The following is a 41,705-nucleotide window of genomic DNA, read 5'->3' as shown; positions in this document are numbered from 1 at the left end:
GCCATGACGGTGATCTCGCCGGCCGGCATCCGCTTGAGGGTCTTGGGGGCGACGGAGTGCCAGTCGAAGGTACCGAAGGCGACCATGACCATGACAGCGACCAGCGCGGCCATGGGGATGTCGGAGACGACCGGCCCGAAGACGATGCACAGCACCATCAGGAACACACCCGCAAGGAAGGTGGAGACGCGGGTGCGGGCGCCGGATACCTTCACGTTGATCATCGTCTGGCCGATCATGGCGCAGCCGCCCATGCCGCCGAAGAAGCCGGTGACGATGTTGGCGATGCCCTGTCCGATGGACTCACGGGTCTTGGAGGAGTGGGTGTCGGTGATGTCATCGACCAGCTTGGCCGACTTCCACCACCAGCTCGGGTTCCACCAGCATGACGTTCAGCTTTTCCTGGCTGCCCCATCCGGCGGAGAACGACCAGCCTGTCCACGGATGCCCGCGCCGTCCTCGAGCGAGCAGGTCGGCGACCGCAGCACCTGCTGCCCGGGTGAGGGTGGTGGTGCGGCCGACGTACTCAAGGTGGCCTTGGTCGTCGTACCTGCCGAGCAGCAGACTGCTGGGAGCTGTCAGGGAGCCGGTGACCGCGCCGACGATCGCCTCGGTCGTCTCGCGCACCTACTGGCGAAGAGACGGTATTCGATTCATGCACTATTCGCGCAGTGGTCCGCGGCAGATGGTGCGCAAAGCCCGCGTATCGCCGATGCGGGAGCTACTGGCGAGCCTTCCTAGGCCGTTGTCCAGGGGCGCCGGTCATCCGGCCTCTGGTGCGTCGTAGGAGAACCTGTATCCGGCGAAGTCGGCGAGATGGACGTAGCCGATGCGCTGGTAGAGGGCGTTGCTCGTGGGGTTGTCTGGGTCTGTGAACAGGACGACGTCCGTCGCCCCTGAGGCCTGTGCGGCCCTGCTCGCCTTGACTGTCACAGCTCCGGCGTAGCCGCGGCCACGGAGGTGGGCCGGGGTATAGACGGGATCCACCCGGACCATGCCGCCGACGACCGAGGTCGAGGCCGCCATCGAGAGGGGGACGCCCTCCGGGGTCTCCCAGAACATGAAGTGCCTGTCGCCGAAACGCGAGTCTTCCCAGGAGCCGGCGTCGATCAAGTCGATGGAGCGCTGCTCCCCGACGTCGACGCAGAACTCACGGCACCAGCGCACGATTTGGGCACGGTCCTTACGGCCCGTGAGGCGGCCCCGGCCCTCCGGGCGCGGCTGCGGCGGGGTGAGCGTGCCGAGACGGTAGAGATGCGTCTTCCAGAAAGGTGCCGACGCCGCGCCCGTGTGCTTCTGCCATGACTCGGAGAAGGCGCCAGCGGTGTCGTGCTCCGCGATGACATGGGCGGGTGAGTGACCCAGGCCGGCCAGGTGCGCAGCGAGGGTGTCGGTCTGCTCGGCAGAGAGCGGAGTGAGGCCCAGGCGTCCACGGGGGGTGAGATAGAAGATCGCGAGAACCTCACCTTGTGACTCTAGTCGGCCGAAAGTGGCGGTTTCGTCGTCGGACCCGGCCGCCCTGTGGGACCGCAGCTTCTCGATGTCCGTCAGCGGCATGTTGTGCAGGGCAGCGCGCGAGTGCAGGAAGTGTCCAGCTCGGGCGAGGAAGGCGTCGACGTCCTGGGTGAGGTGCCAGTCATCCGGATGCATGCTTCATGTTCCCGGACGAGGGCCGCTCCTTCACCTCCTTTCAGTCACGTCCCGGCCTATCGTTTGGTGCGGGCGAGTCGCGGCCAGGTAATCGGACCAGTTCTCGCCGGCCATGGCTACGAAGCGTTCCGCGGCTCTCGGCTGGATGCCGATCAAGTCGGAGAGCACGACGGGTGGCAGGTCGGCAAGCGCTTGCATTATGGCCGTGTTCCGGGCTGCGCGGGCGGGCAGGCCGTAGCGCTTAGCTCAACGACGGCCCGACGCCGACGTCACGGGGGTGCGCGCGTCGGTGCGTTCAGCCCGCCTCGGGCTGCGAGGGCTCCACCTGGCGCAGGCAGTACACGCACCTGGACCCGGAGTCGATGCGGCCCATGCACCGCCGGCAGTCACCGCGTTCACGCACCGGCCCCCGGCCGTCCGCGCAGCCCGGACAGGTCATCACCGGCTGCCGGAAGCCGAAGCTGACCACCCACCCCTTGCCTTGCGCGGCATCGCGCGCCAGCTGCGAGACCACGGAGGCGGAGCGCGCGTCTTCGTCGTCGCCCGTCTCCACCGCCAGGTAGACGGCGAAGCAGTCCTCGGTGTCGCACACGACAGCCACTCCTGTAGGCATTCGATCCCCTCTCAAGCCGCAACTGCGCCAACCCGACCATCTTGATGAAGGGAATGTCCTCGTGCTGGCGTCCCCACAAAAGCCGGGTCCGAGTGACTCGAATTCGAGTCGGATCGTTCAAATCGACGGCCCTGACAGGTGCGGGGGCGATAGGCGTGTGGATCAGATCACTGGAACGGCGACTTGCTGTGCCCAGGTGCTGATCTGGGTTCGTTCGGGTTCGGACCATCCGCTGGCGATGATCGAGCCGTCGCGGCTGATCTGGGCAGGCTCGGCGAGTCCGTAGTGCTGGAACAGGTCGCTGATGAGCAGCGACGCGGACTGTACGAGGCCGATCCCGCCGTCTGCCAGGTCGTTGAGGAGCGCGTGGGCGTACCCGACGGCACTTCGGTGGGTGGTGGTGCCGACCCGCACTCCCATCTCCTGGGGAACGAGGGCCTCGTGGGCGAGGGGGATCGCCCGCGTGCGCGGCATATTCGGCAGCCTCATCGGGCTGTTCCCAAAGTGCGTTTGGCTTTCCAGCCGCACGCGCAGGGCAGCTGTGCCGGCGGCGCCGGTGCGGGTGACTGCATGCTGGGCGAGGTGACGCAGGGCCGACAGCACGAGCGTGACGATGGAGTCGGTGTCGGCGCCGTAGGGCCAAGTCCGGCTGTTGTCCGGGGAGAACTCGAGCATGGGGGTCCGTGCCGCCCAGGCGCCCGATCCGTCGGAGTGCAGTTCGGCGATGTACCGGGGTGGGCGGTCGTCGAACAGGACAACGCGGCGTGCGCCGACCATAGTGCCGCTGAAGGTCGCTGCGGTGCGTCCCAGCAGGGGGATCGCCGCCAACTCCTGCGCGCTCACGCGCTGGACACTTGCGTGGTCGATCACCATGTCACCGGGGATGTCGGGCACGAGCGACACCGTCAGCAGGGGGTAGCCGTACTCCAGGAAACTGCTCCCTTCCAGGCGCTCGGCAGTTTCTTCTACGTCGTCATCGATCTGCGAGATTCGATCCGTGCGGTCGGCGAGTTGTTCGAAACGCCGACGGTAGGCCGTGGCAATCTCGGCTTCGGTCAGCCATGCGGTGGTGCTGCCGTTCCGCCGCGGGTAGGCCAGGCGGGTCTGGTCCACGATGGCGTGTGGTGCGTCCATGCTGCGGGGAACGGCGATGAGCAGGATTCCTTGATGCGCGCCGGGCTGGTCGGGCTTGGGAAACAGCTCGATCCGTGGTGTCGGCCGGAGGTTGGAGGCAATGGTCTGGCGGATCTGCCGGAGCTTCCCGTCGGTGAGCTCTACCGGAGTCACAGCCTTGGGGATGGAAGTCTGGCGGTCCTCGGCAAGCCCGAGGACCAGCACGCCGCCGATCCCGTTCGCCAGCGCCGCGACATCCTTTGCCAACTCGGTCCGGCCCGCTTGATCGGCACTGTAGTGCGCCGCCTTGTAGTCAAGATCTTCGTCTTCCTTCGCATCCGGGTTACCAACCAAGGCGGTGAGCTGGGCGTAGGTGATCTGTTCGAGTGGTCCGCCCAGAAGGGCTTCAACTCGAGGGAAACGAGGCGACATGAACCAGGAATCTAGCGCCGGGACATGAGGCGCGCACAACGTCATGGATCTCGGTGCTCTGGGTGGGTGCCGCATCATCCCCGAGTCCGACTGCGGTATGCCGCGCGTAGTCCGCAGTGCTCTGGCCGGATCTACGAAATCTACCCGTGGGTTCGGAGTCCCCGGCAGGATGCTCGTCGTGGACGGATCAGTGTGGATCGCAGCGTTTTTCAACGGAGGCTGCTGGGCTGGGTTTTGCGTGAGAGGGCGGGCCGTCATGGCCCGCCCTCGGTTGATCAGTTGTTGTGTCGGGTGGACGCTCGCTTGAGCCGGGCTCTGGCTTGCTGCTCCCAGTCGGGCACGGGTGCCGGAGGCGCGGATGGTTCGGGTGCTTTCGTGGCGGTGCTGCGCCAGTTCTGTCCGCACTGGTCGGTGTGCTGGTGGACGGTGTCCTTCTCGGGTGGGGCCGGCCAGATCTGCAGGAGGTAGTCCTCCGCCGGTTCGAATGCGACGGCGTCGTATCCGCGATCGCGCCCGCGGGCATGTACGCGTACTCGGTAGTGGCCGGGCCCGAATGGGGTCAGCAGGGGCAGGTCGGGTGGAGCGTCCATCATGGCGGCCACCTGCATCTGTCCGGAGAGGGACTCGATGCTGTGGTCCACCACCTCGTCCCACCCCGTGGTGCCCGGGCTCGTCACAGGCTGTTCGTAGACCTGCACCTCCACGTTGACGACACCGCTGCTGGCCCCTACGAGCACCACTGCCAGTCCTGGTCTTGAGAAGATCAAGCCGTTCTCAGTACGGAAAGGGGGTTGCTGGTGCTGTCCGATGTCGGCCAGGTGGAAGGCGTGGTACTCCACCCGTACCCGTGCGGATGCCTCCGCCACAGGTTGGTTCATGCCAGGCATGCTAAACGGTGCCTCCTCAGTCGACGATCCATACCCGGAAGGCATCTTTCTCGATGACACGGTTGTTGGTGTAGAAGACGTTCAACAGGCTGCCGGCGCTGCTGTTCTCCGCCGCCGGGATCATGCAGGCGCTCCATCCGTCCGGTCCAGTGGTCCCGATGGGTAGCGCGGTGATCTGGCACCAGTCGAAGGTGCGGCCGGGATATGGCTGGGGCTGCGGGAGGGAGCTGGTGAAGGCGCCTTGCCAGGTCGAGCGGAAGGGGTATTCGTCGCAGCTGTAGCCGGTGGGGCGTGGGTAGCCGCCGCTGGCGAACTGCGGGCAGGCCGTATCGCCGTTGCGGTCTCGCAGTGTCGCGTCGGTCAGGCGGTACAGAGGCTGGCCGTCCGGGTACGCGCCGGGTAGCCCGGATGCCTGGGCGTCCCGGACGTGGCGTGCGTAGTTCGGGTTAGGGCCGCTGAGACTGACGACGTCGGTCGGCGCGTAGTCCGGGAAGACGCACCCGATGCTGGACGCGCCCGGTACTGCGTTGTCGCAGCGGACGTCCATCGGTACTGTGACGCCGAACAGACCGGTGCCTGCCACCCACGAGGGATTGTTGAACTCGTAGTAGATGGTGGTCCTGGCGGTTCCGGTCGCTCCGGCTGCCGTGGCCGTCGTAGTCGGCAGTGCCTCGCCCCAGGGCATGTTGCTCAGGGTGACAGGCTGTTCGGGGAAGTCGATGGCGGAGGCGGCCAGGGTGCAGTCCCCTGCGCAGGTGGCGTCGCCCTTGACCGTGGTGCCGCTGATCTGTCCCCAGCCGTCGTACAGCAGGATCGACAGCTGATGTCCCCAGGTGGAGATGTCCTTCTGGGCGTAGACGTATTCGTCGGCCTGGTAATAGAGCTGCCCGAGCAGTTCCTGGGTACGGATGTCCCGCACGTCCACGATCCACGTCTCGATCGCACAGGCGTTGAACCGGTCGAAGTACCAGGCCCCGTCTCCGTCGGAAAGGTCGTAGCACCAGTCGGGCAGCGACAGCGGCGTACGGTCATCGGCGAGGGCCGGGGCTTTGACCGCTGACGGCTTGTGCGGAGCCGCCGAACTGACGCAGGCGGCCTTCGTCTTGCCCTGCCGCGCGAGCTGGTCGGCCTTCCCGGATTTAGCCAGCTCCTTGAGCCGGGGCAGGACGGTGGAACAGGAACCGGCGGAAGCGCTCAGAGCCTGGGCCTCAGGACGGACGGCCTTCTGCGGCTGCGGCGTGGGGAGTTGGGCCTGGACCTGAGCGACAGTGCCCGGCGAGGTCGAGGGTGCCCCGGACTGCGCTGTGGCGGCGAGAGCTTGCGCGGGAAGGAGCGCAAGCGTCAGGGCAGTCAGGGTCGTTCTGAAAACGGATCTCACTGCTATCCCTTCGCGAAGTCGTGTGACGCCCGGCCACGAGCCGGTGCCACGAACGACCGCGACATTAGGAGTCAAGATCCGCCATATGCATGGCATGGCCATGTTTTGTCCGAAAGCGCTTGCTGATACGGCTGAGAGGTGCCCTTCCTTCGGCCCGGACATCCAACTCCGCAGTTCTGACCAGCTGTAGGTGCAGCTGCGCCGGACCAGGGGCGACGGATTGCGTCGGCCAGGAGCTGCCTTTGCGGAGGAGGGAGCCAGGGGCGCCGGCCGTCGGAGGTGCGTCAGGAGGTCTGGAGCGTGCCTGGTGCGGTGGGGTGGGTGTTGATCCAGGAGAGGCCGCCGAGGTCGAGGTGGCGGGCGCGGGTGACGGGCGACGTAGGCGAGGCGTGCGTCGGTGTCGCTGACGGGTTCGGGAACGGGGCGTCCCTGTTCGTCGTGCTGGTCGGTGTCTTTGGGCGGGGGGAAGTCGTTGCCGATCTGGACGGTGGGTCATTCGCGGCCTTTGGCGGTGTGGGCGGTGGAGACGGTCACGTCGGCGCGCTTCTCGTCGGTGAGTTGGTCGACGGCGGTGAGGATGGTGTCGACCAAGTCGTCGGGGACCTCGATCCACGGCGAACATGCACCCAGAGGCGGCAACCGGCAGCTCAAGCGGGCGATGTTCCTGTCCGCGTTCGCCGCCCTGCACGACCCCGCCTCCCGCACCTACTACGACCGATGCCGAGCCCGCGGAAAGACCCACACCCAGGCACTCCTCCGCCTCGCCCGACAACGCATCAACGTGCTCTTCGCAATGCTCCGCGACGGCACCTTCTACGAACCCCGAACCCCACGCCTCGCTTGACGAAAGACATAGAGGCACCCCGCAGGTGCGGGGAGCAGGAGAACGTCCTCAGCCACCCCGACTCGATGGACGGAAGACCGGCCGGTCACGGAAGTACGCAACGAGCCCAAAAAGCGCTATGCAAGTCGCATCGTCGTCCTTGAGACCCGCGAGGAGACACCCTCACCCGTCCTGCCCGCGGTCGATGCCTCCGGTCAGACAATCCCGCCGTGCCACATCTGCGGCAAACCGGCCAGCCTCCGGAACGCGGAAGACAAGCCCGAGCACTACTCGTGCCGCCGGCCTCTCACCTGAAGACCCAGAGCACACACCTACGCCGGCTGTTAACTGGAAGTCCACCGGCCCCCGGCGGATTCATGGATTTGCAGTGTCCGGTCCATTCGTCCGCCGCAGATCGGACAGGTTGACCCGCTTCAGAACCGGCCGAAGCACCGCATGCTCCTGGTGGTGGTCCTGCCAGCGTTTTTCGAGCTCCTTGTCCTCCAGTTCTATGTAGGTGACTCCGGTGCCCGAGTCGGCGAGTATCCGGAAGGCGTCCACGCCACCGTTGTCGGAGATGAAATCTTCTGCGAGTTCGAGGAACGTCGGGGCTGCGTGGTCGATGTGCAGTTCGGTTGCGGAGGGGATCGGCGTTCCTGTGACGGAGCAGACCAGCGGCTGTCCGGAGTCGAGTACCGCGTTTCGTGCGAGGGTGACCTGGCCGGCGACCGCGTGCCGCAGGGCGGCGAGCACCTGGGTGCGCTGGCTGAAGGGCGTCAGGCAGGCGTTCCATGAGAAGTCGGCGACCTCGCCGTCGAACCGTACGAGGCCGATCCCGATACTTCTGTGGCCGTGGTCGGTGTGGGCGATGACGCGGAAGTGGGCTATGCCGGCGCCGCGTTTGAGGTCGTATTCGGGGTGGCGTTCGAGGAGGTCGCGGCAGAAGGCGTCGTCGTCGGGGTCGGTGACGTCACCTCCTGCGCCGTAGCGCTGGACGATGCCGCGGCAGACGTCCCGGACCGCTTCCTTGGTGGGGTAGTGGGTCGCACCGATGGTGATGCCTCTGGGCACGGGTCCTCCGTTCGACGCAGGTGACCTGAATGCGTATGACGAGATCGTAGACACAACGCTTTCCGGTCACCTCTTCGAAATTCCAAACCTCTGTTCCCGGCACGCTGACAGGGTGTCAGTGCGCGCTGCCATGCTGCTCACCAGCCGAAAGCCGGTCCGGTCGAGGCCCGGCTGGCAGGCGAAGTGATCAGGCTTGCGGAAAGGGACGACGAGGTGGCAGTGAAGGCGACCGAGGAACAAGCGGCGGCACGAGACAGCTTTGCTGCTGGTCATGATCTTGCCTTGGTGGCAGGCGCGGGTACGGGAAAGACATCGACTCTGGTGATGATGGGCGCCGCGACCCCCCGCCGCGGCATGTACATCGCCTTCAACAAGCCCATCGCGCAGGAGGCCAAAGCCCGCTTCGGCAGCAACGTCCACTGCAGCACCTCCCACGGGCTCGCCTATCGCGCGCTGGGGAGCCGCTTCAAGGCCCGCCTGGACGCCTCGCAGCACATGCCGCTGTGGCGCACCGCGCAGCTTCTGGGAATCGACCGGGATCTCGCGGTCGGCGGGCGCCGGCTGAAGGCGTCGACGCTGGCGCACCTGGTGATGGAGATGGTCAGGCACTTCTGCTACTCCACCGAGGAACAGGTCGCAGCGCGTCATCTCGGCACCGTCAACGGACTTGACGATCACGGCCAGCAGTACCTCGCGCGCGTCCTGCTGCCCAGGGCCCGGTGGGCCTGGGACGACATCTGCTCACCCAACGGCACGCTGCCGTTCAAGCACGACCACTACCTCAAGATGTGGGCGCTCACCCGGCCCCGGCTCCGCGCCGACTACATCCTGCTGGACGAGGCACAGGACACGAACCCGGTCCTTGAGGAAATCTTCCTCGCGCAGGACGTCCAGCGCGTCTGCGTCGGCGACCCCTCCCAGCAGATCTACGAATGGCGTCACGCCAAGGACATCATGAGCGGATTTCCCGGCATGCAGATGGAGCTCACACAGTCCTTCCGGTTCGGGCCCGCCATCGCGGAGGTGGCCAACCACTGGCTCCGCGCGGCCACATCCACGATGCAGCTCACCGGCCACGCCAGCGAACCGTCCGAGCTGACCGAGGTGGAGGTCCCCGACGCGGTGCTGTGCCGGGGCAACGCCGACGCCCTTGCCGAGGTCCTGCGCTTCCTCGAGCAGGGCGTGGCCGTCGCCCTGGTGGGTGGCGGGAAACCTCTGCTGAACATCGCGAAGGCAGCGATCGACCTGCAGGCCGGCCGCCGCACTTCACACCACGATCTCGCGCTGTTCTCCTCCTGGGGCGAGGTCCAGGAGTACGCCGAACAGGACTCCGCCGCCGCCGACCTCAAAGCCATCGTGGACCTTGTGGACACCTATGGCCCCCAGCAGATCATCCGCATCGTCCAGCGGATGAGCGACGAAGCAGAGGCCCGCGTCGTCGTGTCGACTGTGCACAAGGCCAAGGGCCGTGAGTGGAGCCGCGTCCGGATCGGAGCAGGCTTCACTCCACCCGACGACGACTCGCCCCGCAATGTGCACCCCGCCGCCGCGCGCCTCATCTACGTCGCCGTCACCCGAGCCCGTCACCAACTCGACATCACCGGCATCAAACGGCTCCAGAGCCACTCCAGCGCAGCGACAGCCGACACCACACCCGAAGGCATCGCGCTGGCCCGGCTGCCGCTGACCGGACAGCTGAAGTACCCCCGCTCCCCGATGTCCACCTTCCTGGCTCAGCACCTTCCGCGCCCCGAACGCGTCATCGCCTCCTACCTCCAGCGCATCCGCGGTCTCCCGCACCCCGTCCAGCCGCTGAACGAACGCCGCCCCGACTACGCCGCTCTCGGTCACACCATCGACTACCGGCTGCGCCTGATCCTCGGATCCGACCCAGGGCCCGCAGCGATCGCCGGCGTCGAACTGATCGGCAGCGACCTGCCCATCGCCGGAGCACCCGCCCCCGCAGTGCGCGCCAACCTCCACACGATCGGAACCAGCGTCCTGGACCGCCTCCACGCCCACCTGACCGACGCTTCCCGACGGCTCGACGACGACGAACTGACCAGGCTGTGCTTCGTCACCAGCTTCTTCGAAGCCGTCTACCGCAGCGGCAGATTCCCTCGTAAGCGCAATCTCCTCGCGCAGGTAGACGAGCACACCACCGTCAAGAGCGTGATCAATGCGGTGCCGGGCTACGTCCTCGACGACATCGACGAGCAGATGAAGCTCGCAGAAGACCCCTTCGCCCCCCTGCGAGTCCTGCCGGCCTCGCAGCGCGTGTGCGGGCCGGTCTTCGCAGGAAGCGCCGACGTGAATGCCGACGCCGACTTCATCACCGACGGCCTCCTCATCGACTGCAAGGCCGTTACCCGGCCCCACCGTGTCGGACGGGAAGAAGTACAGCAGCTGGCCGGCTACCTCCTCCTCGACTACGACGACCGCTACAACATCCGCGAAGTCGGCTTCTACCTCGCCCGCCAGGGCGCCCTGATCCGCTGGACGGTCCCGGAATTCCTCACCATGCTCGGGGCCCGTACCCCGCTTCCGGGGTTGCGTGCGTCACTACGTGCACACCTGAGGAGAGGCCGCCCCGCGTAGGAGCGTCCGGAGCCAGCCGAGCACCAGCGGCGTGGCCGCCGGCTCGCCGTCAGGAGCGCGGTGAACTCCTGCGGACGTGTGGGCGGATATGCGACGGTGGGTGTCGCCAGGGTCCGCCGCTTTCCCCGTAGCGGCGGACCCGGCCGTTTGTTCAGCGGGCGAGGGTGACGGTGATCGGCTGGTCGGGGCAGTCGGCGAGCTGCTGGGTGAGCGCGTCGCGTTCGACGGGGTCGATGCTCAGGCCCCACCTGGTTTTGTCGGCGATCCAGTCGGTGTCGTACTGGCAGCGGTAGCCCACATACGGGGGCAGCCACTCGCTGGGGTCCTTGTCGGCCTTGGACCGGTTAGAGGCGGCGGACACGGCGATCAGGTCGCGGGCGTCGTCCAGGTCGTTGGCGTACAGCTCCCGCTCTTTCGCGGTCCATTGGGAGGCGCCGGAGTCCCAGGCCTCAGCCAGCGGTACGAGGTGGTCGATGTCCAGCTGGCTCGCGCTGTCGAGGTAGCGGTCGTCGTACGGCGAGTACCAACGTCCGCCGGTCAAAGCGCAGTTGGGGCCTTGGAGTGGGGCAGCGACGGCCTCGGCTTTGAGGACCTCGGCGCGGGTGTTGCAGCCGTCGCGGTCGGCGTCAGTCCAGTGCTTGAACTTGGTGCGTTCGTAGCCGGCGCGGCTCTCGGTTCGGACGGGCAGCGCGGCGAGGGCATCGCGAACGGGCAGGGTCACACTGTCGCCAGGAGCAGCGTGATGCTCGGTCGCGGCGTGGGCTGCGGTGGGGGAGAGCAAGGCGGTGAGGACGGACAGGACGGCTGTCGCGGAGCGTGCCGTGCGGATGGGGTGCACGAGGATCCTTCCGGAGATCACAGACAGGGCTGTGATCTCCGTAGCGGGCCGGAGCCCCGGCTCGCCCGGTGATCCACCGTCACGTCACCCGGCCGGGCGGTAAGTCACACCGGGCCGTTCCCGGCACAGGTCGCGGCCGTCTCGTGCTGGACCCGCTGGCGGAGCGGCTGTCGGCGGAGGCTGGAAGGAAGACATGCGAGTACGCCTCGATAGCGTCAGGCAGAGGCCGAATGGGCCGCGCAGCCGTGGTGCGGTCGACCGGGACGGAACCCCCCGCGTCGGCGGGGAGCACGCACGCGAGCAGCGGGAGCGTGTGCTGCGGGACGGAACACCCCCGCGTCGGCGGGGACCACCCGTGGCCGTCGGCGGTGACGTTCATCAGCACCGGAACACCCCCGCGTCGGCGGGGACCACGGAACAACGTGGGGCGGGCTGGCATCTCGGACCGGAACACCCCCGCGTCGGCGGGGACCACGGCATCCTCTCCTGGCCCGGCGACATCCTCGGCGGAACACCCCCGCGTCGGCGGGGACCACCATGGGTTCATTGACCACATCCCATTCCGCGACGGAACACCCCCGCGTCGGCGGGGACCACGCCGATGCGGATGCGGCGCTGCGGTCGGGACGCGGAACACCCCCGCGTCGGCGGGGACCACGCTGCCGAGTTCGGCGGCCCCGTCTTTCAGGGCGGAACACCCCCGCGTCGGCGGGGACCACGTCGGCGGGGTTCTCGTCGGGGCGCCAGACGGCGGAACACCCCCGCGTCGGCGGGGACCACCGGATGAAACCCTGTCTGTGCATCTCATCGATCGGAACACCCCCGCGTCGGCGGGGACCACGCGGGCGAGGGCCTCTTCGGGGCTGGGCTGGTCGGAACACCCCCGCGTCGGCGGGGACCACTGTCACCGAAAGTTGAGCATGTGCCATCGAGCCGGAACACCCCCGCGTCGGCGGGGACCACACCGCCGCCACGGCCGGTTTCCTCACCTACACCGGAACACCCCCGCGTCGGCGGGGACCACTACTACCAGCTCAGCGAGATGCAGCGGAAAGGCGGAACACCCCCGCGTCGGCGGGGACCACTCGTGGCACATCGCGCCCGACGACCTCGACCTCGGAACACCCCCGCGTCGGCGGGGACCACACTTCCTGACCTGGTGTTCAGAGGGGGCTTTGCCATTTCATTGCGATAGCGGCTTGTGCCTGCATAGCGTGTTGTGCATTCACGCAACGACTGTACCCAGAGACATCCTGGGGTTGTCAGTGCCATGTGCTTGAGTCCTCGTTCATTCGTCGGAGTTGATGAAGGGGAGTCAGACAGTGCTCGGTCGGCGGTTTACGGTCGTGGATGAGTCGGCGTGGGGGAAGTCACGGGGGCTGGATCCGAGTCTTCCGCCGTATCCGTTGGTGCGGCATCTACTGGATGCTGCGGCGGTGGCCCAGTTCTTATGGGATCGGTATCTCTCGGAAAGCCAATGGCGTTGTATCGCGGCAGGTTTGGGGATGGCAGGTGATCCGGGCCGGGCGCGCGCGCTGACGGCTCTGTGTGCGGGGCTTCATGACGTGGGGAAGCTGTCAGGTTTCCAGCTGTGTGATGTCCGCGCCCGTGACCGGTTGAGCGATGCGCTGAGCGGGGACCTCGGTCGTATCGGGGTGGAACGGATGCCGCATGAGGTGGCGGGGATGCATGCCGCTGCTGCGGTCCTGGCCGCCCTGGGGTTCCGGGAGGCCGACGATTCCGTCAATACGGCGGTGCGCAGGGTCGCGGAGATCATCGGTGGGCATCACGGTCGGTTCCACGCGTTCACCGACCTGCACCCGGTCAATAGGGATCTCCTGGGAGGCCCGATCTGGGACATCCAGCGGGACGCACATGCTGGCGCTGTGTTCGAGGCGTTGGGTGCGCCGCTGCCGCCGGGGCAGATTGAGGCGCCGGTGGCGGTGCTGGTGACCGGTGTGGTGATTCTGGCGGACTGGCTGGTCAGCCAGGAGGAGTATCTGTTGGGTCGCCAGCGGCAGTTGGGTACGAGTCTGGCTGGGCATTTCGAGCGGTCGTGTGCGGATGCCGAGGGGCTGGTGCGTGCGGCGGGGCTGCTGCCGGTGGAGGTGGAGCGGAAGGACTTCGCGGAGGCGTACGGCATCACGGGGAAGCCGAATCCGCTGCAGCGGTCGGTGGCGGAGGAACTCGCCGCTGCCGTTGGCGCCGGTGACGTGCGGCGGGGCGGGATCCTTCTGGTGACTGCGGCTCCGGGGGACGGCAAGAGTGAGACGGCGTTGGAGGCGGAGCGGGTGTTGTCGGAGCGGTTCGGCACCCGCGGGTTCGCGTTCCTGCTGCCGACGATGGCGACCAGTGACCAGATGTATGGGCGGGTGGCCGGTGTAGTGGCCCGGCAGGCGGGGTGCCGGGCTGGGCTCACGCTTACCCACAGCATGAACTGGCTCAACAGTGCCTACGCGGAGGACGGCCTGGGCGGCGTGCGGGTGCTGACCTGCGAGGGGGAGGAGGGCGGTGAGGACCGGCGGGTGCGGCGTGAGCTGGATATGCGGCCGGTGCGCTGGCTGCGGGGGGCGAAACGGGCGTTGCTGGCCCAGTTCGCGGTCGGCACGGTGGACCAGGCGCTGATGGCGGTGTTGCCGGTGCGGCACAACGCGTTGCGGTTGCTGGCATTGTCGGGCAAGACGTTTATCCTGGACGAGGCGCATGCCTATGACCCGTACATGCAGGTGCTGTTGGGCCGGCTGTTGAACTGGCTGGGCTGGTACGGGGTGCCGGTGGTGTTGCTGTCGGCCACGCTGCCCGCTTCGGTGAGTGACCGGCTGATCAGGGAGTACCTGAAGGGTGCGGGGCTGAAGGCGTCGGAATTGAAGGGCCGTACGTTCGAGGCGCCGTATCCGGGCTGGCTGTATGTGGACGCGGCCGACGGGTCATGCGCACAGATTTCCCCGGTGCGGCAGAAGCAGCAGGCCGCGGCCCGCCGGATGCGCCTGTCGGTGCAGGTGGAGCCGGTCGTGCACGGTGAGGGCGGGGGCGGGCGGAATCGGCTGGCGGTGATCCGGCGGCTGCTGGAGCCGGTGATCGAGGGTGAGGGCGGCTGCGCGCTGGTGGTGTGCAACACCGTTGCGGAGGCCCAGCAGACTTACCTCAGTCTCCGTCAAGTCCTGACAGCGCGTGGGCGGGACGGCGAGGGGGGCGAGGTGCAGTTGCTGCACGCGCGGTTTCCGGGTGATGAGCGTGAGCGGCGCACGCTGGCGGTGACCGACGGTCTGGGGCGTTCCGGGCCCCGGCCCGTGCGGCGGATCGTGGTGGCGACCCAGGTGGTGGAGCAGTCGCTTGATCTGGACGCTGATGTCGTCATCAGCGATCTGGCTCCGCTGGCCCTGCTGTTGCAGCGGGCGGGCCGTTGCTGGCGCCACGAGACGTGGTGGGCGAAGCACGGGCGCCCGGAGGACCATCCACGGCCCGCCTGGGCGAACAGCCCCCGGCTGGTGGTGCTGGACCCGTTGGTCGGTGATCGCGGGGTGCCGGGTCAGTGGGGCGAGGTGTATGCCGAGTTCCTGCTCAAGGCCACCTCCGACGTCTTGGCGAGGCGCGGAGAGGCGCCGATCGCGATTCCGGAGGGTGTGCAGGAGCTGGTCGAGGAGGTGCACGGGCATCGCGCGGACCGGTTCGACTGGGGTGATCCGGCGAAGTCGGCGGCCTACACCGCCTACCGGGGCAAGGAGTTGGCGGAACGCAGTATTGGGGATGTCCTCGTCGTGCCCCGGGCGCGCAGTGTGTCGGGGCTGGACTCGCTGCACCATCTGCGGGGCGCGGAGGAGGAGTGGGAGGCTGCGACCCGGCTCGGCGCCGACACCGTCCGCCTGCTGTGCGTCTACACCCACACTGACGGCACCACGACCCTGGACGCGGAGGCCGCCCACCCGCTGCCGGGCGTGGGCGGCCCCCTAGCCCCCGCCGACGTGCGGACCGTGATGGCACGTACCATCCCGGTCAACGCCAACTGGTTTAAGGGGGAGTTGGACCAGTTCGCCGTGCCGGAGGGGTGGGCGGAGCATCCTCTGCTCGGCGATCTGGTGATGCTGCGGCAGCCGTGTGCGGACGGGCAGGTGCGGCCGGTGCCGGTGGGCGGCAGGAGCCTGTATCTGGATCCGGAACTGGGCCTGGTGCGGCAGTGATGCCCCGGGTCCGGTTCGGCGCCATCTCTGCATAACCCGAGTCGATCGACGGGCACATCGGCATCTTCGCCAACTACCGCTTTTCGCAAGGTAGTTCGACTTTACCGGTTATGGCCGGGCGTTGTCAGTGTCGGCTGTTTCACTGTGCCCACGGCCTTGCTCGTCACAACGAGGGTGAAGCGCGGGTGCTTTGCCGTGCCCGCGAGCGGCGAGGCGCATAGAAGGGGAGGGGAGCATGGCTGAAGGGTTTGACCTGCGGGAAGAGCCTTGGATCCCGGTCCGGTGGGCGAACGGGGCTTCTGGCCGGTGCGGGTTAAGGGAGTTGCTGCACCGGGCCCACGAAATCGCGGACCTGGAATTACCCGTGCCGCCGGCCGCGTCAGGGCTGCTGCGCATCCTGGCGGCGATGACCGCGCGCATCGCCCACGATGCCGACGGGGTGCGGCTGGACGACGAGGACGCAGCAGAGGAGATCACCACCTGGCTGGAGATCCGCGACCGTGTGCTCGCTGCCGGCCGGTTCGATCCGGAGGCGGTCGACGCCTACTTCGACGAGGAGGTGCCGGCGGGGCGCTTCGACCTGTTCGACCCGGTGCGGCCCTTCCTCCAGGACCCACGGCTGGTCGCGGAGTGCGTGGACGCCCAGGGCGGCCCGAATCCGTCGGGGGTGAACAAGCTGGTCTTCGGGCGGCCCACCGGGGTCAACGGGGCTGTGTTGTTCGGGCACTTCACGGACGGTGAGCCGGTGGCGGTGCCGGCGGCCGAGGCCGCCTGGCACCTGATCGCCCAGCTGTACTGCGGGCCGGCCGGTCAGTGCACCCCGCGCCGTATCACCGAGGTGCGTACCGGCAGCGGGGACGCGGGCCCGCTGCGCAAAGTTGTCTCCTACCATCCGTGGGCTGGGGATCTGTTCACCACGCTCGTGCTGGCCGTCCCGGTACCGGAGAGCGGCACGGACACGGACGTGCCGGACGAATGCCCCTGGGAGGCCGTGGAGTTGCCGGAGCCGCTCGGCCCGCTCACGGAACTGACCTGGCCGGGACGGCTGTTGACCGGGCGGTACCGCCACGCCGTGCTGCTGGTGCCGTCCGCGGACCGTACCGCGGCCGTCGACGCCTACATCACCTGGTCCACGCACGAGCCCAAGCCCGCCGCACGCGACCCGTACGTCATCCTCGACCGCGGCAAGGAAGACGAGCTCTACGTCCGCGCGGCCGACGGCGCGCGCGCCCTGTGGCGGGACGTGGACGCGCTGCTACTCAAGGACACCAGCCACAGCACGATGCGTCCGCACAGCCTCGACAGCCTGCCGCCGCGGCTGCTGCGGCGTCTGTCGGTGCGGGCCTACGGCTTCGACCAGGACGGCAAGCAGACCGACACGACGTGGTTCGAGGCCACCACCCCGCCCATCCTGCACTGGCAGGAAGAGACCGATCCGCGCATGGCACGCCATCTGGCCCGCTGCCACCAGGCCGCCGAACAGGTCGGCGAACGCCTCGACTACGCGGCCCGGCTGGCCTGGAAACTCGCTGCCGACGCCGGTGCCGCTACGGCGGACAAGGTCAAACTCGACCGGCGCAAGCCCGGTCCATGGGCTGAGGCTGCGGCGGGCCGCTACTGGCCGGTGGCCGAGGGGGAGTTCTGGCAGCTGGCCCACCCCGACCGGTGCGACACCGTGCCGTTGCCACCGTTCGTATCGGTCGCGCTGACGGCGCTGGACGACGCCATCGGAACGGCCAACCGGGCCGACATCCGGGTATCTCGGGCCCGTTCTCGCGCCCGCTCCACCCTGCGTGCTCTCCTGCGCGCCGCCGCCTGATCCCACCTTCCGACCGCTGAAGGAATCCACCCATGAGCACTGCACCCCTGCCGCGGGTGTCCGCGCCGCCGCCTGCTGCCCCGCCGCGGCCGTCCGACGTGTTCGTCGGCTACGTCCTGTCATTGTGTGAGAGCAAGCGGGTCCAGTCCGATCTGCGCACCGGCCTCGGCCAGCGCGTGGAACGCTGCAACTACCTGCACCGCTACCTCGTACCGCGTCTGCCTGAGCGCCAGCACCCCGATGCGCGCCGAGCCCACTACGCCGTGGCCGCCCTGATCGCCGCCCGCCCGCGCTCGGCTCGCACCGCCGACGCGGAACGCGTCAACTCCGCTGACACGGCTCCCAGTTGGTATACGCGTCCGAACCTGGGCGCCAGTCTGGCCGCCGCGGTCAACGCCCAGGTCATCAAAGCGAATTCGGCCGAAGGCGACCTCCATCTGTTCGCCCGCCAGAGCAGCGACGCCCTTCACCAGCGACTGCCCGCGCTGACCCGGCACCTGCTGGGCGGCGGTATTGCCCTGGACTGGGCGGTGCTGCTGGAGGACCTCACCCGGTGGGACCGCGACCGCGACAAGATCGCGACCCGCTGGCTGGAGAGCTACTTCCGCAACCTCGGCCCCGAGGGCGCCAGCACCGCCGACACGGACACCGCCATCCCGGCGTCCGACACCCCCGATCTGCACGAGGAGAACCTGTCATGACCGCCCTGTTCCTGGATCTGAGCGCCATTCAGTCGGTACCGGCCGCCAACCTCAACCGCGACGACCTCGGCTCGCCCAAGACCGTCCGCTACGGCAACACGCCCCGTATCCGGGTCTCCAGCCAGTCCTGGAAACGCGTGATCCGTCAAGGCGTCGAAGAGGACCTGGGCGAGAAAGCTGCCCGCACCCGCCTGGTCCCCGTCAAGGTCCGCCAGGCACTGGAGCGGGACGGCTGGCCCGTGGACCTGGCCGCCTTCGCCGGAGCGCAGGTCGCTGTCAGCGCCGGGAAGAAGGGCATCGGCACGGAGAAGGAGGGCCACACCTCGGTGCTGCTGTTCTTGCCGGAGAGCGGTCTGGAGGAACTCGTCGCGGTGTGTGTCGAGCACCGTGAGCAACTGGAGCAGAACCTGGACAAGAAGAAGCCCGGTCAGATCCTGCCCGCCGATCGTATCGAGGAGATCCTCAAGCGGCGCACCACCTCCATCAGCCTGCTCGGGCGGATGCTCGCCGAACTGCCCGGCGCGAACGTGGACGGCGCTGCCCAGGTCGCCCACGCCTTCACCACCCACGCCGCCGAGCCGCAGCGCGACTACTTCACCGCGGTCGACGACTGGCTCGGCGAAGCCGACACCGGCAGCGGCCACCTGGACACCAGCGAGTTCAGCGCCGGCGTGTTCTACCGCTACGCCACCGTCAACATCACCGACCTGCTCAAAAACCTCGACGGCGACGACAAGTCGGCCCGCACCGTGCTGGGTTCCTTCGCCGAGCACTTCCTGCTCTCCCTGCCTCAGGCCAAGAAGAACAGCACCGCCCCGCACACCGTCCCCGACCTCGCCTACCTTGCTGTGCGCACCCAGCGCCCCCTCTCCCTGGCCGCCGCCTTTGAAACGCCGGTCAAGCACAGCGACGGCGGCTTCGGCCAGTCTTCCCGCAAGGCTCTGGCCGACCATGCGGCCGACCTCAACCGGCTCACCGGCAACCGCCACCGGCCCTTCCACGGCCACGCCATCGTCCACGGCACCGGGGACCTGAGCCCGCTCGGCGCGGCGCACGGCTCCTTCTACGACCTGATCGACGCCGCCGTGGAGGCGGCCCTGCCGGTGGTTGGAGCGCAGGCGTGAGCGGGCTCGTGCTGCGCCTGGCCGGCCCTCTGCAGTCCTGGGGAGAACGTTCCGCGTTCACCGCGGACCGCGACACCGCGCCCTTCCCCACCCGTTCCGCCCTCATCGGCATGTTCGCCGCTGCCGAAGGCATTCCCCGCGACGACGTCGCGGCTCTGGACCGCTACAGGGCGCTGGAGTTCACCGTCCGCGTCGACCGGCCCGGTGTGCGGCTCGTCGATTATCACACCGTCGGCGGCGGCCGGCCCAAGGACCAGACCGCCGCCACCAGCGGCGGCAGCAACAAGGGCGCCGCCGTCATCACCCGACGCCACTACCTGGCCGACGCCGTCTTCGTCATCGCCGTCACCGGCCCCGACATCACCATCGCCCGCATCGCAAGCGCCCTCCACCAGCCGCACTGGTCGCCCTACCTGGGCCGCCGCTCCTGCGTCCCCGACGAACCCCTTCTGCTGCGCACGGACGCGTCCGACCCGGCCGCCGAACTCCTGCACCAGGTGCCGCTCAGCCCCGACCCCGCCCGCCCGCTCCCGGCCGACGGCACGGTCGAGGTCACCTTCCTGTGGGAGCGGCCTCCCGCGACGGCGGACCGAACCGACTCTCTCACCGTCAACGACATCCCCCGCAGCTTCGCCCCGCACGGCCGCAGCCACGACCGCCGCCGCCTCTTCCGCACACACGAACACCTCCCCGTCCACCTGGCGCCCGGCCCGCACAGCCTGCAACGGCAACTCATCGACTACGCCACGAAGGAGACGGCCGCATGAACCCCCGCGCGGCGCTCGCCCGTATCCGCCTCAACCCCCACAGCCGCGCCGTCCAGCGCGACCTGCGCGACGCCAACGACATGCACCGCAGCCTCATGCGGCTGGTCCCCGACGACCTCGGCACCTCCCCCCGCCAGAGGGCCGGACTCCTCTACCGCCTCGACGAGACGACCACCACCAGCACCCTCCTCGTCCAGGCCACCACCCTCGACCCCACCCGCCTGCCCGACGACTACGGCCACACCGACATCAAGGACCTCACCCCGATGTTCACCGCCCTCAAAAAGGGCCTCGCCGTCCGCTATCGCATCGTCGTCAACCCGGTCAAAACCGAACGCCTCCCCCTGGACCAGAAAGGCCGACGCGGCCAACGCATTCCCCTCACCGGCCCGGACGCCGACCACTGGTGGACCACTCGCGCCACCGACGCAGGCCTGGACCTGCACACCCTGCTGCCCACCTCCATCGCCCCGGTCCGCCCCCCGGCCAAAAACAGCCCGCCCATGCGCCACCACCTGGTGCGCTACGACGGCACCGCCACCGTCACCGACCCCGACGCCCTCGCCCACGCGGTCCTGAACGGCATCGGCCGCGCCAAGTCCTACGGCGCCGGCCTCATCAGCCTCGCCCCCGCCACCACCGCGTGAACACATCCCACGGGGGCGGCCAGGCCCGCAGACACCTGGCCGCCCCCACCCTCGCCATGCTCCCGCGCATCGCGGACTCCCTCTCGTTCCTCTACCTCGACATGGTCCGCGTCGTCCAGGACGACACCGGCGTCTGCGCCCAGATCAAAGTCGACCAACACCGCACCGACACCGTCTACATCCCCACCGCCGCGCTCACCTGCCTGCTCCTGGGACCCGGCGTGTCCATCACCACCCGCGCCCTGGCCACCCTCGCCCGCCACGGAACCAGCGTCATCTGCACCGGAGCGGGCGGCGTCCGCACCTACGCCGGCATCCTGCCCGACTCCCTCACCACCCACTGGCTCGAACAACAGGCCGCCTGGGCCAACCCCGATCAACGCCTCAATGTCGCTACCCGCATGTACGAGATGCGCTTCGGCGACGACACCGTCCCCCAAGGAACATCTCTCGCCCAACTGCGCGGCATGGAAGGCCAACGCATGAAGGCCCTCTACAAACTCCACGCCCAAAAACACGGCATCGGCCGCTTCCGCCGCAACTACCACCCCGACCAGTGGCACCAGCAAGACCCCGTCAACCTCGCCCTGTCCGCCGCCAACACCTGCCTATACGGCATCATCCACGCCGCCCTCCTGGCATTGGGCTGCTCACCAGCCCTCGGCTTCGTCCACACCGGCACCCAGCACGCCTTCGTCTACGACATCGCCGACCTCTACAAAGCCGACACCACCCTCCCCGTCGCCTTCTGCCTCCACCAGGCAGCCAACCCCGAACAAGAAGCACGCCGAAAACTGCGCGAGGAACTCCGCCTCATCCGCCTCCTGCCGCGCGTCATCCACGACATCCAAACCCTCCTCACTCCCGGCGCCGACACAGACGACGACACCACCGAGCGCCAGGACGTCCGCATGGTCCACCTCTGGGACCCGAAGACGGGAGTCCTACCCGCCGGGGTCAACTACGCACCCGACGGAGGCTGACATGCCCTCCATGCTCGTCATCGCCACCACCGCCGTCCCCGACCACCTCCGCGGCGCCCTCAGCCGCTGGACCAGCGAAGTGGTCCCCGGCATCTTCGTCGGCAGCGTCTCCGCCCGCGTACGCGACCAACTCTGGGACGCCGTCACGGAAACCGTTGCCGACGGCGCAGCTGTTCTCGTCCACCCGGCACCAACAGAACAGGGCTACGCGATCCGCACAGTCGGCACACGCCGCCGCGTCCCCATGGACTTCGACGGCCTTACCCTCATGAGGATGACCGCCGCGCCAGCCAGCCTAAGCCTGGCAAATGAAAGGCAAAGTCTGCGATAACCCGCAGGTCGCGAAGTGTGGTTCCCGCCGACGCGGGGGTGAACCGTCCAGGAAGCACACGCCAACCGCCCCGGACGCGTGGTTCCCGCCGACGCGGGGGTGAACCGCAGGAGCCCGATCACGTGCCGCATGACCCGGCGTGGTTCCCGCCGACGCGGGGGTGAACCTCTCCGCGGCCGGTCTGGTCGCCCCGCTGGCCGGTGGTTCCCGCCGACGCGGGGGTGAACCGCCGTAGGACCTGTTGCAGCCTTGGGCGAGGGTGTGGTCCCCGCCGACGCGGGGGTGAACCTTTCTCGCCGACAGTGCGACGCTCGGCATCAACGTGGTCCCCGCCGACGCGGGGGTGAACCGTACTGGCTGCGCGCGAAGGCCATCCGCGCGGAGTGGTCCCCGCCGACGCGGGGGTGAACCGGCGGTAGCCGGCGACCTTCCCCGGGAGACGCTGTGGTCCCCGCCGACGCGGGGGTGAACCGCCGTGCAGGGTGCCGGACGCGGAGCGCATGTGGTGGTCCCCGCCGACGCGGGGGTGAACCGGACCCGCGGCCCGTGATCGGGCGGGGGGCGGCGTGGTCCCCGCCGACGCGGGGGTGAACCGCCGACAATGTCCGGCACGTCGCGGTGATCTCGGTGGTCCCCGCCGACGCGGGGGTGAACCGCTAGGTGGGCGTAGCCCGACACGCGAGACGAGGTGGTCCCCGCCGACGCGGGGGTGAACCGGCGAGGGTCCAGATGTACGCCCACCCGGTGTAGTGGTCCCCGCCGACGCGGGGGTGAACCGCGGCCGTTGCGGAGTGCGGTGCGGGCGGTGGTGTGGTCCCCGCCGACGCGGGGGTGAACCGGGCCGATGTCGGGATCAGCAGCCTTCAGCAGAGTGGTCCCCGCCGACGCGGGGGTGAACCGACGACATCCGCGAATTGCGCCGGCTCAACCACGTGGTCCCCGCCGACGCGGGGGTGAACCGCCGTCGGTGTCACGCGGCAGGGTCTGTAGGAGGTGGTCCCCGCCGACGCGGGGGTGAACCGGTAGGAGTGGCCGTGTCGCCGACCGCACTGATGTGGTCCCCGCCGACGCGGGGGTGAACCGGCGTGCAGCGAATACTCCGGCGCCGCAGGCAAGTGGTCCCCGCCGACGCGGGGGTGAACCGGCGGAGACGAGGCCGCCGACGACATGCCCGATGTGGTCCCCGCCGACGCGGGGGTGAACCGCCCTGATTCAGGTACTCAACGCGAGCTGAGGAGTGGGCCCCGCCGACGCGGGGGTGAACCGCACAGTGGGTGTCACCGGCTCCGGCGCTGTACGTGGTCCCCGCCGACGCGGGGGTGAACCGTAGGCGACGAGGTCCTCGTACGGGACGAGCGGGTGGTCTCCGCCGACGCGGGGGTGAACCGTCGCCGCTCACGGGGCGGCGGTTGCTGAGCCGGTGGTCCCCGCCGACGCGGGGGTGAACCGCGCGGCAGCGATGCGATGCGGCACAGGACTGGGTGGTCCCCGCCGACGCGGGGGTGAACCGGACCGAAGGCGCCCGGGTGAAGACCGGTTTCGGTGGTCCCCGCCGACGCGGGGGTGAACCGGCGCTCATGCGGGGATCCGGTCGTGGGGCATGTGGTCCCCGCCGACGCGGGGGTGAACCCCAGAACTAAAGATCGTTAAACGCCGAAAGCCCGTGGTCCCCGCCGACGCGGGGGTGAGCCGAGGCGCATTAGTAGGGTCTGCGCCGGAGAACACGTGTGTCGCGGCGACTGGGGGCAGCGCGGATTCACCTGTGGGTTGCGGTTACTAGCAGGGTGTCTGCGGTGCGTGGTCCGTTGGTCGTTGATGGCAGTGTGTCGATGGTGATGTTGGTGAACCCGGCTTCGTCCAGGGTTTTGACCCAGACGTGTTCTTGGAGCACCCACCGGTGCATGGTGGTTGCTGTTCCCGCCGGAGTCCTCGCTTGGATCGCGGCGGCTGTGACGTCGGATTGAGCTGGGGCGCCGCTGAGGTAGTGCGCGAGGGTGGAGAACACCAGCTTTCCGCCTGGTGTGAGGGCGGTGGCGGCTGCTGGCAGCAGGTTTCGGGGGTCGGTGAAGTCGAGCGCGCCGAAGATGCTGTAGAGCACGTCGTAGGTGCCAGCCGTCGCCCGTAGGTGCGAGACGGCGTCGGAGGACAGGATGCGCAGGCGTGGTGCGAGGTGGTCGAACAGGCCGACAGCCATCTCGTGCTGTCCTGGTGAGGCGTCGATAGCGTCGACGCGAGTCGGCCTGTGATGGGTGACGAGATGGGCGGCGTGCCGGGCGGTGCCGGCGCCGAGGTCGCCGACGATTTGGCCGGAGAGGTCTCCCAGGATTTCCGGGCCGGGGCCGCTGTCTTGGCTCCAGATCCAGTGGAAGGTGTCGGGGATGTCGTGGTCGTGCTGGGCGCGGGTGCGGCCGTAGTGGTGCCAGAGGTCTGGGGAGCCGGTTGTCACCCGCATCATCCTGGCGTGCAGGCTGTGGCACGGGGCTGGTTCCGGGGAATCTCACCCCTGCGTGTGTTGGGCCCCGGCCGATGGCTGGGGCCCGGCGTGCGGTTGTGTCAGTGGGAGTCGTTGCCGGGGTGGCAGGGGCCGCAGTCGGCGGCGTCGGTCCACAGCGGCAGGTTGAGCTGTCCCGAGTTTCGTAGAGTCCGGTGGTCTTGTTTCAGGCGGACTGCGGGGTGGGTTCCTGTTGTCGTCACCACGCGCGTTCATACTCGGCGGGCGGTACGTAGCCGAGGGCGGAGTGGAGCCGCTCCTCGTTGTACCAGCTGACCCATTGGAAGATCGCCCGCTCGACCTGGTCGACGTCCCGCCAAGGGCCCTGCATTTCGATCAGCTCAGCCTTGAAGGTTCCGTTCAGGGCCTCGGCCATCGCGTTGTCATAGCTGTCCGCGACCGAGCCGACCGAGGCCGAAGCCCCGATCTCGGATAGCCTCTCGGTATAGCGGATTGATACGTATTGGGCGACCCGCGGTCGCTGTGATGAATGAGGCCAGAGTCCTTCTTGATCCTCCGTCTCCACAACGCCATCTCCAGGGCATCCAAGGGGAGTTCGGTTCGCATGTGGTTCGCGACCTGCCAACCGACGATCATCCGCGCGTACACGTCCAGGACGAAAGCCACGTACGCCCAGCCGGACCAGGTGCGGACATACGTCATGTCCGCCACCCACAGCTGGTCCGGCCGCGAGGCGGTGAAGTCGCGGTCGACCAGGTCCGGCGGGCGAGGCGCCGACGGCTCCGGCACGGTCATCCGCCGCCGTTGCCCGCGGATGACGCCCTCCAGGCCCAGCTCGCCCATCAGCCGCTCGACGGTGCAGCGGGCCACCACCACACCCCTGCGCCGCAGGGCGCGGGTGATCCGCCGGGCCCCATAGGTGCCGCCCGACTCGGCGTGAACCTGCTCGATCAGCCGCATGAGCGTCACGGAGCCGGCGCGCGGACTTCGGCCGCTTCCTGCGGGCGTAGTAGGCGGACTCAGACCAGCCGAGCACCCGGCATACGGGCCCGACCCCGAAGCCGTCTTCCTTCAGGCTGTCGATCACCTGGCCGGCCTCGTCCGGGGACGGTCGAGCTCCTGGGCAAAAAGCGCGCTCGCCGCTTTGAGGATCTCGTTGGCCCTCCTCAACTCCGCCACTTCTTTGCGGAGTTGCTTCAGCTCCTCGTGCTCTGCGGTGGTCAGCCGGTCGTCGCGTTCGCCGGTGTCCGCCTCGTCCTGGCGGACCCAGCCGCGCAGGGCCTCCTTATGGATGCCCAGATCCTTCGCGACATGCGCGATCGGACGGCCAGTGGTGCGGACCTCGCGCACAGCCCGCTCGCGGAGCTCCTCCGGGTCCTTACGTGGTGCTGGCACAGCTCGTGGTTCTCCTTCGGGCCAGGATCATAAGCCTGGCTTGAAGGACTCCACCAAACCGGGGTCAGCTCAGGGGCTGGTCGGTTGCTATGCCTGGTTCGCTGCCTGCTTGACGGTCCTGATCACTGGCGCCGTTTCGAGGTGTGTGATCGCGGGGAGCGCGGCTACCCGGGTGGTCAGATACCGGTACAGCTCCCGTTGGTTCGTGCACACCACGCTCGCGTACAGGTTGGTCGGTCCGGTTGTGGCGGCGGCGAACGCGATCTCCGGGTGCCCGGCCAGCGCCTGACCGGCCTCCTCCAGGTGTGCGGGGGCGACCGAGAGCCAGAGCAGGGTTCGGGCGTTCACGCCGAACATGCGCCAGTCGACGTCGATGTCGAGATAGAGCAGGCCGTGTTCGCGCAGCTCCGTCATCCTGCGCCGGACCGTTGTCGGGGACCAGCCGGTCGCCGCAGTCAACTGCTCGAACCCGGCCCGGCCGTCGGTGGCGAGCAGGGCGAGGAGCTTGCGGTCACCGTCGTCGAGCCGCACCGGTCCCCGTCGATGCGGCATCGTAGGCGGGCGCAGCCGCTCGATTGCCTCCGTGTCCAGCGACCCGAGTTTTCCGACCAGGTTGTCCGGGCCGCCGTAGAAGGCGTGCAGCACGGAGTGTGCGGTCACGCCCTCCACGCGCGGGGTGCGGGGGAGTTTGGCCAGCAGCAGTGCCTCACTGTCCGCCTCGCTCTCGGTACGGACCACGCAGGTGATTTCGGTGCCGCCGGAGCTGAGGCTGACCCAGGACGTGTCGGGGCGTCTGGCCAGCGCCTCGGCGACCGGGAGTGACGCGGCGGGCGCACATCGCACTCGCAGCAACCACAGGATGGCGCCCAGCGCCGTTGGATCGACCCCGCCCAGCACCCGTACCGCTCCGGCCGACCGCAATCGGGCGTAGCGGCGGGCGATGGTGCGGTCCGACACGCCGAGAACCTCGGCGATGGTGCTGAACGGGGCACGGCCGTCGATCTGTAAGGCGTGCACGAGCCGACGATCCAGCTCGTCGTAGTCGGATTCCACCGGGTACAGGCTAGTCAGTGTCAGATATCAACTCAATCGAGCCGGTTTCTGGCTTGGGCTGCTCGGCCGACGGAGCGTTGCTTCTGTCCCGATCGACACAGCCCAGGGAGAGTTCATGGACACCGATGTGCTCATCGTCGGCGCCGGCCCGACCGGATTGATGCTGGCCAACGAGCTGCTGGTGGCGGGGGTGTCGACCGTGCTGGTCGACAAGCTGTCCCAGCGCAGCGATCTGTCCAAGGCAGGCGGCGTGCAGTCCCGCACATTGGAGGCGCTTGACCAACGAGGGCTGCTGGAACCGTTGTTGGCCACCGGAGATCACCCCGTCACCACCGGCCACTTCGCCGGTATCCCACTCCCGCTCCACTCCAACCGGCACCGTCTGCCCTGGCGGTCCGTGCCGCAGGTGGTGATCGAGGGATTCTTGGAGCAGTACCTCGCCGCGCACGGACTCCACGCTCGCAGGGACCACGAACTGGTCGGCCTCGCCCAGGACGACCACGGGGTCACCGCGACCTTCACCGGTGGCGTCACCCTCCGCTCCCGTTACCTCGTCGGCGCCGACGGAGCCCACAGCACCGTACGGTCGCTCCTGCGGGCCGGGTTCCCCGGTCAGGCCGGTACGTTGACGATCATCGCTGCCGACGTGCGGCTGAGCGGAGCCGATCCCTCCACGTCGCACACCTGGAACGAGGACGGGCACTGGGCGGCGCTGTTCCCGCTCGGCACCGATCCGCAGGCCAGGCAGCTGCGCCGACTGGTCCTCGGCGGGCCGGGCCAGTCACTGTCGAGGGAGACCCCAGTCACCGAGGACGAGATCCGCCACGGCCTGGGCACCGTGTTCGGAACGCGGGTGCACCTGCTCGAACTGCGCTACGCCCGCCGAATCACCAACGCGTCACGGCAGGTCGAGCAGTACCGGCACGGCAGGGTGTTCCTGGCGGGCGATGCCGCGCATGTCCACCTCCCGCTCGGCGCGCAGGGCATGAACACCGGGATGCAGGACGCGCTCAACCTCGGTTGGAAGCTCGGCGCCGCCGTGAACGGCTGGGCACCGGACAACCTGCTCGACACGTATCACGCGGAACGCCATCCGGCCGGGGCCGCGGTGTTGCGCAACGTCCGGGCACAGAGCCTGCTGATGGACTGGGCCGGTACCCGCAGTCCGGATGTGCTGGCCGCCCGAGAGATCTTCACGGCCATGGCCCAACTGCCGGATGTCCAGCACTATCTCGCCGACCTGACGTCCGGCATGGCCATCCATTACCCCATGCCGGGCGCCGAAGCCCATCCTCTCGTCGGCCGGCCCGCACCGGACCTGGACCTCAGCACGGCCCGGATGCACGAACTGCTACGGTCCGGGCACGGCATCCTGCTGGACCCGGCCGACACGTTCGCCAAGGTCATCGACGCCTGGTCGGACCGCGTGGACCGGGTGGGCCAGGGCGCCGACACCGAACCGATGCTCATCCGGCCGGACGGCTACGTGTGCTGGGCAGGCGCCGATGACCTGGAACCGGCGCTCGACCGCTGGTTCGGGGAACCCCGCTGAACCGACGTTCAGAAAACCAGCCGTCGTGAAGAGGCTGATGGCCATCAATAGGCGCCGATGGTGACAACTATCGTGCTTCGGCACACCTGCACGGTGACCTGGCGCCGCAAGGCCCCGGTCGAGTCGATGATGCCGCTGAGCCTGGCCCGCTACGGCGTCCCCCTCGCGGAGACGGCCCCCTCGGGCCTGGCGGCGGCGGGCATCGAGCCCGTACTGCTGCCCCCACCTCCCAGACCGAGCCGCATGGCTGTCGAGCGGGCTCGCGGTTCGACCCCCGTACCGTCACTCCACGCCGCGAGCCCGCCTCAGCGACTGTCCGACACAAGTTCCCCCACGACGTCCTGGACGGCGCTCCCTCGCGGACGGCTCTGCTCGGTCTGGTCGTGGAACTCGGGGGCGAACTGCGCCACCAGGGGCAGGCCGTCGGCGACAACCTCGTCCTCAAGGACCGGCTCCGGGACTGGTCCGGGGACCTCCGCCGCCGACAGCCCTGAGCTCAGCCCGCCCACCCGATGTCATGGACCTCGATCGCACCGGCGTGCGGTATGAACTGGATCCAGCACCGCCGTCCGAACGCATCCTCTACCGAGCCCGGATCACGGAGATCGGGCCAGGCCCGCGGGTCCATACGCGCGACCTCCGCCAGCGCCAGGTACTCAGCAGTTCTTCACCCAGTGGACCCAGTACCAGGGCGCGTCGCGGTCGTAGCTGTAGGCACCGTCGTCGTGCCAGCGCGAGACGCCACCGTCGTCCAGGAAGTTGGCAACGGTGCCTCTGGTTTGGTTGTTGATCCACGACCCGTCAGCCGTCCACGGGATCGGGTAGCGGGCGCAGTTGTACATGGGGATCGACGTGCCCGTGAAGCCGGTGCCGCTGAAGGCGCAGAAGTATCCGTAGGGAATAACATCGTCGCAGACGTTATCCAGTGCCCCCTTGGTCATGTCGCGGGGGTGAGCCTCGCCAGGGACAGCCACGAACATCAGGTTCTTGCCGCCCAGGTCGATCACGTTGGCGGCCACCTGCTTTCCGCCTGTCTTGGCGAGATACCGGTCCACTTCGTTCTGGAGTGCCGAAGTCTGAGAGGCGGTGAGTCCCGCCTGCTTGGCCTGGGAGGCGTAGGGACCGGTGGTGCCCTCAGCACCGGCTGATGCGACGCCGGCGCTGAAGGTCAGCGTCAGCGCGGCCACGGCAACTGCGAACATCGCCCTGACCTTCGTCAATCTGCTTCGCATGAGTACCCCTTATCTGGTGCGTACCAAGGATCGCTGCTCGGCTGGGATTGCTGGACGTCTCAACTTAGGTGTCGCCGAATGGCGGGCGCCAAGGATTCGAACACCGTCGAAACGCGTTTGAGGTCGGCAAGGGCTACATGACCTGCGGCGACTGTATTGGTTGGCAAACAATCAGTCAGCCCGGGATCGGAAACAGGTACATATGAAAGCTTCCGCTGCACCAGCCATGTCACGAAGCGGCTCCGCTCCTGGACGGGGTCTCTCTGAAGAGCCGCTCCTGTTAAGCGACTTGAGCCTGGGCGGTCGGCTGTCGGCTGTCGGCTGCGGCGAGTATCGGTGGTACCAACCCGGTGACGACCAACGGCAACGAGTGTGTACAGACCTTCGTCGGCAAGAAGCCCGACCGCTCGTGGTACATCGACCTGCGTAGGGATTTCCCCATGCCGACCTGGCGCGAGGGGTGTGGGCGCTCCAGCATGTCATCACGTCAGAACTCCGGCTCCATGGCCGCGTATGGCGGAGCTAACGGCTTCAGCGTCAAGAACCGACTCCTGGACGGCGATGAATACTGGCTGGACCTGAACGGGTTCACCCTGTAGAAAAAAGGAAGGTGCGGCCCCGTAATTATTCACAGGGGCCGCACCTTCATGTTGAGGTTCAGTATTTGTTCCATACGAGGAAACCGTTGTCGACCTTCGGGAATCCTTCGTCATCCAGATGAGCATGACGAAGCTGCTCGAACGCATCCCTGAGAAGGTCTGCCAGGGAGCTTTGATGAAGCTTCGTCGTTTCACCTTCGGACCAGCTTCCCAGCTTGCCGGTATCAGAGTCGATGAAGGTTCCGTAAAAGCCGTCCCATTCAGATGTTACGGGAACGTAGGAGGGCTTCCACAGAGGTTCATCTTCATCAGCGGAACCCTCCTCGGCCGCGTTTTCATGAATCCATATCATGTGCTCATGGACGGCCTCGATGTGCGTCAATCCAAGAATCCCCAAACCCTTATTCGTCACATCGCAATAGTTGGGACTTATCAGCGTCGTGCGATCCATCCCCGGCCTGTCACATCCATTATTGACCAGGAGAATTTCCCGCAGATCAGGATGGATCACCGAACCAATCCTCTGCTCGGTCTCACGGATCATCTCCGGCGCGGCCGGTGAAGAGAGCTGCGCATAGCTACCAGGCGCACATTCCCTCAGCCAGCCGGTGATCCTCACCCAACATTCGACAGCGCTGTCCATCAGAACTCCTTCGCCCACGAGACCACTACGTCGAATCTGCATACTCGGCTGCGAAGGCGTACCAGCTCATCTGCGACGGCCCCCGCGCCCTGCGGCCGGAGCCGCTCCATTCGGCCAGGCCCACGCCGATAGTCCGCTCCAGCTCCGCACCGACCTCGCCCGCTAAACCCGCAAACGCGCTGCTGCTAGCTGGAGGCTTCTTCTTCCCCATGCTCTCCATGATGGACATCCTCCCGGGGCAGAACCCCTGATCTCGGATGTCCGTCAAAGCGGATCATGCCCACTGATCACATAGCCTCTCCTGGCATACACACGACAAGGGGAGGGTCATGAGAGGCAGAACGGCTTGGGCCGCGGCCGGCGGGGCTGCAGCCTTGGTGCTGACGACGGCGACCGGTGCGCACGCGGAGGGGCGGGGCGATGTCCGGGTGGTGAAGACCGTCGTCAACGGCGGTGGCAACGTCATCGTGGGCACGGCGAAGACGATCACCTATCCGATCGACATCACCGTCAAGGACAACTCGGGGGTGAAGGGGCTCCTGCACGTCAGCACCTTCAGCAAGACGCTCCTCTACCGCTTCGCGACCTGGAACGACGAATCACGCTGCACGAAGAAGAGCGCGACGACCTCGGTGTGCCGGGCCACGATGACCATCGACCCCGCGTGGATCGCCGACAGCGACGACATCGACTCCAACCGGCTCGCCGGCGTCTGGCAGGTCAATGTGACCGTCCAGGCGAAGGACGGCGACTACTGGATTTCCGACGACATCGCCGACTACAAGGTCAAGCGGGCCGCCCGGCTCACCACGGTGATCGCACCCGAGAAGGTGGCCAAGAACGCGAAGGTGACGGTCACCGGCAAGCTGTCACGGGCCAACTGGGAGGACCTCAAGTACCACGGGTACCCCGGGCAGCAGGTCAGGCTGCAGTTCAAGAAGAAGGGCGCCGCGCACTACGGCACCGTGAGGACCGTGACGACGAACGGCACCGGGCAGCTGTCCACGAAGGTGACCGTCACTTCGGCGGGAAGCTGGCGCTGGTACTTCCCCGGCACCACGACCACCTCGCTGAAGACGGCGACCGGGGACACCCTCGACCTGAATTAGCCGGCGAACGACCCTTCAGAGTCCTCTCTGGCCACCGCGCATCCCGTGGACTGTGGCGAGGCGCCTGTTCACGAGCGTGCACCACGAGGGGCGTGGCCCGCCCGGTTGTTCGCGTGCTTCGAACGCAGAGTGATGACCTTGCTACGGCGGTCACTGCTGTGTGACAGTCCGCCCGGCCTGCCCGGGTGTGGTGGCCTGCGGATGCATGCTCGCCTCTCCGAACGAGCAGAGGGGGAATCATGCTGACGAAGGTCCGGGGCGCGGTTGCGGCGGTGGTGATGGCGGGGGCACTTGTGGTGCCGGTGGCCGTGGCGGCCGATGCGGCGGCCGCGTCGTGCGCGCGGCACACGACAGGCGTCTGCAAGGCGAACTCGCCTCATCCGCGCGGCGCTACCGCGAAGTGCAAGGACGGCTCCTACTCCTACAGTGCCCACGCCCGCGGGACATGCTCGCACCACCGGGGCGTCAAGTACTGGTATCGGTAGACGCGGATTGCCACCCGAGGCCCGGGCGACGACGTTGCCCGGGCCTTCCGCCAACTCGCCGGCCTACTCCGTGCCCGGCCGAAGTCTCACGGGCGGCGCTCAGCGTAGGTTCATCAGCCCGCTGTGAGCGCCGATCTCCCACGCCCAGAGCCCTGCTCGGGCACATTCGGCCGGGCTGTGGCGGGTTCCGCTTCCGCCCAGCGCGTGGGCGGCTGGACGGAAGCGGGGCGGTTCCCCTTCGGTCGTTCTTCAGCACAAGGGAGCCGCGCGGCCTTCCAGACCGGAAGGTGCGACGCCGGGGGAGGCGTCCGCTTCCATGGTGCGCCATCCCGCCGGTGCCGCAACGACAAGTACGGTTTCGCCACCAAAAGCGTTCATTCGGCCATGATTTGTCCGTGCAGGTGGCCGTGATGGAGTAACGGGCCGACTGCGCCGGAGCGGGGGAGGGGCTATTTGTTCCGTAACCCCCGGATCACGTTGAGTGGTGTGCGCCCGGCGCACCATGCTGTCGTCCAACTCCTCCGGGGCGATTCAGCACCGTCCCGGAGGAGCCCTCCCAGACCCTTCTTTCCGCCCAGGGAAGGTGCAATGACAAGCAAGCAGGTGATGACCGTTGCCGTGCTGGCGGCGGTCCTCGCATGGAGCACGGTGATGACCGTGCTCGGGCAGCTCGCGGCGGTGGCCGCGTTACTGCCCTCACTGGGGCTCCTCATCCAGCAGATCGCCGCCGCGCTCAGCGCCGCAGATAGCCGTTCCGGCACAACCGCGGCCGCAGCGGCCGGGAGTGAGGAGCCGTCACGGTGAAGCCGCCGCAGGTACCCGAGCAGCCCGGAGGAGATCCTCCCAGTCGCCGCGGCCGCCCTCCGGAGCCGATCTGCGAGGCGGCTGGCACAGCGCACCGGATCTGGCTGGAGCCGGTCCGTAGCCGGCTGACCGCAAGCGGCCTGACCCTTGATGATCTCGTGGGCCGCTCCGGCTACTCCAAGACCCGTCTGTCCGAACTCCTGCGCGGCAAGGGCTACTACCCGGGCTGGGAGATCACCTACAGCGTGGTCCGCGCACTGGACATCCCGGTCAGCCCGGTGTGCCGGCTGTGGAAGGCGGCCGCCGTGGAAGCGGAAAAGGACACCGCCTGGATCACGAACGGCATCCGGGACGTCCAGGCGCCCGAACCGGAGGAACAGCCAGTCGCCCACCTGGCATTCACCCAGGCCATGTGGCAGCCCTACACCGCCTACGCCCGCGCCTTCCTGCAGTCCGACCGGCGCGCCCAGCAGGTGGTGTCGGAGACCTTCGACATCCTCTGGCTCACCTGGGACGAAGCAACCGAAAGCCCGGACACAACCCGCCACGCCTGGCTCCTGCTGCGCTCACGGGTCCTGGCCCGGACTCCCCAGCGGCCTGGCGGCCGTCCCGACCTGCGCGCGGCCGCGTTCTCCACGGCCGGCCAGGTGGGTATCCGTGATCTCGCCGAACGGCTGGCCTATATCGGCGTCCTGGCACGGTTCTTCGACGCGATCGCCTCCCTGCCCCCGGACCAGATGGACGTCACCGTGCTGCGCTACCTGTGCGGCATACCCGCGGACGCCATCCCCGGCGTCGTCGGCCTGTCCGAGGCCGTCACCCACACCCTGGACCACCACGCCCGAGGGGCGCTGAACGGTCTCTACCCCGACACCGACACCCAGGAGTGATTACCCCGCCATGAGCACCATCGACGACCTCCTCGCCCAGTCCCTGCTGCTGCACCAGCCGCACGTCCCGTCCGACGTCGTCCCCTACGACGACCTCGCCCACGACGGCCTCACTGCGGACGGCTTCCCACGGTGGGACGCCAGGCCCACGACGGCCGATGACGGCGCCGCGCAGAGCCTCGCCGCCCTGTGCGAGGCGGTCGTCACCCACTGCACCATTGAACAGCTCGCCGACTTCCTCACCGATCAGGTACCGCAGCCCAGGGCCGCCCGGATCCTCGGCTGCGCCCTGCAGCTCGCCGGCGCCGACGACGGCGCCCGCTTCTGGTGGCAGTTCGCCGCCGGCGCCGACGACCAGCCCTCCTCCTACTGCCTCTACCTTCAGCACCTCGCCCACGGCGATCCCCACGCCGCCGCCCTGTGGAGGGCGCAGGCCGGCCCCCACGCACCCCACGCCAGCGACGACACAGATCCGGCGGAGCCGGACCAGGGCGGCCCGGCCTACCGCATGATGACCGCCGACACCAGCCTCTCCACCGTCCTGCGCATCCTCAGCCACCTCACCCGCACCCACCCCCGCGGCCACACACCGATGGCACGGGCCGTCATCGACATCGTCGCCGCCGCCGTCGCCATCGGCTACGACCACCACCCCGACCTCGAACTCCCCGTACCCGGAGACCACTTCGCCGAACGGCTCGCGGTCGCCGCCATCGCGGCCTCCGGCACCGGCCAGTACACCCGCCCCGCCCATACACCGCCCGCCGCGGCCGGTGACCCGGAGGACCTGCCCAACCGCCCCCAGGTCGACCCGGACAGCGACAGCGAACGCGTCCCGGCCTGGACGCAGGGCCCGGAACAGATGCTGGTCAACGTCACCGCCGACGGCCACGACGAGCCCGCGATCACCCACACGTTCTTCCAGGAGGCAAGCGCCGTTTGCTCCTGGGAGGCGGCCACCGCCGACAGCGCGGACAGCCTCGGCACCCGCACGGCCTACTACCTCAGCCGCCTCCGCGCCCGGGCCGCCAAGGCGTTCTCGCAGGGACCCTCCGGATTCGGGACCGGATTGGCAGCCCCGGCTGCCTCCGGCGCCGCGTCCGTGCCGACCTTCCACCGGCTATAGCGGATCTGAAGCTGGGCGCCGTAACTCCCTTCGGCCGGTGCTGTGTTGGCAATCAAAGGAAAGACATGCGCTTTCTGCGGGGAAGTGCAGGTGCAGGGCCTGCCCGACGCTCGATCACACGTGCTGCCCCCGCACAGGTGTGGGACAGCTCCCGTTCATTGTCCAGCGCCCTCGGCCGCCCAGCGGGGCTGGTCTTGCCAGCCCGCCAGGCCGACGGTGCGCAGACAGGGCGGGCTGGCAGCATCCGGCCCCTCCACTGGTCGTTCCCGCCGGTGGGGGGAGGGCCCGGACCAGCGGCATGCATATCCTTCACCGCCGTATCTGGCTTCGCCAGGGGGCGGCGATGAGCATTCGGGGCCAGCCGAGCACCAGCGGCGTGGTCGCCGGATCGGCGGCAGGGACACGGTGAGCTTCGGGCGGACGCGTGGTCGGGTATGCGATGGTGGGTGCCGGCCGGGTCCGCCGCTTTCCCCCGTAGCGGCGGGCCCGGCTGTTTGTTCAGCGGGCGAGGGTGACGGTGATCGGCTGGTCGGGGCAGTCGGCGAGCTGCTGGGTGAGCGCGTCGCGTTCGACGGGGTCGATGCTCAGGCCCCACCTGGTTTTGTCGGCGATCCAGTCGGTGTCGTACTGGCAGCGGTAGCCCCCATACGGGGGCAGCCACTCGCTGGGGTCCTTGTCGGCCTTGGAGCGGTTGCTGGCGGCGGACACGGCGATCAGGTCGCGGGCGTCATCCAGGTCGTTGGCGTACGACTCCCGCTCCTTCGCGGTCCATTGGGAGGCGCCGGAGTCCCAGGCCTCAGCCAGTGGCACGAGATGGTCCACGTCCAGCTTGCTCGCACTGTCGAGATAGCGGTCGTCGTAGGCGGAGTACCAACTGCCGCCGGACAAAACACAGTTGGGTCCCTGGGCTGGGGCGGTGACGGCTTCGGCCTTGAGGACCTCCATGCGGGTGTTGCAGCCGTCGCGGTCGGCGTCGGTCCAGTGCTTGAACTTCGCGCGTTCGTAGCCGGTGCGGCTCTCGCCCTGGACGGGCAGCGCTGCCAGAGCGTCGCGCACGGGCAGGGTCACGGTGTCACCAGGGGCGACAGCAAGCACGGGTGCTGGCACGGCCGCGTGGGCGGCACTGGGAGAGAGCAGGGCAGTGACGACGGACAGGACGGCGGCCACGGCGCGTGCCGTACGGACGGGGCGCATCAGAGTTTCCCTCTCGAAGATCACAGACGGTTCGTGATCTTCGTAGCGGCGGGGGGCACCGCCACGCCCGGCGTACTGCCCTGTATCACCCGCCCGGGCGGTAAGTCACACAAGCCAACGGACAGGGTGGTCGAGAGCGCGGTCACACGCCGCTGATGCAGGTCGTGGCCGCGTCGTGGTCGGCGTCCAGACCCCTCGCACAGTCACGCGCTCCATCAACGGCTACGATCGCGCCCACGCCAATGGGGAGGAAGATCACTGTGGCAATGGGACTCGCGGGTCTGCCCAGCAGAGAATGGATGATCAAGGACGCGAAGGGTCGAAAGTACAGTTTCGACTCGGAGGAAGAGGCGTTCGAAGAACTCCACGAGTACGGGGAAGGCGCCACAGTCTGGACCCGCGAGGTGTACCGCGTCTTGTTCGCAACCAAGTCAATCGATGGCTGGAAGCAGATTCCCAGCCCTCGGACTTAAGCCGCATGGTGGTGGCGGGTGAGGCCCTTCTGCTCGATAGCGGTGAGCTCAGCTGCTGCGAGCCGAGCCTCCTCGCGAACCTCTAGGCGGACCGGCCGCGTCCGTCGAGATGTTTGCGCAGGAAGGCGATCTCCGCCTCGGCGACCTCCTCGTGAGCTGCCAGGAACGGGGCGTAATGCCGGCCCTCGACGTGCAGCACCTCCGCGTCGGGGGCCGCCACGGCGGCTCGCAGAGCAGGGCCGGGGAGCGTGCTCCGATCCTGGTCGCAGACCACCATGAGCAGGGGACACCGGATCTGGGAGGCGTGCAGGCCGGGCCGGTACCGGCCCATGTGGAGCGCTATCCGCGCTGCGACCGTCTGCTCCCAGCCCGAGTGACGCTGGCCGGGGTCCAGGGCGCGGCCAGCGTCCATTGCGTCGGGGGTGGTGAGCGCGGCGACGTCACCGCGTACGCCGGCCGCCGGGATCAGCAGCGGACGGCGTCCTACGAGACCGCCGAGCACGTCCGCGACCGCCAGCCCCATGAGCCGCAGCACGGCCAGGGGCGTCATGGCGCGCAGCGCGTTGGGTGCGAGGGCGCGGCCGTCGACGAGCGGCGACTGCGCGATCACCGACGCCAGACCCGCGTTCTCCGCCGCCACCTGAAGGATGTGGCCGGATCCGAGGGAGAAACTCCACAGGGAGACCCCTGCTGGGTCGACGTCGGGCAGCTCGCGCGCGAAGTCGATCGCGGCCTGCCAGTCGGCGCGCTGCTCGGCGAAGCGGACGACCTGGCGCGGGGTGCCGCCGCTCTCCCCGAAGCGACGGTGGTCGAAGGCCAGGACGGCGAAGCCGGCGTTGTTGAAGCGCCGGGCGAAGAGGTCCGAGGCGGGCTCCTTCGTCACGGCGGTCCCGCCCGCCATGATCACGCAGCCGCCGTTGGCGCCTGGGTAGTGCCAAGCGGCGCACGTCGTGTCACCGCTGGTGAACCGTACTTTTTCGCGCGGGATGGAGGGGGACACGGGAACCTCTCGTTCTGAGGTCGGGTTCGGGGGCGGTCGCAGGGTCGCGGGCGGCGCCCCGGCGACCCTGCGACCTTCGGCCGTGGGCGGATCAGAAGGGGAACCAGTTGCGCGGATCGATGATCATCGGCGTCTCCCTCCGTTTGATTTGTTTGCTCGGGTCCCCGTCGGGCGTCCGGGGGGACGGTGTGCAGCGCGCGCACTTCATGCTGGTCCGGGTCCCGGCACAAGAGGCCGCATCCGACGCCGGGATGAGCGAAACTCGCCTTCATGACCAGCGTTCCGGCGGATTCCGTCCTCAGCCTCACCGATCAGCGGCTGGTGGCTGCCCTGCAGTGCGACGGGCGTCTGACGGCCGAGCGGGCGGCGCACGTGCTCGGCCTCGGCGCCGCCACGGTCCGCCGGCGCCTGCACGCGCTCACGGCGGACGGCACCGTGCGGGTGGTGGTCTCCCCGGTCGCGCGGCCGCGCAACGGCGGCTCAGCCGGCGCCCTGTTCCTCCGGATCCGGGTGCTGCGGGGAAAGCTCGACACGATCGTGGCCGCGCTCGCGGCACGGGAGGACATCCCGTTCATCGACGTCACCACCGCCGGCGACGAGATCTTCGCGGTGGCCCGGACCGAGCCCGGCTCGCGCGACCCGTTGGTGTTCCGCCAGTTGCCCTCCACACAGGCGGTCACCTCCCTGGACAGCGCCACCATCCTGCACGTCTTCCGGCTCACCTCCGAGTGGCGGCACACCGTCCTGAGCCCCGCCGAGCGCACCGCTCTGTCCCGGACCGATCCGCAGGCGGAGCCGGCAACAGAGCGGGTGCGGCCATCCGCCGGTTCCCCGGGACCGTACGGCCTCGACACCGACCCCGTGGAACAGTCCCTCATCGACGCGCTCACCCCCGACGCCCGGCTCCCCGCCGCCGCGCTGGCCGCCCGCACGGGCCACCCGGAGACGACGGTGCGCCGGCGCGTCGCCCAACTGACCGCGCAGGGGCGGCTGGTGACGCAGGTCCTGGTCGACCCCCGCCGCCTCGGGCTGCCCATCGAGGCCAAGCTGCTGCTGCACGTGGCCCCCGACCACCTGGCCGCCGCAGGACAGGCCCTGGCCGACCACCCCGCCGTCCACGGCGCGTTCGCGACTTCCGGCCCCTCGAACCTGCACGCCGCCGCATACTTCCCCGACTTGGCCGCGCTCTACGGCTTCCTCTCCCGCGACCTGTCCGGGCTCGGAATCACCCAGGTGGAGACCGCGATCGTGAGCCGCGCCGCGAAACGTACACCGTTTCTGGGCGGCGAGCTCCCCGCCCGAGCCACCGCCACGCGGCGCCGGCCGCCGGCCCGCGTGGGGGAGAGCAAGGGGTAGCAGGCGGGTCACGCGACCCGCGCAGAGCCGCGAAGGACGTATCGACACTCGTCACTCCCGACTCGGCAACAACCCGCGCGCACCGCAGAGCTGCAGTGAGGGGTCCCGCCGGTGCCGCCGCACCGGCCGCAGCAGGTCGGCGGCGCGCTCGGCCGCGCAGCGCGCCGCATTCCGAGGACCACCTGAACTGGTCACCCATCATGACCAGGCGACTGACGCGCAAGAAGCCCGCCGCCGGCCGGGAGAAGAAGCCGAAGTCGACGGCCTGAACCAGTGCTGTGCGCGGGCATCATCCACCACCGGACCTCCCAGATCCCAGATAGCCCCTACTCAGACCATGTGGCGGTTGATGAATGTGTGCCAGATAGCAGGAGCATGTTCCGGGGTGCGGCGGTGTCCGCCCACGAAGCCATGAAGCTCCTTGTCCGGGCTCGCGAAGGCGTCAAACAGCTGGAGTTGCCCCGAACGTGGAAAGACTTCGTCGTCCCACTGCAGATGGAAGAGCACTGGTGCGGTGATGGCAGAGGCATCGTTCAAGACGCGATCCGGAGCGTGAAGCCCAGGATTGGTGATCGACTGCGTACCGAACTTCCCGAACACGGCGCACTTCAGCTCCGACCCGAGGGCGCGCGCCGCAGCAAGGCCGAAGCGGGTTCCCATGGACAACCCGAAGTAGGCCTGACGAGTTCGGTCGGCAATACCCGCCCCGGCCAAAGCGTCGCAAGTAGCGACCCAGTCGTCAGCCATGCGGTCCAGCACCCGACCGAGACCTTCCGTAGCCATCCTGCCCTGGTACTCAGCCGGCGTGAGAGGTGACGCCACCCGCTCACCGTGGAACGGGCCATCGATCGCCACGGCCGCGCAGCCAGAAGATGTGACCAGGTCGGCCATCGACAAGATTCGGTCGCTGTGTCGGTGCCCGCTGCCACCGTGCCCCAGCAACACCAGAGGAACTGGCTCTGACCGACGGCTTGGCGCCCATACCGTGCCAGGAACTGCCGAGAGTGGTCGGTTGATCACGAACGAGCGTTGCGTGGAGTGGCCAGAGATCTGATGGCAGTCGGACCACCCCACATTCTGACTCACATCGCCATCAAACCACGAGAATGTCGAGAGCGACCGGGGACCAAAAACACTCACTGAGGAAAGTGAGCCAGACGGAGTCGTCTTCGCCGATGACGGCTTCGAGTTCCGTACGTGGGTGGCGAGCCGCGCACGCCGGAGGACGATCTCCGCCTGTTCGTTGGCGCTTTCGAAATCCTGCTTCCGAAGTGCTGTGGCCACGTCGCCCAGGTCTGCTCCGCCGGTCGACCAGCGCCGTTCTATGTCCGCCAGTGGGGCGTTGCCGTCGGCTGTCACTGGTCCCTCCCTGGGGCTCGGCGTCCGGGGCCATGAACTGGAAAGGGGGGTGGAACGGCCCCATGACCAGCAGCTGCGTGGCGCCGGACGTGTTGACCAGTCGCTGATAGGAGGCGGCGAACTCTTTGACCCGGAAGGGAAATTCGTCGGGATCCACGTCCTCCAGACGGGTTTGGGAGCCGCTCTCGCGAGTGATGCGGCTGCGCAGGTCGTCGAGCCACTACGGGCGGGGGCCCGACGTCTCGAAAGCGCGCAGCATGGCCTCGTCCACCTCGCTCGGCTCGAAGTCCGAGAGGTTGGGCTCGTTCATGGCGGCCAGATCGGCGGCGGCCTGGCCGTAGACGCGGTCGTCGAGGTCCTGGGAATCGTCGATCACAGCCTTCACCGCGGTCCGAAGAAGGATGAGGCCGGGGGCGGCGTGGTGTCGCCTCCGGCGTCGGGACTCGGTCAGAGGGCCGCGAGCACCAGCGGGGCGGTCACCCGGACGACCCTCATTACGTCGTCGAACCAGCCCTTCTGGTCCGCGTATTCGGGCGGGACGGTCAGCGTGAGGTCCTTGCTGAACTCCTTGCCGGCAGCGGCGTCGATCAGATGCGGGACGATCGTCTCCAAGGCACCGAACGCGCTGGACCAGAAGCCTTGTAATGATCGGTGAGGGGCCCCGAAGTTCCCGGACAGGCACCCATACGCGGCAAGCGCGGCCGGCCCAGGCGCCGCCCTGACGTGGTACTGGGCAACCGCGGCTACGACCACGACAAGTACCGCTGCTTGGTCTGGGACCTGGGCGTAAAGCCGCTGATCGCCCGCCGCGGTACCGAGCACGGGTCCGGTCTGGGAACCCAACGCTGGGTCGTGGAGCGCGCGTTCGCCCATCTGCACTGGTTTCGCCGTCTGCGGATCCGCTGGGAGATACGCGACGACATTCACGAGGCTTTCCTGAGACGTCATCCGCTTTCCGAACGTGATCGTTTGGTTCGAGTGGGTGGGCATGAACTCTCGTTCGTAGCGGGAGAGATGGGCGTGGTTGGTC

At 68.4% G+C, this 41,705-nt stretch carries 34 protein-coding genes, 6 pseudogenes and 2 CRISPR repeat arrays; of the genes and pseudogenes, 20 read left to right on the top strand and 20 right to left on the bottom strand.

The annotated features are described in order from the left end of the window. The 8 genes and pseudogenes from ACIRB1_RS46510 to ACIRB1_RS46475 all read right to left on the bottom strand — a co-directional run. A pseudogene (locus tag ACIRB1_RS46510) lies at positions 1-356 on the bottom strand (SulP family inorganic anion transporter); the annotation flags it as partial. Continuing rightward, complete coding sequence (locus tag ACIRB1_RS46505; RefSeq protein ID WP_403470032.1) at positions 337-627, bottom strand: hypothetical protein; 291 nt, start codon at positions 625-627, stop codon at positions 337-339. The gene ACIRB1_RS46505 and the pseudogene ACIRB1_RS46510, both read right to left, overlap by 20 nt. Positions 628-762: 135 nt before the next feature. Then, positions 763-1,650 carry a GNAT family N-acetyltransferase gene (locus ACIRB1_RS46500; protein ID WP_403470031.1) on the bottom strand — a complete coding sequence of 296 codons (888 nt, stop codon included), beginning with the start codon at positions 1,648-1,650 and terminating at the stop codon, positions 763-765. A 295-nt stretch (positions 1,651-1,945) separates the two neighbouring features. After that, positions 1,946-2,242, bottom strand: a complete 297-nt coding sequence (locus ACIRB1_RS46495) for a hypothetical protein (protein WP_403470030.1) — start codon at positions 2,240-2,242, stop codon at positions 1,946-1,948. A 183-nt stretch (positions 2,243-2,425) separates the two neighbouring features. Next, positions 2,426-3,808 carry a helix-turn-helix domain-containing protein gene (locus ACIRB1_RS46490; protein ID WP_403470028.1) on the bottom strand — a complete coding sequence of 461 codons (1,383 nt, stop codon included), beginning with the start codon at positions 3,806-3,808 and terminating at the stop codon, positions 2,426-2,428. 275 nt (positions 3,809-4,083) lie between these two features. Then, complete coding sequence (locus ACIRB1_RS46485; RefSeq protein WP_403470027.1) at positions 4,084-4,686, bottom strand: hypothetical protein; 603 nt, start codon at positions 4,684-4,686, stop codon at positions 4,084-4,086. Positions 4,687-4,711: 25 nt separating this feature from the next. Continuing rightward, on the bottom strand, positions 4,712-6,073 hold the full coding sequence (locus tag ACIRB1_RS46480) for a hypothetical protein (RefSeq protein ID WP_403470026.1): 1,362 nt from the start codon (positions 6,071-6,073) through the stop codon (positions 4,712-4,714). A gap of 284 nt (positions 6,074-6,357) precedes the next feature. After that, a pseudogene (locus ACIRB1_RS46475) lies at positions 6,358-6,667 on the bottom strand (3'-5' exonuclease); the annotation flags it as partial. On the opposite strand from ACIRB1_RS46475, the pseudogene ACIRB1_RS46470 reads away from it, so the two are divergent. Further along, positions 6,660-6,917: pseudogene (locus ACIRB1_RS46470) on the top strand (IS110 family transposase); the annotation flags it as partial. The pseudogenes ACIRB1_RS46475 and ACIRB1_RS46470 overlap by 8 nt on opposite strands. Before the next feature lie 354 nt (positions 6,918-7,271). On the opposite strand, the gene ACIRB1_RS46465 reads toward ACIRB1_RS46470, so the two are convergent. Continuing rightward, positions 7,272-7,967, bottom strand: coding sequence for a DCL family protein (locus tag ACIRB1_RS46465; protein ID WP_403470025.1), 696 nt, complete (start codon positions 7,965-7,967; stop codon positions 7,272-7,274). A 183-nt stretch (positions 7,968-8,150) separates the two neighbouring features. On the opposite strand from ACIRB1_RS46465, the gene ACIRB1_RS46460 reads away from it, so the two are divergent. Further along, positions 8,151-10,565 carry a UvrD-helicase domain-containing protein gene (locus tag ACIRB1_RS46460; protein ID WP_403470024.1) on the top strand — a complete coding sequence of 805 codons (2,415 nt, stop codon included), beginning with the start codon at positions 8,151-8,153 and terminating at the stop codon, positions 10,563-10,565. Between the two features lie 151 nt (positions 10,566-10,716). Here the strand turns inward: ACIRB1_RS46460 and ACIRB1_RS46455 are convergent, their stop codons facing one another. Beyond that, entirely contained in the window at positions 10,717-11,394 is a 678-nt protein-coding gene (locus ACIRB1_RS46455) for an HNH endonuclease family protein (RefSeq protein WP_403470035.1), read from the bottom strand. Positions 11,395-11,666: 272 nt separating this feature from the next. Then, positions 11,667-12,549: a CRISPR direct-repeat array (repeat unit 29 nt; unit sequence CGGAACACCCCCGCGTCGGCGGGGACCAC). Between the two features lie 158 nt (positions 12,550-12,707). Between ACIRB1_RS46455 and cas3 the strand changes: the two genes are divergently transcribed. The 8 genes from cas3 to cas2e all read left to right on the top strand — a co-directional run bounded on the left by cas3 (position 12,708) and on the right by cas2e (position 21,953). Next, a complete protein-coding gene (gene cas3, locus ACIRB1_RS46450) occupies positions 12,708-15,581 on the top strand; it encodes a CRISPR-associated helicase Cas3' (protein WP_403470023.1) in 2,874 nt (957 codons plus the stop codon). A 235-nt stretch (positions 15,582-15,816) separates the two neighbouring features. After that, complete coding sequence (casA, locus tag ACIRB1_RS46445) at positions 15,817-17,400, top strand: type I-E CRISPR-associated protein Cse1/CasA (RefSeq protein ID WP_403470022.1); 1,584 nt, start codon at positions 15,817-15,819, stop codon at positions 17,398-17,400. Between the two features lie 32 nt (positions 17,401-17,432). Then, on the top strand, positions 17,433-18,101 hold the full coding sequence (casB, locus tag ACIRB1_RS46440) for a type I-E CRISPR-associated protein Cse2/CasB (RefSeq protein ID WP_403470021.1): 669 nt from the start codon (positions 17,433-17,435) through the stop codon (positions 18,099-18,101). After that, positions 18,098-19,225: a type I-E CRISPR-associated protein Cas7/Cse4/CasC gene (gene cas7e / locus ACIRB1_RS46435; RefSeq protein ID WP_403470020.1), complete on the top strand. Its 1,128-nt coding sequence runs from the start codon at positions 18,098-18,100 to the stop codon at positions 19,223-19,225. The genes casB and cas7e overlap by 4 nt, the downstream gene beginning before the upstream one ends. Continuing rightward, positions 19,222-19,992: a type I-E CRISPR-associated protein Cas5/CasD gene (gene cas5e / locus ACIRB1_RS46430; RefSeq protein WP_403470019.1), complete on the top strand. Its 771-nt coding sequence runs from the start codon at positions 19,222-19,224 to the stop codon at positions 19,990-19,992. The genes cas7e and cas5e overlap by 4 nt, the downstream gene beginning before the upstream one ends. Next, positions 19,989-20,639 carry a type I-E CRISPR-associated protein Cas6/Cse3/CasE gene (gene cas6e / locus ACIRB1_RS46425; RefSeq protein ID WP_403470018.1) on the top strand — a complete coding sequence of 217 codons (651 nt, stop codon included), beginning with the start codon at positions 19,989-19,991 and terminating at the stop codon, positions 20,637-20,639. Before cas5e ends, cas6e begins: the two co-directional genes overlap by 4 nt. A 56-nt stretch (positions 20,640-20,695) precedes the next feature. Further along, positions 20,696-21,622, top strand: coding sequence for a type I-E CRISPR-associated endonuclease Cas1e (cas1e, locus tag ACIRB1_RS46420; protein WP_403470034.1), 927 nt, complete (start codon positions 20,696-20,698; stop codon positions 21,620-21,622). 1 nt (position 21,623) lies between these two features. After that, on the top strand, positions 21,624-21,953 hold the full coding sequence (gene cas2e, locus ACIRB1_RS46415) for a type I-E CRISPR-associated endoribonuclease Cas2e (RefSeq protein ID WP_403470017.1): 330 nt from the start codon (positions 21,624-21,626) through the stop codon (positions 21,951-21,953). A gap of 17 nt (positions 21,954-21,970) precedes the next feature. Beyond that, positions 21,971-23,645: a CRISPR direct-repeat array (repeat unit 29 nt; unit sequence GTGGTCCCCGCCGACGCGGGGGTGAACCG). 64 nt (positions 23,646-23,709) lie between these two features. Here cas2e and ACIRB1_RS46410 read toward each other — a convergent pair. From ACIRB1_RS46410 to ACIRB1_RS46400, 3 genes and pseudogenes are all read right to left on the bottom strand, one after another. After that, positions 23,710-24,405 (bottom strand): class I SAM-dependent methyltransferase, encoded by a 696-nt coding sequence (locus ACIRB1_RS46410; RefSeq protein ID WP_403470033.1) that lies wholly within the window; start codon positions 24,403-24,405, stop codon positions 23,710-23,712. Between the two features lie 238 nt (positions 24,406-24,643). After that, positions 24,644-25,800: pseudogene (locus ACIRB1_RS46405) on the bottom strand (IS3 family transposase). Positions 25,801-25,887: 87 nt separating this feature from the next. After that, complete coding sequence (locus tag ACIRB1_RS46400) at positions 25,888-26,853, bottom strand: Lrp/AsnC family transcriptional regulator (RefSeq protein ID WP_403470016.1); 966 nt, start codon at positions 26,851-26,853, stop codon at positions 25,888-25,890. A 115-nt stretch (positions 26,854-26,968) separates the two neighbouring features. Here ACIRB1_RS46400 and ACIRB1_RS46395 point away from each other — a divergent pair, with 115 nt between their 5' ends. Further along, on the top strand, positions 26,969-28,405 hold the full coding sequence (locus ACIRB1_RS46395; RefSeq protein ID WP_403470015.1) for an FAD-dependent monooxygenase: 1,437 nt from the start codon (positions 26,969-26,971) through the stop codon (positions 28,403-28,405). A gap of 99 nt (positions 28,406-28,504) precedes the next feature. Beyond that, positions 28,505-28,711 (top strand): annotated as a pseudogene (locus ACIRB1_RS46390) (hypothetical protein); the annotation flags it as partial. Positions 28,712-29,061: 350 nt separating this feature from the next. Here ACIRB1_RS46390 and ACIRB1_RS46385 read toward each other — a convergent pair. Further along, a complete protein-coding gene (locus tag ACIRB1_RS46385) occupies positions 29,062-29,607 on the bottom strand; it encodes a hypothetical protein (RefSeq protein WP_403470014.1) in 546 nt (181 codons plus the stop codon). 380 nt (positions 29,608-29,987) lie between these two features. On the opposite strand from ACIRB1_RS46385, the gene ACIRB1_RS46380 reads away from it, so the two are divergent. After that, positions 29,988-30,236 carry a hypothetical protein gene (locus tag ACIRB1_RS46380; RefSeq protein ID WP_403470013.1) on the top strand — a complete coding sequence of 83 codons (249 nt, stop codon included), beginning with the start codon at positions 29,988-29,990 and terminating at the stop codon, positions 30,234-30,236. A gap of 58 nt (positions 30,237-30,294) precedes the next feature. Here the strand turns inward: ACIRB1_RS46380 and ACIRB1_RS46375 are convergent, their stop codons facing one another. Next, on the bottom strand, positions 30,295-30,879 hold the full coding sequence (locus ACIRB1_RS46375) for an SMI1/KNR4 family protein (protein ID WP_403470012.1): 585 nt from the start codon (positions 30,877-30,879) through the stop codon (positions 30,295-30,297). A 329-nt stretch (positions 30,880-31,208) separates the two neighbouring features. Here ACIRB1_RS46375 and ACIRB1_RS46370 point away from each other — a divergent pair, with 329 nt between their 5' ends. The 5 genes from ACIRB1_RS46370 (at position 31,209) to ACIRB1_RS46350 (ending at position 35,293) form a co-directional block, all read left to right on the top strand. Then, positions 31,209-31,988, top strand: coding sequence for a hypothetical protein (locus tag ACIRB1_RS46370; RefSeq protein ID WP_403470011.1), 780 nt, complete (start codon positions 31,209-31,211; stop codon positions 31,986-31,988). 239 nt (positions 31,989-32,227) lie between these two features. Next, positions 32,228-32,473, top strand: coding sequence for a DUF3761 domain-containing protein (locus ACIRB1_RS46365; protein ID WP_403470010.1), 246 nt, complete (start codon positions 32,228-32,230; stop codon positions 32,471-32,473). A gap of 588 nt (positions 32,474-33,061) precedes the next feature. Then, complete coding sequence (locus ACIRB1_RS46360; RefSeq protein ID WP_403470009.1) at positions 33,062-33,277, top strand: hypothetical protein; 216 nt, start codon at positions 33,062-33,064, stop codon at positions 33,275-33,277. Then, on the top strand, positions 33,274-34,167 hold the full coding sequence (locus ACIRB1_RS46355; RefSeq protein WP_403470008.1) for an XRE family transcriptional regulator: 894 nt from the start codon (positions 33,274-33,276) through the stop codon (positions 34,165-34,167). The genes ACIRB1_RS46360 and ACIRB1_RS46355 overlap by 4 nt, the downstream gene beginning before the upstream one ends. A 10-nt stretch (positions 34,168-34,177) precedes the next feature. Further along, positions 34,178-35,293, top strand: coding sequence for a hypothetical protein (locus ACIRB1_RS46350; protein WP_403470007.1), 1,116 nt, complete (start codon positions 34,178-34,180; stop codon positions 35,291-35,293). A gap of 498 nt (positions 35,294-35,791) precedes the next feature. Here the strand turns inward: ACIRB1_RS46350 and ACIRB1_RS46345 are convergent, their stop codons facing one another. Then, entirely contained in the window at positions 35,792-36,487 is a 696-nt protein-coding gene (locus ACIRB1_RS46345) for an HNH endonuclease family protein (protein WP_403470006.1), read from the bottom strand. Positions 36,488-37,042: 555 nt separating this feature from the next. Continuing rightward, positions 37,043-37,960 carry an alpha/beta hydrolase gene (locus ACIRB1_RS46340; RefSeq protein WP_403470005.1) on the bottom strand — a complete coding sequence of 306 codons (918 nt, stop codon included), beginning with the start codon at positions 37,958-37,960 and terminating at the stop codon, positions 37,043-37,045. 270 nt (positions 37,961-38,230) lie between these two features. Between ACIRB1_RS46340 and ACIRB1_RS46335 the strand changes: the two genes are divergently transcribed. After that, positions 38,231-39,316: an Lrp/AsnC family transcriptional regulator gene (locus ACIRB1_RS46335; RefSeq protein ID WP_403470004.1), complete on the top strand. Its 1,086-nt coding sequence runs from the start codon at positions 38,231-38,233 to the stop codon at positions 39,314-39,316. 330 nt (positions 39,317-39,646) lie between these two features. Here the strand turns inward: ACIRB1_RS46335 and ACIRB1_RS46330 are convergent, their stop codons facing one another. The 3 genes from ACIRB1_RS46330 to ACIRB1_RS46320 form a co-directional block, all read right to left on the bottom strand. Further along, positions 39,647-40,675 (bottom strand): dienelactone hydrolase family protein, encoded by a 1,029-nt coding sequence (locus ACIRB1_RS46330; protein ID WP_403470003.1) that lies wholly within the window; start codon positions 40,673-40,675, stop codon positions 39,647-39,649. Positions 40,676-40,895: 220 nt separating this feature from the next. After that, positions 40,896-41,051 (bottom strand): hypothetical protein, encoded by a 156-nt coding sequence (locus ACIRB1_RS46325; protein WP_403470001.1) that lies wholly within the window; start codon positions 41,049-41,051, stop codon positions 40,896-40,898. Positions 41,052-41,122: 71 nt separating this feature from the next. Continuing rightward, positions 41,123-41,287, bottom strand: coding sequence for a hypothetical protein (locus ACIRB1_RS46320; RefSeq protein WP_403470000.1), 165 nt, complete (start codon positions 41,285-41,287; stop codon positions 41,123-41,125). Positions 41,288-41,335: 48 nt separating this feature from the next. Between ACIRB1_RS46320 and ACIRB1_RS46315 the strand changes: the two are divergent. Beyond that, a pseudogene (locus ACIRB1_RS46315) lies at positions 41,336-41,617 on the top strand (IS5/IS1182 family transposase); the annotation flags it as partial. Positions 41,618-41,705: the final 88 nt, after the last annotated feature.

The organism is Streptomyces sp. NPDC096013, assembly GCF_044763565.1.
GTDB lineage: Bacteria > Actinomycetota > Actinomycetes > Streptomycetales > Streptomycetaceae > Streptomyces.
This window is presented reverse-complemented; position numbering and strand designations above follow the sequence as displayed.

Excerpts from the sequence above, each read along its gene's own strand:
- cas3 (WP_403470023.1), top strand. The coding sequence starts at position 12,708 with ATGAAGGGGAGTCAGACAGTGCTCGGTCGGCGGTTTACGGTCGTGGAT.
- ACIRB1_RS46345 (WP_403470006.1), bottom strand. The coding sequence starts at position 36,487 with ATGCGCCCCGTCCGTACGGCACGCGCCGTGGCCGCCGTCCTGTCCGTC.
- ACIRB1_RS46410 (WP_403470033.1), bottom strand. The coding sequence starts at position 24,405 with ATGCGGGTGACAACCGGCTCCCCAGACCTCTGGCACCACTACGGCCGC.
- ACIRB1_RS46365 (WP_403470010.1), top strand. The coding sequence starts at position 32,228 with ATGCTGACGAAGGTCCGGGGCGCGGTTGCGGCGGTGGTGATGGCGGGG.
- cas2e (WP_403470017.1), top strand. The coding sequence starts at position 21,624 with ATGCCCTCCATGCTCGTCATCGCCACCACCGCCGTCCCCGACCACCTC.
- ACIRB1_RS46500 (WP_403470031.1), bottom strand. The coding sequence starts at position 1,650 with ATGCATCCGGATGACTGGCACCTCACCCAGGACGTCGACGCCTTCCTC.
- casA (WP_403470022.1), top strand. The coding sequence starts at position 15,817 with ATGGCTGAAGGGTTTGACCTGCGGGAAGAGCCTTGGATCCCGGTCCGG.
- ACIRB1_RS46385 (WP_403470014.1), bottom strand. The coding sequence starts at position 29,607 with ATGTTCGCAGTTGCCGTGGCCGCGCTGACGCTGACCTTCAGCGCCGGC.
- cas7e (WP_403470020.1), top strand. The coding sequence starts at position 18,098 with ATGACCGCCCTGTTCCTGGATCTGAGCGCCATTCAGTCGGTACCGGCC.
- ACIRB1_RS46335 (WP_403470004.1), top strand. The coding sequence starts at position 38,231 with ATGACCAGCGTTCCGGCGGATTCCGTCCTCAGCCTCACCGATCAGCGG.
- cas6e (WP_403470018.1), top strand. The coding sequence starts at position 19,989 with ATGAACCCCCGCGCGGCGCTCGCCCGTATCCGCCTCAACCCCCACAGC.
- ACIRB1_RS46350 (WP_403470007.1), top strand. The coding sequence starts at position 34,178 with ATGAGCACCATCGACGACCTCCTCGCCCAGTCCCTGCTGCTGCACCAG.
- ACIRB1_RS46360 (WP_403470009.1), top strand. The coding sequence starts at position 33,062 with ATGACAAGCAAGCAGGTGATGACCGTTGCCGTGCTGGCGGCGGTCCTC.
- ACIRB1_RS46370 (WP_403470011.1), top strand. The coding sequence starts at position 31,209 with ATGAGAGGCAGAACGGCTTGGGCCGCGGCCGGCGGGGCTGCAGCCTTG.
- ACIRB1_RS46395 (WP_403470015.1), top strand. The coding sequence starts at position 26,969 with ATGGACACCGATGTGCTCATCGTCGGCGCCGGCCCGACCGGATTGATG.
- ACIRB1_RS46375 (WP_403470012.1), bottom strand. The coding sequence starts at position 30,879 with ATGGACAGCGCTGTCGAATGTTGGGTGAGGATCACCGGCTGGCTGAGG.
- casB (WP_403470021.1), top strand. The coding sequence starts at position 17,433 with ATGAGCACTGCACCCCTGCCGCGGGTGTCCGCGCCGCCGCCTGCTGCC.
- ACIRB1_RS46485 (WP_403470027.1), bottom strand. The coding sequence starts at position 4,686 with ATGAACCAACCTGTGGCGGAGGCATCCGCACGGGTACGGGTGGAGTAC.
- ACIRB1_RS46490 (WP_403470028.1), bottom strand. The coding sequence starts at position 3,808 with ATGTCGCCTCGTTTCCCTCGAGTTGAAGCCCTTCTGGGCGGACCACTC.
- cas1e (WP_403470034.1), top strand. The coding sequence starts at position 20,696 with ATGCTCCCGCGCATCGCGGACTCCCTCTCGTTCCTCTACCTCGACATG.